The following is a 48,596-nucleotide window of genomic DNA, read 5'->3' as shown; positions in this document are numbered from 1 at the left end:
AGGGGCGGGTTCCGGTGTCAACTCAACTCCCCACGACCGGATAAATAAACCCGCCGTATCCCCGGTAATTAATTGACAATTGACAATTGTAGGGGCGGGTTCCGGTGTCAACTCAACTTCCCACGACCGGATAAATAAACCCGCCCTATCCCCGGTAATTCATTATTAATTATTAATTATTAATTATTCATTGCCTATCAACTATTAAATACTGCGGAGGGCGACGATTGGATCAAGGGCGGCGGCGCGTCTGGCGGGAACTACACCGAAAAATAAGCCAATACCCCCAGAAACGCTGACCGCGACTGCGATCGCACTTGTGGAAATTCCAGCTTCTAAAGGTGTTAGTATTCCCACCATTAACACACCACTAACACCTAAACCTGTACCAATTAATCCCCCGGCTACAGATAAGATAATCGCTTCAATAATAAACTGAATGAGAATATCATTTTGGGAAGCGCCTATAGCTTTTCTCAGACCAATTTCCTGGGTTCTTTCTGTGACGGAAACTAACATAATATTCATAATTCCAATTCCCCCAACTAACAAGGAAATCGCCGCCGTGGCTGCTAACATCAAGGTTAAAGCGCCAGTAATTTGTCCGAGGATATTCATTAAATCCTGTTGATTACGAACCGTAAAATCATCTTCATCAGTAATTTTATGTCGTAAACGTAGCAAATTCTCAATTTGAAATTGTGCCGCCCTCATCTGATGTGCTTCTTTAATAGAAACGGAAATAAAGGTAACTTGTAAACCATAGGGAGAACTGCGCCCAGTAATGCGATTAGCCACGGTGGTAATGGGGATAAAAGCATTCATATCCTCATTACTTCCTAAACTTGAACCCTTGGGTTGCATGACTCCAATTACCTGCAATGTAATATCTTTGAGTCGGACTTGTTTACCGATGGGGTCTTCATTACCAAATAATTGTTCTGCTATTTCTGAACCGAGGGCGACTACCTGTTCATTTCGCTGAATATCCAAATCAGAAATAAACCGTCCTTTGGCAATATCAAAGCTGCGGACACTCATATATTCTGGGGTAGTGCCAATTATAGAAGCGGAGGCATTCCTACTCTGATAAGAGATTAATTCACTAGCTGTTAAGGAAGGGGCAACGGCTTCGACTGAGGGGACTTGTTCAGCGATCGCCAGTGCATCTTCTAGGATTAAATTTTGAGGGGGATAAACAGGTCTTCTCTGGGCTTCCGGGCTTCCGGGTACAATAAATAATACATTAGGACCCAAGGAATTAACTTGATTTTCGACAAAGGTTTGCGCGCCTTCTCCAATACCTATCATAGCAATAACTGAGGCATTACCTATAATAATGCCTAACATAGTTAGGCTGCTTCTCATTTTATTAGCCAATAATGTCGCTGAGGACATTTTGATACTTTCTACAATATGCATAATTAGGGATAAGTAGTTAAGGATTGAGATGCTATTTTATTGTATAATATCTTCAAGTTTTTGTCCGGGTGGCAATTCAATAAAAACGCGATCGCCTGTAGTAACTCCTTGCAAAATCTGGATTTCATTACCAATTTGTGAACCGATAGTAACCGGTTGAAATTCTGGTTGACCTTCCTGGTTAGGAATGAGTACACCGGTATTTCCCCGATTAGTAATAATCGCCACAGTCGGAACCACAACAGCTTGATTAAGTTGGCGACCGACAAACCGTAAATTAACATTCATTCCCGACTGTAATACATCCTGTCCGGTGCGAATATCAATCCTGGCTTGAAACAGGGTAACATCCCGTTCTTTAATAGCTTCCGGGGCGATTAAATGCACTGCACCTTCAAAGACCTGATCTGGGTAAGCATCGGCGACAATTTCCACCTTTTGTAATGGTTCAATTTGGACAATATCAGTTTCGGGGATTTTGGCTAAAACTTCCAAATCCTTAGCCAAAGCGACAATTGAAGTAGAGGTAGCAGAACTAGCATCAGATGCGGAAGTAGCCGGAGTGACAAAAGCGCCCTCAACGGCATATCTTTGAGTAATAATTCCGGCAAAAGGCGCACGAATATTAGTATCTTCTAACAGCACTTGATAATAGCGCAGTTGACTTTCAGCCTCGCGGACATCAGCTTCAGCGGCGGCAATATCTTCAGGACGAGTGCCATTTTCCAACTCATTCAACTGACTGCGCGCCTCGGTAACATCAGACTCAGCCTGTCTGATAACTTCAGGACGAGTGCCATTTTGTAACTGTCGCAAATTCTGACGTTCCTGTTCAACGGTAGCTTCCAATCGTTCAATTTGCGATCGCCTATTTTCCTGAAGTTGTGCTAGTCGCTGTTTAGCCTCATCCTGTAAAGCCTCCAAGCGGCGTTGATCTCGCCTATAGCCATCCAAAGTATCCTCAGAAACAGCCCCCTGACTTTTCAATTCTTCATAGCGCTGTACCCGTCCTTGGGCCAATTCCAACTCAGCTAAATTAGCTTGTATTCTTGATTGCGCTTGGTCAATTTCATTTTGCAGGCTCCCGGACCGGGCATCAAATAAGCGAATTTCCGCCTCTCTAAGCCTCGCAGATGCCACGGCAATTTCTTCTTGGCGTGTTCCAGCCTGCAACTCTGCTAGGCGTGCGATCGCGCGTTCTAGGCGGGCTCTGGCGCTCGCAATGGCTTCGGGACGAGAGCCTTGGCGCAGTTTTGCCAAATTGGCTTGGGTGCGTTCTAACCTGGCTTGCGCTTGTAGCCGTTGCGCTTCGAGTTCGTTACTCTCCATGCGCGCAATAATTTGACCGGCTTCGACACGATCGCCCTGTTCAACGTACAATTGAGCTAAACGCCCTTGAGTTTTGGGACTCAAATTGACCCGGCGCACGGGTTGTACAACTCCACTCGCCCTAACGGTTACAGTCAGATCCTTGGCTTCCACTGGTACAGTCAACGCTTCCACCATTTGTAGTGAGTTAGGCTTGCGATGATAGACTCGGTGCGCGACCATGGGAACGGCGAGAATTCCTAAAGCCAGCAGTGCGATCGCCCACCATTTGGGTCTACGTCGGGGCGGTTTTGCTACTACTGGGGGTTGGAAGTCATGCTTAACGAGACCGTTAGGGGACTCGGTTTCGGGTTTGGGATCTGTTAACATTATGTTTCCTCTCGATCCACGAACTGACCAACTCGATCAGTATTTACGATTGAATCTGATCAGTTAGCCACATATCAATTTTATCAAAATTTTAGGTAATTGGAAAGATGGACTCTATGTTTCCGGTGAGTATTCCGGTCGCGCCAGCAGGCTACAAATCAGGTTTTGTCGGCATTATCGGCCGCCCCAATGTGGGGAAATCAACTCTGATGAATAAGTTGGTAGGACAGAAAATTGCGATTACTTCTCCTATCGCTCAAACTACTCGTAACCGCTTACGGGGAATTCTTACTACTGAGTCCGCTCAAATTATTTTCGTCGATACGCCGGGAATTCATAAGCCACATCATCAGTTAGGTAAGGTGTTGGTAAAGAATGCCAAATTGGCGATCGCCTCCGTGGATGTGTTAGTCTTTGTGGTGGATAGTTCGGTGATGTCGGGGGGTGGCGATCGCTATATCGTCGATTTACTGACTCATACTAAAGTCCCCGTGATTTTGGGTTTAAATAAGTGGGACTTACAGCCAGATCAATATGAGGCGATCGACCAGAGTTATCAGCAGTTTGCTGAGGCTAATCAATGGCAAATGGTCAAGTTTTCTGCCTCTACTGGTGCGGGGCTAGAAACATTACAAAATCTGTTAATTAACAGTTTAGATCCCGGTCCCTATTATTACCCTCCCGATTTAGTGACTGACCAACCGGAAAGGTTTATTATGGGTGAGTTAATTCGTGAACAGATTTTGCTACACACCCGCGAGGAAGTACCGCACTCTGTGGCGATCGCTATTGATAAAGTAGAGGAAGATGTTAAGATTACCCGCATTTTAGCCACCATTCATGTCGAACGTCTTTCCCAAAAAGGCATTTTAATTGGGAAGGGCGGACAAATGCTCAAAACTATTGGTAGCGCCGCCCGCCAACAAATTCAAAAGTTAGTAGATGGAAAGGTTTATCTCGAGTTGTTTGTGCGCGTTCAACCTAAGTGGCGACAGTCGCGAAATCAGTTGGCTGAGTTGGGTTATCGGGTCGAAGAATAAGGGGGCAATATGAGCGATATCGGCACTATATTTGGTTTTTTGGGCGGCACTGTTGTGGCTATTCAAGGAGGATATAAAGTCCTGCAATATCCGAAGCCAGATCGCGTATTTAAAAGACTGTCAGACGCGAAATGGTTTTTAACTCTCCGCTGGTGTGAACAGTTTACTACTCCGGCTGGGGTTCTGAATTTAGAGGGTCAGCTTTCTTTTTGTAATGCCGCAGTTATGGCTATGGGAGAGGATAAATTTTTACCCCCAGAACACCGACAGCCTATATTTAATTGCTGTTTATCTTTACCTCTCGGAGAAACCACTATTTATGCTAATCCGGCAATTCCCGAAATTGAGATCATGGCTATAGAAATTGATCAGCGTTTTGGACGAGTCGCCTTAGTCCGTTATTACTAATTTTACCAGACCTTCAATATAGCGATCGCGTTCCATGGGCATAATTTCTTCACCGTGCATAATTTCCTGGATGAGTAAGTAGTGTAATAATGCTCCCATAATTACCCTAGCAGTTACTTCCGCATCAGCTAACCTGAGTTGTGGGTAAGATTCTAAACTCTTAGTCAGCCTATTAATTCCGACTTTGACAACGTTACGAATAAAGGCTTGGGCTAGTTCTGGAAACCTTCCTGATTCCCCAATAATTAAGCGCAAAAAACACAGCAACTCGGGGTCATTTAAGATTTGATTAAAAATTGCAGTTGCCCATGTTTTTAAAAATATAGCCGGGTCTTCTGGTTCCTCAATTACAAAGTCCAAAATTCGTTTTTCCCCTAAATATTCAGTTAAGGCACTAAACAAACTTTCCTTATCCCCAAAGTGATTATATAGGGTGGCTTTTGATACTCCAGCCGTTTTAGCTACCCGATCCATGCTGGTAGCTGCAAAGCCGTGGGCCAGAAATTCCTCGATCGCCCCCTGAAGAATTTGTTCTGCTTTGGGGGCCATCCCTGTCTCTGGGTGAGATTGTCTCTTGGCCATCTAATTCTCTCCTCGTGCCGTGGCAGTCCTTGTGAATTTTTGTGATCTACTTGTCATTATACCAAACCGTTTAGTATACTTGAAAAGTAAACTAAACAGTCTAGTTTAATTATGGGGAGAGATATGTTATGCTACAGTCCCACAGCACCAGAGATTTCACCTCAACTGGTTTCCTAGGCCATAGGATCACCACCTGGGCGATGGTTGCCACTGTAGGGTTAGGAAGTGTTGCTGGCTATATGTTTTGGCAGTCTACCCAGGAAAGCCAGGAAATGCCCTTAGCGGTAGCTAGTCTACCCGTATCAATCAAGGTAACTGCTTTGGGGCGATTGGAACCTGAAGGAGAGGTGGTCTCAATTTCTGCTTCCGGTGGGATGGAAAATAACCTAATTCAGCAGTTGCTGGTCCAGGAGGGGGACTGGGTGCAGGAGGGAGATGTGATAGCAATTTTAGATAGTCGCGATCGCCTTCTAGCGGCCCTAGAAAAGGCCCAGGAACAGGTAGGTTTAGCAACAGCCAAACTCGAGCAAATTAAGGCGGGGGCGAAAATTGGGGAACTCGAAGCGGCTAGGGCTACTATCGCCCGCCTAGAGACCGAAAGGCTAACGAATATGCAGGCGGGACAGGCGATGATTGCCCGTTTAGAGACCGAACGCAGCACCGATATTGTAGCGACAGAAGCCAAAATCGCCCGTTTACAGGCTCAAAAGCAGGGGGAATGGCAGGCTGCCCAGGCAACAATTAACCGCATTGAGGCTGAATATAACAATGCTGTAAATGATGAACGTCGCTATCAGGAATTGCATCAACAGGGGGCAATTTCTGAGGAGTTATGGAATTTAAAACGGTTGCACAGGATAACGACAGAAGAACAGTTACAGGAGGCACGGTTTAATTTAATTCGCATTGAAAATACTTATAACCAGCAAATTCAAGAAACCCAGGCTCAATTAACCCAAATTCGGTTAGCTAAACAACAGCAGATTGAGGAAGCTAAGGCTAATTTAGATGGTATGGACCGGGGGGGAACACAACAAATTCGGGAAGCCATGGCTACCCTTAATCGTATTGCAGAAGTGCGACCTGTGGATATAGCGGTAGCAGAAGCGGAGGTAAGATCAGCCCAAGCTGCCCTAAGACAAGCCCAGGCAGATTTGGCTTTAGCTGAAATTATTGCCCCCAGAAATGGGCAAGTTTTAAAAATTCATGCTCACCCTGGAGAAAAAATTGATAATTTGGGAATTTTGGAACTGGGAGAAACTCGGCAAATGGTGGCGATCGCTGAAGTTTATGAAAGTGACATTCACCAGGTTAAAATTGGACAATCTGCCCGGATTACTAGCGCGGCTTTAGAGGGGGAATTATCGGGAATTGTGGATCGGGTAGGTTTACAAATTCAACGGCAAGATGTGATTAATGCTGACCCTTCTGCCAATATTGATAGCCGGGTTGTGGAAGTGCGGGTGCGTTTAGATGAAACTTCCAGTCAGAGAGTGGCTGGGTTAACTAATTTACAAGTAGTAGTGGTCATTGAACAATGATTAAATTGATAAAGCCTTTACAACAATTAGCTAGACGGACTCCTTTAGGATGGTTACAGTTAACCCATGATAAAGGTAGGATGTTAGTGGCGATCGCCGGTATTGCTTTTGCTGATATTTTGATGTTTATGCAGTTAGGATTTCAGACAGCATTATATAATAGTAATACTCGTCTCCATCGAGCCTTAGAAGCTGATTTAGTGTTAGTTAGTCCCCAGGCTTTGAACTTAACCCGTATGTCTACTTTTACCCGTCGCCGACTTTATCAGGCAATGAATGTGCCGGGGGTGGAGTCGGTGGAACCTGTTTATGTCGCTCTCAAAACTTGGAAAAATCCCCAAACCCAGAAAGAAACCGCGATTTTGCTGCTGGGATTTAATCCAGATAAACCTGCTTTTGATTTTATCAAAAATCATCCCAATTTACCAGATATTAAGTTACCAGATCGGGTTTTATTTGACCGGGAAGCTAGGGGAGATTATCAACAAGCGATCACATCTATAGACCGGGGAGAAAGGGTGACAACGGAAATCGAACGGCGCACTATTACTATTTCTGGTTTATTTGAACTGGGGGCATCTTTTGCCGCTGATGGTAGTTTAATGACCAGTGATCAAAACTTTTTGCGCCTGATGCCCAAACAAGAATCAAAGAGTATTAATATCGGCTTGATTAAAATAGAAGCAGGGGCGGATATTTTGCAAACTCAAGCCCTGTTAAAAGCCTATCTACCCTCTGATGATGTTCGGGTTTTAACTAAGGCTGAATTTATCCAATTTGAAAAGAATTATTGGACGGCTAATACTCCTGTGGGTTTTGTGTTTAATTTGGGAGTAGCAATGGGTTTTGTCGTGGGAACTATTATTGTTTATCAGGTATTGTCAACTGATGTCGCTTCTCATTTGGCTGAATACGCCACTTTTAAAGCTATGGGTTATCGGACTATTTATTTATTGTCAATTGTGTGGGAGGAGGCTTTGATTTTATCCCTATTAGGTTTTGTGCCAGGTTTGGGGATTTCTATTGGCTTATATGCCATAACTAGAAATGCTACCAATTTACCTGTTTATATTACTTTATTTAGGGCGGTTCAAGTATTGATTTTAACAATTATTATGTGTGCAATATCGGGGGGTATAGCTACCCGGAAACTTCAGGGGGCTGACCCGGCTGATATTTTTTAGATTGAGATCAGGGGTTGTCAATTAGGGGGTTAACACCAGGGAAGATGATTATGAATTCGGCGAATATTATCAATGCAGGTATTTCAGAACCGGGCAAAAATTCGGTGATTGTAATTACCAGTCTGAATCATGACTTTGGTCATGGAAATTTAAAAAAGCAGGTTTTGTTTGATATTAATTTGGATATTAAATCGGGAGAAATTGTGATTATGACTGGGCCTTCAGGGTCAGGAAAAACTACCCTTTTGACCTTGGTAGGGGCTTTGCGATCGCCTCAATTCGGCAGTTTAAAAATATTAAATCAAGAACTTTGTGGGGCTAAGGATAATCAGTTAGTAATGATTCGCCGAAAAATCGGCTATATTTTCCAAGCCCATAACCTTCACCGTAGTTTAACAGCTTTACAAAATGTGAGGATGGGTTTAGAAATGCACGGCACTTTTTCCCCAGAGGAAATGCACCACCATGCTGCTGAAATATTAACAGAAGTTGGACTAGGCGATCGCCTTAATTATTACCCAGAAGACCTATCTGGGGGACAAAAACAACGGGTAGCTATTGCTAGGGCTTTAGTTAGCCATCCCCCTCTTGTTTTAGCCGATGAACCCACCGCCGCCCTCGATAGTAAATCGGGACGGGAGGTAGTTAATCTCATGCAAAAACTAGCTAAAGAACAGGGTTGTACTATCTTATTAGTTACCCATGATAACCGAATTTTAGATATCGCCGATCGCATTGTTACCATGGAAGACGGAAAGCTAACCTCTAGTCTCCGTTAACTGTTATTCCCCGTCATAATTAGTTTCTAAAGCTAATAATTCTGACCGCCGCTGACTCAGTTGAAATTCCAAAGATTCAATTTCCGCTAATAACTGTTGACGGCGTTTTTCTACCGACTGGGTTTGACTATTAAAATAGGCTTCTATTGGCGGCCATAATTCAATCGCCCAGTCGCGGCTGGCGGTTTTCATTTCATGAATTACTTTCACCGTCCCGTCAGGTTCCAACACAAAGAGGGTATATAAGCGATCGCAATTTCCCCGTTTTCGCCTTCCTTTTTGACAATAAAGATATAATCCCGGAACCTGTAAAGCTGATTGGTCAATTTGACTGACAAAAGGTCCCTCAATCGAATAACCATCAGTCTGACTGCGGTCTATTCCTTCTACTAATTTACACCAATTACCTAATTTAGGATTAAGGCAACTTTCCCAAAATCCTGGGGCGGTTAAAAATGCCTCTCTTAAATTAACTAAAATTGACGAACCCATATAATTATATCACTCGCAAATATTGACATCTAACTATAATCAACCCTACCGGAATTGAGCCTATTTAACTGGGACACAAGTTTGATAAAATTCTTCTAATCCCTCAATACATTTTAAATCATTATACAGACGAAATCGACGGTTTTTGATTTTCTGTTTAATGGCGGTTCTGGTTTCATGGTCTAACCCTAATTTTACCGCAATTTCTATATATTCGCTTTCGGAATAGGCGATGGTTTCGGTAACTCCTAAGCGCCGTAAAATCCCCGCTGACTGGCGACTTCTCATGATTGTACCCTCATGAGTGACTAGGGGTAAATTAGCAGCGATCGCATCTAAGGTAGTCGCAAATCCGGTAAACTGAAACGTATCTAAACCCACATCAGCCAAACTCTGTAATTGCAGATATTCGGCATAATTTAAACGGGGCAAAAATAGACAGTAATCTTCCCCCGACAAACCCAATTTGTCAAAAGCAGCATACAGACGCTTTTGGAATTTGGCGGTAACTTCCTGATACCAATGGGAGATAAATACAAATTTAGATTGATGTACCCGTTGGGCAATTTTACCATAAATATCATCATATTGGGGTAAATATTTAAACAGAGACTGACAGGATAAATAGATGATATCATGGGCGGATATCTGCCAATCTGACCGAGATTTTTCTAAGGGGGGAAATGATGGCTGGTCTAGGTAAATCCCTAAATTAGGTAAACAAATTAAATGTTCGTTGTAGTAAGTTTCGGCGTGAGCAGGTTCCAGCAATTCAGCGGAGATAAAATAATCGATAGTTGGTAATCCTGTAGTGGCTGGATGTCCCCAGGTAGCACAATAAATAGGGGCGAGTTTTAGTCCGGCTATTTGTAGGGTTTGCGGACACATTCCCAACTCTAAAAATACCAGAATATCCAGGCGATCGCTATAAATTTGTTGGCTGACTTGTTCAATGTTATTATAGATATGATAAAATCCCTCCGAATATTGTTGATATAAATCCGTAATCTGATCCGCTTCCTGTCCGGTATAATAACAGTAGACCTGAAACTTTTGGCGATCGCTATTTTTCACCCATCCTAAAAATAGATTACCCACCGTGTGCCATTGTAAAAACGAACAGATATAACCAACTCGAATTTTATCAGATTTTGCCCTGCGTCTAGGGGGCGGTGCTTCTCGCCATTGGGGATAGTGGGCGACCATTACCCGATGTAAAAAATTCCCATATTGGCGCTGTAAGTTTTTTTCAGACAAACCACCTTTAAATAACTGTTCATCTCCCTGATATTGCAGATAAAAATTTGTCCCTTCTCCCACAGCCTGGAGGGTAGCATTATCAAAAATAGAGGTTTCCTCAATAATGGCGTTGAGGTCTTTAGCAAACCCTTGTCGAGAGGCGAAAATTTCCGCAGTAGTATTGTAAATAATCGGCAATAATCGCAATTTGGCAAACTTGAGATAAATCTGATCAGGAAAATTATTAACAGCCACAGTCGCCATAGTTATAGCTTCCGCAATTTCGCCGATTTCTGACAATGATAAAATCAAGTTAACATAAAGTTCCACAACTTGAGGGAATTCATCAATTAAACCGCGATAGATAGCCGCTGCATAATTATATTGATTTAGCCGTTGATAACAGTTAGCCAGGTTTACCTTAACTTCCAGATTAATAGATGATTCGTACTCTTGACAATTTGCCAAATACTGATTATAGTAATTAATAGCTGTTTGATAGTCACAACTATAAGAGGCTGACAATCCTAGATAATAATAGCCTTGGGGTTCATTTCCTAGGGCTAACCAAGCCAACCCTAGGGCTGAAAGAATTTCCGGGGTGCTGGTGTATTCAAGGGCTTTTTCATAGGTGTTTATAGCCTGTTGTGGTTGATTTTGCAACAACAATAAAGCACCATAGCCCAAGTAAGCATTAGTCAGACCTGGACAAATAGCGATCGCTTTTTGATATTCAGACTCCGCCGCCGCCAACCGTCCCGACTCCAGGAATTGCGACCCTAACTGACAATGAAAAGTCGCCAACTCAACATCAGGAGAAATTATTTGATCCGTCATGATTGGTCTCAGTGATGAAGCCCCCCTGGAGGGGGGGGACAGATAACCCACAGTAGAATTGCTAGATCTGCTGGTTAGGGGGATAGGCGGAGCCCCCCCCAGGAGACCGACGGAGACTGGAATTAGGACGGATAGGCTGAGAACCTCTAGGGGAAGGACTCGGACTGGTGTTAGGGCGGATAGGCTGAGAACCGACCGGAAAGGGACGATTAGCCTCAACCCTTCGATTGGTGGTCTTTTCCGGGGATTTAGCCACATTCTGATGCAGTTGGCGATCGCTATTTTCCAGGGCGGCGGTCATAGCTGGAATCAGGGCTGATTCAATCTTACCGAGGGCGAAAGCCGCTTTGGTGCGAACTTGCATATCTGCGTCCGTAAGTGCCTTAGTGAGGGCAGGAACTGCCGGAGAACCGATGCGCCGCAGGGCGATAGCCGCGCTAATCCTCACCTCCTCATCACTATCCTTGAGGGCAGCAATTAACTGAGGGACCGCCGGGGCTGCTTCTTTTCCCAGAGTTCCCAAGGCAAAAGTTGCCCCTTCCCTGACCGCCTTATCTTCATGGTTGAGGGCTTCGATAAAATCAGCGATCGCCGTTTTTTGGATCTGATCAGAAGCAGGCCCCAATTGCTGAAGCGCAACAGCCACATCCATTCTCACCGCCGGGTCTGGGTCTTTTAGGTGAGATAGCAAAGCGGCGATCGCGTGGGAGTCCTGTAAACCCATTACCCCCAAACCATAGGCCGCGCTGCGACGGATAGCCGGGTCTGGGTCTTCTAAGGCTTCCACCAAAACCGGAACCACAGTAGACCCCATTTGTTTTAACACTTTCACCGCCGCTAGTCGATGTTGTCGGTTATCGCTACCGAGTTCCTGAATTTTAGTAATTACCTCTGCTGTAGCTGTCGCCTGGGTGGCGGTTGTTCCCATTAATAACAGCATCGCCGAAAAACAAAACCGGACTATTTTGGGGGATGTAAAAACGCTGGGCTTGGCATGGTTATCCATATAAAACACCTGATTTGAGGACTTTGGGGGTTGACTCTCATCAATTCACGAGACTTCCCAAGTTAGATGCCATTTTAACCCATTTTAGATGAAAATAAAATCGATATCCAACAGCAACCGTCGCGGCAGGTTGCCATCGTTAATCAGAACCCCCAGAAAATCTCCGTTTTCCAGCTCAAGAATAATGTCATTTAAGCCGTTACCATTGACATCATTTTGGCTGGGGCGCAAATCGGGGCGATCGCGTTCTAAACTCAATTCATCAATGCGAGTTCCCACCGGGACAGCAATTTTATCACCAAAAAACGGATTATTGACCACATTAAAACCGCGAATTTCATCAACATCTCGCAGTTGTGAACTCCTATGTATGGGGTCTAAGAAATAGGTATCATCACCCTCACCACCGATCAGGGTATTGCGACCCGCGCCTCCGTAGAGAAAATCATTACCCAAATCTCCAAATAAGAGATTATCGCCATCATTTCCCCGGATCGTGTCATTTCCCTGACCGCCATAAATGGTATCATTTCCCGGACCACCCTCTAATAAATCATCCCCTAAATTTCCAAATAAGAGATCATTACCGGGTCCACCATACAAGAAATCATCTCCTTGCCCCCCGAACAGTGTATCATTATTGCTTCCCCCACTAATGGTATCATTGCCTTGGTTGCCATTGACCAGTAAGGGTTCGGTAATGTGACCTGCTTGGAGGCTATCATTTCCTGCTAGTAATAAAATCCCATCAGGAAACGGTAAAGACTGACCTGGAGTTGCAAAAATTATATCATCTCCAGGGGAACCCAATAAAGCATTAACTCCGAATATACCTAAGTTAGCGCTAGGGGTGAGAAAGCTGGTCATAATTGGGGACTCCTTTTCAAAACCATATCTGCTTAAACTTTACCAAGTTTATTGACAAAATCTTGATAGATTTGTTTCCCGTGAGGTGAGAGGGACTGATGATTGATGTAACTGGTCAGGTTTAATGTAGTTTTTGCCTGATGTTTAAGGGCAAAAAATCATAGTCTGGGTGAGAGGAAACCTTGGCAAAAAAGTGAAGATCTGTATCTGTCCCTTCCCGGATATTTTGATAGGTTTTTTGATGCTGATGTAGCCGAAAATAAGATAAAGTTTCATCAATAAAACCCACCTGATATTCTGCCATAATTCGCCACCATAAATCCAAATCAACTAATTGGTTTAAATGGGGGTCAAATCCTCCTAAGCGATCGCATACTTCCCGACGGAGTAAAACCGTAGTGGGTTCGCCAATTTTATTAATGGGATGTTCAAATAATCGCGGGTCTGACAATAAATCTCTACCCCATTGCACAGGTTTTAATTGAGACCAACCCGCCGCCAAATCCTGGAAATCCTGATAAACCATGATTAGATATGGGTCACTTTCTGCCCCTTGGTTAAAAAACATTTCTCGCCGGGAAAATACTAAGGATATTTCCGGGTAAGTTTCAGCCAAGCCAACCATTTTTTCTAGGCATTCTGGAGCCAACAAATCATCTTGAAATAGGAACTTAATATATTTACCCTGAGCCTGAGTAATACAATGATTACAATTCCCCGCAATTCCCCGCTGATTCTGATTAGTAATTACTCGAATTTCCAGAGATGAATTTTCCCTAAAAAAATTAGCGATCGCCACAGTTTCATCTGTCGAACCATCATCAGAAATAATCAACTCAATTCCGGGATAAGTTTGATATAAAACAGTAGAAATAGCCTCAGCCACAAACCTCTCCCCATTGTAGGTGGGAATACACACACTAACTAAGGGAGTGTCTATGGTGACTTCCCGGCTATCATACATGACCAAATCCTAACAATTAATTACCATATATTTCCCAACCAGGAGAACCATCAACCCCCTCTCATAGAGGCGAAGGAATAGCAGCAGCTATCATCCAACAGAGAGGCAGTTAAAGTTACAGCGTTTAATTATGGTTAAATATCCCCATAATAAGCCGTCACAAAATCGCGTCATCTCTGCTGAAAATAGCCAGTTTTTTTAAGTCAATATCATCTATAAACGAGCCCGAGTAGCATAAGGTCCTCGGCGGAGTGCTTTAGCCAACTCATCATTATTTTCCCGGAGTCCTTCATAAAAGAATAAAACCTCCCCTTTCACGCCGCGATGTCGGTTGTAGTCAATAGACTTTAAAAGTTCATCGGCACTAATTCGGTAGGACCCCACTTTAATCAAAACTCCTGGGGACAATTTAGGCAATTGCCAATCTCGGAATTGAACATCAACCAACTGATCAACCAACCCCTTATAGCTCCAAAAATTGCGGCGGTAAAGTTGCGGGTGAATCATATCTACCAAATCGCGGTCAATCCAAGCAATATAATCCTGGAGGTATTCATTTAATCCCCAACTATAAACACTAGGAGACATAGAAACAATCAAATTGGGTTTAATAGCCTTAACCTCTCGTTTAATCCGCGCCAGAAAATCGGTGAGAATATTAGCGCGCCACTGTAGCCATTGAGAGTCCTTATGATGTAGGGGAGGTTGACGGCCAAACTCTTTGACATAACGCTGCACCGTTTGCTGATCATATCCCCCTTCCGAAGGTAAGGCGGGGAGTCTATCATCGCCTTGAATGCCATCAATATTATATTTACGGACGACCTCCAAAATCAGACTCATAATAAAGTCCTGAACTTCGCTATCAAAGGCATTCATCCACTCAAAGCCATTTTTCACCACCATACCCCCCTGGGAATTAATCGCCGACCAGTTAGGTTTTTGGTTAAGGATGCGGCCCCCATTCTGTTGATAGGAACTAGCAAACCCATACTCAAACCAGGGTATCACCTTGAGTCCGACGCGATGGGCTTCCTCAATCACTTCGGCGAGAGGGTCACGTCCGCGAACATAAAAATCAATCTCAACGCCAAATTTTTGGCTCATCACCTGAGATTTATAGAGAGTGACCCCTTTATTCCAAACCACTGGAAACACGACATTAAAGCCTGTGTCGGCTAAAAAGTCCATTGCTTCAGCAATAGTTGCCCTAGAGTAGAGAACCCTGCTATCAGTAGTAGTTAGCCAAATCCCACGAACTTCCATAGTCCCTCCGGTTGCCAGTAACTTGGTTTTCATATTGAGGATTTTCGGGGAATGAACCCCCTAATCCGTAGACTGTTCCCCATTTCTCAAATTGATTTGAGTGCCAGTCTTGCTCAGTATATCCCTCAGCTATTATCTTTAGTTAAGGGGCAATTTTAACAATGTATAGCAGCAAACAGGGAATAGGGAACAGGGAATAGGGGCCCAAAAGAGTCCACCTCCCAGGTTTCAGGACAGTGGATGTCCTAAATGTTCTGGCTGCTGCTGCATCAAAGTTAATAGCATAAATCGACTAATTCCCCAGATGGGTGCTCCTGTCTTAGGTTCAATCAGAGTTTGACCTGGGTATTGGGGTAAGGAATACACACTTTATGGGAGTTGCAAGGGATCCGTCCGCTGTAGGTTGGCGATGGGTTAAGGGTTTTCCCAATCATCAGCCAAATGTGTTGTTAGCTAAAATCATCAAATCCTGGATTATTGAGGCGATCGCCTATCCCCATAACCACCACGATGGGGATCAGTTTTGGCGAGTATATCTTCTCCTGTCATCTAAGACTTCCGAACCCTGGCACCTTGATTTAGTCCTAGTATCTTTAGCTTCCCAGGAACATTATGGGATGGTGGCTGGTGATACAAGCTGAATGGGGGCAATTAGCTAAAGCCTTCTGAGGCGGTCAGCAGGTAGCCTGTGGGTATCGACTCCGGGGCGAGTAGATCTTTTTGTTGTTAACCATCAGTTCACCCGCATATTCTATGAGCTTTTTCGGTTGGAGTTCATGGAAAATATCCCTTTTCAATTTCTATTCCAATAGAGTTAGTCAATTATTCCTTTTGTATGAGCAAGCCTAAAACGGTTACTGTTAATAAACTTTTAACTCGATATGCCCAAGGGGAGCGAAACTTTAGCGATATCTCCCTAATGGCAGCAATTTTCAATGAAGTTACCCTAAATCGGATCAACTTGAGCGGGGCGAATTTGGCAGAAGCCCTGATGGTTCATACCCGCTTGATTGGTGCGAACCTGAGTAGATCTCAGTTGAGTTATGCGGATCTATCAATGGCGGTTTTGATTGATGCGAATTTGACCGGGGCTACTATGACGGAAACAGTTTTGCATCAAGCTGACCTGAGTGGGGCGAGTTTGAGCGGGGCGATTTTGTCTCAGGTTAATTTAACAGGGGTTAACCTCACCGGAGCAAGTTTGATTGGAACTTGTCTGCTGAATGGTTCTCAACTGACTGATGCTATTTTGGTTGGGGCGACCCTGACTCGATCTGTTCTCAGTGGGGCGCACATGACGGGAGCTAATTTAAACCGCTCTATTCTTAGTGAGATAGATTTGAGTGGGGCGAATTTAACGGGGGCTACTCTGATCCGGGTTCACTTAAATCAAGGAAATTTGAGTGGGGCGAATTTGACGGGGGCTGATTTGAGTGAGTCAGTTATACAAAATAGTAATTTCTGTATTGCCAATTTGACGGGGGCGAATTTGACGGGGGCGAATTTGACGGGGGCTAACCTCAATGGCGCGAATTTGACGGGGGCGAATTTGACGCGGGCGAATTTGACGGGGGCTAACCTCAATGGCTTAACGTTACAATCCGCTGATCTACGGTTGGCTAATCTCAGTAAAGCTGATTTACGGGGGGCGAATTTAACGGGGGCGAATTTGGCGGGGGCTAACTTGTTAGAAGCTGATCTGCGCTTGGCTAACCTGACTGATGCTAATCTTTGTGGTGCTGGACTGCTACTGACTTCACTACGGGGGGCGAATTTGGCGGGGGCTAACCTGAATCAGGCGAATCTGATTGGGGCGAGTTTGAGTGTGGCTAATTTGGATGATACTACTATGGAAGGAACTATTCTTCCTAATGGGGCTACCCACCAATAGCTCGATCGCCTTCTCCTAGAGGAGAGGTCCGGGGGCGGCTTCGGGGAACTGCCCAGGCGCGCCCCTAGGCGATCGCCGTATCTCAGAGTTAAGAGGGATTAAGAGGGAACGACAGGATTTTGTAATGGTGCGATCGCAATTTAACTGATGTGATAGACTGAAAAAGTTTGAGACCATTTAAGGGTGGAGGTAAAACCGCGCAGCATGAAACAATTGGGAACCCATCTGGTCATTGACGCTTGGCATTGTCCTGCAGATATTTTAAATGACCCTGAACGTATCCGCACTGCTATACTCGATGCAGTCACCGCAGGGGAAGCGACCCTGATTGACTTTTGTGTGCATCAATTTAGCCCCCACGGGGTGACGGCAACAGCTACCTTGGCTGAATCACACATTGCTATTCACACCTGGCCTGAGTATGGCTATTTTGCGGCTGATCTGTTTTTCTGTGGCCGTGGTAATCCTCACAAAGCTGCTGAACATTTGGAAACTGCACTACAAGCGGGTGAGGTCAATAGACGTGAGTTTGAGCGCGGTTTTGAACCTTCAGTCAGTCTTGATACTTCCTCGGTTAGTGTTTCTGAAACCTCACCAGCCACTAATTTGACGGCTTTCCCAGAAACCAGTTTTGCTGGTCGTTAGACGATCGCCACCTAGAAAATTCCACGATCTTTAGTCATCTGCGATCGTGGAATTTGGGTCTGATTTGGGTCTGATTGTCCGGTTCATCAACGATTAGCGCCCTTGTTGCTGCAACAGGGGACGAACTACCCAATAGCCCATACCAAAGGCGGCTACTACAATTAGGGCGATGGAAACAATTAGCCAGACCCCACTTAATTCGCCTCTATCGGGTCTTGATGCGGGTCGCAGTCGTCCTTCTGGTTCCTCGGTAAATTGGGGCGGCGGGATGTCTGGCCCGTCGCTGGTTGGGGGAAAGACTAGATCTGGTTGGGGAGTCTCGGTTGTCGGCTGTTCATAAAAGTTCGGTGGCGGCGAGACGGGATTAACACTAAAGCTAGGATTGACAGGGGGAACTCCCATCGATGGGATCTGGTTTTTCCCTTGGACTGATTCAACGGCTAGATAGAATTGATTGGCCGCCTGAACTACATGATTAAGTTCTTGGCGCAAATTTTGATTTTCTTCGAGAAGTTGTTGATTTTGGGTTCTCAGGGAATTGATTAGGTTTTGAGACCCCTGTAATTCCGCTGTCACCTCTCGATATAGGGATATGGGGACTGAGGGTGAATAACTACTATTTCCGCCTTCGGGTGGGGTGGGGTTGGAGGCTGTAGAATTTTGTATAGGATTTGACATGGCTGTTATGGATAAACTTTGGGGTATGATCAACGGGATTAGTTAAATGGCGATCGCCTTGATGATATTGCTATTAGACCAACCACGGGTCATTTAGTCAAGGAAATGGGCGATCGCAATTGGTTGTTCATTGTTGAGCCAAATATGAGTAACTCCCAGGTAAAATCCTCTGAGACTGAATCGGTTACTAATACAGAACTTAAATATGGTGAGAGACAGATTACTGAGGGACAGTTAATCACCTTCCCCAATCCCCGACCCGGACGCAGCTATCAAATTAACATAGTGTTACCGGAGTTTACCTGTAAGTGTCCGTTTTCTGGATATCCAGATTTTGCCACCATTGATTTAACCTATGTGCCTGATCAGTCGGTGGTAGAGTTAAAGTCCATCAAGCTCTATATTAACAGTTATCGCGATCGCTACATATCCCATGAGGAATCAGTTAACCAGATCCTTGATGACTTTGTAGCCGCCTGTGACCCCCTGTCAGTTCACATCAAAGGCGACTTTAACCCCAGAGGTAATGTTCACACCGTCGTTGAGGTGCATCATCATAAACAACATCCCGAAAGTTAATCAATTTTCCTTCTCATGAATCCCAGCAAATGCTATAATTATAGCTTGTGTCGAATTCCAGCCATTTCATGCCCAAACTCAAAACTCGTAAATCAGCCGCTAGGCGCTTTAAGGTAACGGGAAGCGGCAAACTCGCACGCCGCAAGGCTTTTAAGAGTCACCTGCTACAACACAAAAGTGCAACTCGCAAGCGCCGTTTGTCAAAAACGGCTATTGTCGATGAGCGCGATGCAGAAAACGTGCGTCTAATGATGCCGTATTTGTAACGTTATAGTTCGATCAACTCAATTTTAAGGAAAAACAACAATGACACGAGTTAAACGTGGTAATGTTGCCCGTAAACGTCGCAAAAAAATTCTGAAACTTGCCAAAGGATTTCGCGGCTCTCAATCCAAAAATTTCCGAATTGCTAATCAGCGGGTTATGCAGGCGCTGCGTAACGCCTATCGGGATAGAAAGAAACGCAAGCGCGACTTCCGCCGCCTGTGGATTACCCGGATTAATGCCGCTGCTAGAGTTCACGGCATCAGTTATAGTCAACTGATGGGAAATTTGAAAAAAGCTGACATTGAAATCAATCGCAAGATGCTGGCGGAAATGGCAGTTCTTGACCCAGATACCTTTGAAAAAGTGGTCGCTAAAGCTGCTCAAGCTCAATCCTAGGGGATTTTAACTTGGTAAACTTTGAACGAAGGATGGAGATAATTCTATCCTTCTTCAAGGTAGGATAAAATTGGTAATTTAAGATTAAAAATGGATAGTAATCTCGCAGTTGTTTATCTGGTATTACTGCTGGTTTTTTTGTCGGGTTCTGGCTTTTTTATTGTGCGTCAGATTTTCCGAACTCGCGAAGTTGAGAGTAAGATGTCGCAATTGCAACAGGAGCTTTCTCAGGGTAAAGGAACAGCTCAGGAATATTACCAATTAGGCTGTATTTATAATGATAAAAATTTGTATTCTCAGGCGATCGCTGTTTTGCAAAAAGCTCTGAAAGCAGTAGAGGAAGAGGAGTCGCCGGAGAACATAGCCATGATTTATAATGCCTTGGGTTATGCTCACTTTGCTAAGGAAGAATACGATATCGCGATTCGTAATTATAAGGAAGCATTAAAGCTAACTCCTGAATATGCGACGGCTTGCAATAATCTAGGTTATGCTTACGAACGCAAAAAGCTGACTTCTCAGGCTTTAGAAGCCTACGAAAAGTCTCTGAGTTTAGAACCTAATAATCAAATTGCTAAACGTCGCGCTGAGTCTTTACGGAAACGATTAGGTATTCCCACTTCGGAAACTGCTCAATAACATTCCCCGACCCTCCCCTGGGTGAAGAGGAGGGTTGATGAAAGCTAAGTGATTAGCTAACGGGTACACTTTTCTAAGGCGGCTTGTGTGGTGGCTACATAGGCGGAGTCGCGACCATAGAGACTTTGGAGAATTTCCAGGGTTTCTTCAACTAAAATCAATGAGTTGATGGTATTTAACCAGGCGATGTCTCCTTCGGGTACGATCATGCCGTAGAACTCACAGGTTAGCGGTTGTTGGGGGATTATGGCATAGTCTTGAGGGTTAATATCTGCTTGGCGCAACACTTCCCCAATTAGCAATAAACCATCACTGGCGAAGGCGTTGATTTCCCGATTAAGAACATCGCGCACGGCATCGGCGCGGCCTGATGTGCCATGATATTGCACGATTTGAGCTAGGGAATAACGACTGCTGATAAATCGCTGGGTAAGGGTGTTAGGAAGTACACCAATAATGATGTTTTCCATGGCACCATCTGGGTTGATTAAGGTTTGATTATCTGCGGCAACTAATAGGTGATTTCCTGTGGCGATAAAGCGATCGGAATAGACTATCCCAGGTGGAGGGGTGCGGGTGACAGTGTTGGGGCCACATTCTAGGTGGACGGTTCCATCAGCGACGATAGACTCCCGATTTTCGAGGGTGGACTGTAGCAGTTGGACTTGGACGGGTTGATTAAGTTGTAGTTGTTGGGTGAGGCGACTAGCTAGAAGTTCCATGAGTTGGATACAGTACCCTTCCCATTCTCCAGTTTCTGGAGACAGATAACCCAAGGGAGCGGCATCTTGTCTAACTCCGGCTTTGAGAATACCTGTTCTTCTGATGTCTTCGAGGACGGTTCCGGCGATCGCATTTAGGGGAAATAGGCTACACAGAGTTAGGGTCAGCAAAACCCGGATGATATTTCTCATAAAATCAATGTAGTGGACATTTGTTAACAGAAGTTCACTCAGAAATATAGCTTACCCTGTGTTCAAGCAGGAATTATTAGAGGGGAGAGTGGGGATTTTGAACTGTCATCAGGGGATGTTAGGGTCGATCATAGTTATGGCACAAACTGAATTAATCTCACCCTATAGATTTTATCAGCTCTGCCAGGAGTTTTGTCTAAAAACGGGTACCAATAAGTTATACTTTGGGGAACCGATCGCCTCTTATTTAGACCCTGATAGAGGCTTGGGGGTATCCGAAATTAGGGCGTTTCTGGATGGCTTGGCAATTTATGTCCGGCTGATTAACACCACTAATTTTACTGTTAATTTTTGGATAAATTGTCTTGATAAAGACTCGGAAAAATCGATAAATATCACTGCTAAAATTATCGGTTGTGGGATGGTGGGTAGAGTGGCAAAAATCACCATAAATGGGGCAGAACCGATAGCATTTAAAGCATTTTTTGACCCCGATTTTATATGGGTTCATGGTCCCTGGGGTGAAATTCCGGTGGGGATTCGTTTAAAATATTGTGGGGTAACAAAAGATATGGCTGAGTTTTTATTTGCGAGTAAAAATTGGGTGGTGAGTGAGTGGATTGATGATGAGAAATCGAGGTTATGTAATCGCGAAGGTTTAACATATCAAGAATTTGCGGAGAAAGAAGGGTTGACTAAACTCAACCCCTTAAACTTAAATAACTATAGCCTTGAGGGTATCCGACTTGATCCGGGTGGCATTCAAAAAGAGTATCGCGGTCGGCGTTTGGTCGATTTGTATCGAGGGATTTGGTTTTATTTACGCAAAATCCGCCGAGATGAATGGAGGGGAATTTATGTGATCGCCAATCAGTTGTTGATGGGGATAATACAACACAGTCGCAGAATCCCCAATTCCTAACTATCGTCCATCAGGAGATTGCATAATTCGGAGAATTTCCGCTTGAATGCGCTCTCGGAATCGGCTATCAGATTGTTGATGGCGGGTGATTTCATTAAAGCGACTAACAGTTAATCCTTTGCTTTCAATAATGCGTTTGGCTTGGTCACAGTAGCTAACCGCAATTTGGGGAGCATTTCCAGGTAGCATATTAATGCTAGTCGGCTCGTCACAGAGAATGCGCGGCACTTGTCCGACAATTCTTTTAATTTCCTCAACCGCCTGATGCCGTCTGGATTCTAGTGCGATCGCTGCTTGAGCGTAGCTGGTAATCTCCTGATTAGTAAAGGTAGGATTTCCGGCTCTAGCGGTCGTGCTAAAACTCGCGGTTAGGGATGGAGCCGTTAAATTAGGAACCCACCCCGTCACCAGTCCGACACTAGATAAAATAGTGATGGCAGTGGACTGAATGAGTAGCCGATGTAAATGCCCATGATGTAGTAGTTTCATAGTAGTTGGTTACTCCGTAAAGTAATAAATAAATAACACAAATTCCCCTAAAATGCTTAGGGGAGTAATATAGAATTAGTTGCCGTTACTACGCTGTTGACGAAGTAACTCTGCCTGAATTTGCCGTTGCAGTTGTGGGTTATCTTGTTGTAATCGAGTAATCTCGTTAAATCGATTAATGGTTAGATTGTGCTGTTCAATAAAATCTTTAGCCAGATTGCAATAATTAACGGCGATCGCCCTTAAATCTCGATTCAAGCTATTAATACGGCGGCGATCGCTACAGATCACCTCTGGAACCGTACCCCCTGCAATTCCCCTAATCTCATCATAGGCCTGTTTGCGCCTAGGTTCAATCAATAAAACGGCACGGGCATAATTGCGAATTTCATCATCAGTAATATTAGGGCTTTGCTGTGCGTGAGCGAAAGTCCCTGACCGACCTGTAGGGGATAACAAGTCCGGGACCACTCCGCTAAGGACTCCAAACACCGCGAAAATACCGACCAAAAGTGTTTGTAACCCTTTTCGGCTCATGGGATTATAGACAGAAGCCAGCCAAGAATTCATATATCCGCGTCTCCAAGTAGCAACAAGCATTAATCACCCCTCACTCAGGGGAAATTGTATTTAGACATAGCCAACACCTGCCCCATAATTCTAAGAATCCGAACAGGATCAGGCTATAACACAGCATAATTATTTTGAATTATTTTGTAGATCAGAAGTTCCTCAAATATGCAGAAACTAAATGGTGTCGTCGCAGCCGGCCATCAAGAAACCGCACTGGCTGGGTTAGCAATGTTCCCCCTGGGGGGTAATGCTTTTGATGCAGCCGTCGCGTCCATGCTGGCTGCTTGTGTGGCTGAACCGGGGTTAACTTCCCTAGGTGGGGGAGGTTTCCTGTTGGCTCACACCCACACCAATCAGAATATTTTATTTGATTTCTTTACACAAACACCAAGCATTAAACAATCAAAAAGTCAAGTAGATTTTTACCCGGTTGATGTCAATTTTGGTGGCAGTGTTCAGGAATTTCATATTGGTTTGGGTTCTATGGCCGTTCCGGGTGTGGCGGCTGGGGTGTTTAAGGTTCACCAGACCCTAGGAAAACTGCCTTTAAAGGTAGTGGCTGAACCCGCGATTAATTTGGCTAAAAATGGTTTAGAAATTAATACTTTCCAAGCCTATACTTTTAACCCGATTCTCTCGTCCATTTTATTGAGTTCCCCCGAAGGTCGGGAAATTTATGCTCCCCAAGGCTCGATTCTCCAAGCTGGTGAACGAATAGTTATGAAAAATCTAGCGAATACTCTGGAATATCTGGTGCAACAGGGATTTGAGGAGTTTTATCAGGGGGAAATTGCTCGGCAATTGGTGGCTGATTGTCAGCAGGGGGGTGGCTATTTGACTGAGGAAGATTTGAGACGGTATCGGGTGATTGAACGCCAACCGTTAAGAATTGGTTATCGGGGAAAACAGATTTTGACTAATCCGCCTCCCAGTTCCGGGGGAACGCTGATTGGCTTGGGGTTGGAACTGCTGTCGGGAATTGAAGTTGCTAATCTGGAGTTTGGTAGTTGTCGGCATCTCCGTATGTTAGCGGATGTAATGAGATTAACTAATACTGTTAGAAAACAGGGGTTTGACGATCGCCTTCATGAACAGAATATGGCTGCTGAGTTCCTGTCCCCAGAACATCTACAACCCTATCTACAAGAATTACAGGAGACGGTGAATAAGTGGGGGAGTACGACTCATATTAGTGTTGTGGATAGTGAGGGGAATGCGGCTAGTGTTACTACTTCTAACGGGGAGGGGTCGGGTTATATGATTCCGGGGACCGGGATTATGATTAATAATATGTTGGGTGAGGAAGATTTGAACCCCCACGGCTTCCACGAGTGGCGGGAAAATGTGCGACTATCCTCGATGATGGCTCCTACTTTGATTTTAGATGGCGATCGTTTAGAGATGGTGATCGGGTCTGGCGGGTCTAATCGTATTCGCACCGCCATTTTGCAAGTAATCTCCAATTATCTCGATTTTGGGATGTCCTTAGCCGCCGCCGTTAATCGTCCCCGTGTCCATTGGGAGAATTATCGTTTTGATATCGAACCCGGTTTTAATCAAACCGAGATTAATCATCTGCAACTTGCGGACCATAGCGAAATTGTCCAATGGGGGGAACGGAATATGTTTTTTGGTGGAGTTAATGGAGTCGCCACTAATGCTGATGGGACTATTTTAGGAACTGGGGATATCCGACGCAGTGGCGTGAGTTTAGCGATTTAGGGCAATTTATAAGCAAAACTTATGGGTATCATCAGTTTTATCAGATTAAATATATAACTAAATAGTCATAAAACCCTTGACATATATGAGTTAAGTGTGAGATATTACAGACACGGTAGAAAAACAACTACCGGATATGTACCTCGAAAACTCAATAACGCAATCATATTTGATATGACCACTACCTTACAGCAACGGGAAAATCTCAATGTTTGGGAACAGTTTTGCACTTGGGTAACATCTACCAATAACCGCCTTTATGTAGGTTGGTTTGGTATTGTGATGATCCCTACCTTGCTAACTGCCACCATCTGTTTTGTGTTAGCTTTTGTAGCTGCACCTCCTGTGGATATTGACGGCATCCGCGAACCCGTTTCCGGTTCTCTGTTGTACGGCAATAACATCATCACCGCCGCTGTTGTACCCAGTTCTAATGCGATTGGGTTGCACTTTTATCCCATCTGGGAAGCGGCAAATATTGATGAATGGCTTTATAACGGCGGCCCCTACCAGTTGATTGTTTTCCACTTCCTAATCGGCATTTTTTGCTATATGGGTCGTGAGTGGGAACTGTCTTATCGGTTAGGAATGCGTCCTTGGATTGCTGTTGCTTATAGCGCTCCTGTAGCTGCTGCGACGGCGGTACTGTTAGTTTATTCTATCGGTCAAGGTTCTTTTTCTGATGGTTTACCGCTGGGGATTTCTGGCACATTTAACTTTATGTTAGTGCTGCAAGCAGAGCATAATGTTTTAATGCACCCCTTCCATATGCTGGGAGTAGCTGGTGTCTTTGGTGGCGCTCTTTTCTCAGCTATGCACGGTTCTCTGGTGACATCTTCTTTAGTACGTGAAACCACTGAAATTGAAAGCCAAAACCGGGGTTATCGCTTTGGACAAGAAGAAGAAACTTATAACATTGTAGCTGCTCACGGTTACTTTGGTCGTTTGATTTTCCAGTATGCTTCTTTTAACAACAGTCGCGCTTTACACTTTTTCTTAGGTGCATGGCCTGTTGTTGGCATCTGGTTTGCATCTTTAGCAGTAGCTTGTTTTGCTTTCAACCTGAATGGGTTTAATTTTAACCACTCGGTTTTAGATTCCCAGGGTAAAGTCCTAAATACTTGGGCTGATGTGATTAATCGCGCTAATTTAGGCATTGAAGCTATGCACGAACGTAACGTTCACAACTTCCCGTTAGATTTGGCTTCTACTGAGTCTACACCTGTCAATTTAGTTGCTCCTAACATCGGCTAATTTGTAGCTAATTTGTAGGTAAAAAAACAAAGCGTCTCCCCAATTGGGGTGGCGCTTTTTTTGTGTAAAAATTAACTGAAATTAAAATAACTAGAGTGCAATGCTTTCTAGTAATACCCACTGGCGATGGTTGATAATCATTTCGCTGACAAATTCAAACATTTGGCGACAGTGATTATCAGGCTGTAGGGGTAATTCTTCATTTTTAAAAACCACAGTCATTTTGGTTTCTGTGTCTGTGGAGGTGGCTGTATCAAATACTACCTCTACAGTGACTAATTGAGGTATGGAAACTTGACCGATCGCCTCCCTAGCAATAAGTGAACTGGGGGTTTGATAAATCAGATCAAGGTTGCAAGATTCCATAATATCTATTAATATTTCTCTGGCATCTTCAATATTGATAGCAATCACAAAAAAAGCCGTATAACGAGCCATCGAAAAACTCCCGATAATTTCCAAGTTTAATTAATACCAATAAGCAGGTTACAGCCTGTTCAGAAATCATCTGATCACCTCTCAAAGTCCCTCTCCCTCTCTGGGATCCAGATTTAGGGTGAGGGCAATCGACTGGTGAACAAGCTGTAGTGCTATATTGACTAACTGTTTTTATGGTTCCCTGATAGAGATACTGGCATTTCTGGTACACAACCCTAGAGATGGGTGATTAAGCCGGGATTATTATAGCGCTTCGGGTGTGGCTTAGTAAAAACTCCCCACCAGATTTGCTCAAATTTTCGGATTTTGATTAACGAAACTGCCATAATATGCGATGACTGAATCAGATCTAGGGAGGTTCTAAATACAAAAATGGCGGGAAAACTAATTGTATTTGAAGGTATAGAAGGATGCGGTAAAACTACGCAAATACAGCAAATTCAGCCGTGGTTAGCCGATCGCTTGTCGTTAAACCATTCTTCCGGGGGGAAACTCCACCAACGGGGGGTTCAAGTGACGCGGGAACCGGGGGGAACCCAGTTAGGTCAGCATTTGCGGGATTTACTACTTCACCATGATATCAGGGAACCTCTGAGCGATCGCAGTGAGTTATTATTATATGCGGCGGACCGCGCACAACATATCGAAACTCTGATTAAACCGCTGTTAGACCAGGGGACGATTATTTTATGCGATCGCTTTACCGACTCTACCCTAGCTTATCAGGGATATGGTCGGGGACTAGATTTGCAGCAAATTCATCAAATTAACCAGATCGCGACTGGGGGTGTTGTGCCGGACTTGACTCTGTGGTTAAATGTTCCTGTAGAAGCAGGACTGACCCGGATTAAGGCTAGAAAAAAAGTCGATCGCATTGAACAGGCTGATCTAGAATTTCACTATCGGGTTGCTGAGGGATTTGCGACTCTAGCCAAAATGTATCCCCAGCGGATTGTCCCTATTGATGGAAATGGCGATCGCGATCGTGTTACCCAACAAATCCAAAATATACTCAACCAAAAACTCCTAGAATGGGGGTTAATCTCAAATAATTATGGATGCGTTTAGCGATTTAATTGGACAACCTCAAGCGATCGAACTTCTGAGCCGAGTTATTGCCCAAAATCGGATCGCTCCCGCTTATTTATTCGTCGGGATACCCGGAGTAGGTCGTAGTTTAGCCGCTCAATATTTTATTGAATTATTATTGCAGAAAGGTCGCAAAAATCTGCTAAATTCATCCGAGGAAGACGCACACAAACAATCTATTAAACATCGAGTTAAGATGAGAAATCATCCCGATTTACTTTGGGTAGAACCCACCTATTTACACCAAGGAAAATTGCTGTCAGCAGCCGAAGCCGCCGCCTCTGGTCTCAAACGTCGCGCACCGCCACAAATTCGCCTTGATCAAGTCCGAGAAATTAGTCAGTTTGTCAGCCGTCCAGCTTTGGAGTCTCTGCGGTCTGTGGTGGTTTTAGAGGCGGCGGAAACTATGGCTGAGGGAGCGGCTAATGGTTTATTAAAAACCCTAGAGGAACCGGGTAAATCCGTGTTAATTTTAATTGCTCCCAGTGTGGATTCATTGTTATCTACCTTGGTTTCTCGCTGTGCCAAAATCCCTTTTTTTAGACTGTCAAATACTGATATAATTCAGATATTAACTCAAAAGGGTTATGGTGAAATTTGCCGTCATGCTGAGATCATGGCAATGGCGCAGGGTAGTCCCGGACAAGCGATCGCCTGTTGGGAACAATTACAAACTATTCCACCGGAACTATTAGCCAAAGTGAAAAAACTCCCCCAAAGTTTACGAGAATCTCTCGAATTAGCCGCAGAAATTAGCCGCTCTCTTGACACTCAGGCTCAGTTATGGTTAGTGGATTATCTGCAACATTCCTATTGGGAACAATACCATAATCCGGGGGTTAACGGTAACAATAGCCTAGCCATTCCCGGATTACTTCACCAGTTAGAACAGGCGAGAAAACATCTGCTGGCTTACGTTCAACCTCGCTTAGTCTGGGAGTGTACCCTAATGGCGATCGCCAATATTTAACCATGATTTCACCCAGTCATCAGCAGCAGTTATCAATAATTACAAAATCCCTCCTAAAATACTTTTGAGGTCATCAAAAATACCGATCGCCGCATTTAAACCGGTGCTAGTAGTATCTGCTGCATCAACCATAGTATCTTTAGTCGTCACCACCGTATCACTGGTTTGGTCGATGATATTACTAATTTGTTCCATCATATCCTTTAAACGGTTAGCAGCATCCAACAACTCCTCAATTCTACCCTGTTGAGATTCCGTAATTTCCTCAATTGTATCTTCAGCCGTTTTTTCCGCCACTTCCTGTAAGTTTTGTACCTTGTCTGTTACCCCCTCAACAATTTCATTAACCTGTTGCGTAAATTCGCTCAACACATCTTTCAGTTCAGGAATAGTTGTCCCGATAAAAGTTTCAAAATCGCCACTCCGTTCCTCAATTTCTGACTGGTGAGTTTCGATATCACTTTTCACCTCTTCAGCTATAAACTCTTGAGTTTCCGATAAGTTTTGTTCCTGTTCTGTACTCAGTTCCCCCGCCTTTTGCGTCAGAGCATTAAACGATTCTCCTACCTGGTTAATCACCTCAACCAACTCTGGCGTAACCGCTTCAACTCGGTTATAAAAATCAGATAAAGCAGCTTGAGTCTCTTCTAATTCTTGATTAACTTCTTCCTGTGCTGCTTCAATTTTTGACCGTAATTCCCCAAGTTCATTACTAACCGCTTCCCGTTCCGCCGCCAACTCTTCCCTCCCGGTCGCTATTTTTTCTAACAGTTCCTCAGCGCGTTCTTGTAGGCTTGACCAGTCAGTTTCCACTTCTTCCGTTATCGTTTCTAACTGTTGGCGAGAATTATCAATGCGGTCCTCTTCCAAGTCAATTTTTTCTAAAAATTGAGTCATCTTTAAAACCACTTCATTGGCTGCTTGTTCTAAAGTCATTTCTAACTCCTAATTTCCGTAATATCAAATTCTGCTGATTCCCATATATTTAGGGTGATTTAACCAAAAGAAACCCCAACTTTACTCGCCAAATTTCGCACCGAGTCTACTAAAAGTTCCATAGGTTGAATAAAGTCCTCTAACTGTTCGATTAGCGGACTAATTACTTGTCTATGACTAGCCGCATCATCTTTCGCACCCCTGAGTTTATCCATTATGTTGTCAAGGGTTTCTCTCACCTCAGACACCGCAGAATCAGTCAATTCTTTTAACTCCGTTTCGATTTTCTCCTGTAACTCATCCAGTAATTCATCAATTTTTGACTCAATAATGTCACTGGTAATTTCACCGATTTTAGTTTCAAATTCTCCCTGAATTTCCGTAAAACTATTACCCATTTCTTCCAGGCGATCGCTCACTTCCTCCTCAGCCTCATTCACCTGATCATTTAACTCTTCTACCTGTTCCTGAGCGCTATTTTTTGCCTCCTCAATTTTATCTCGCAAAACTTGAATAGCATCACTCAGGTTTTCTTGAGCCTCCAGAAGTCGCTGTTGACCCTCCTGCAACTTTGCCTGTAATTCAGTCAGGCTATTTTGTGCTTCTTCTCCCGCATTATTAATCTCATCATTACCCGACTCCAACTCCTCTTTCAGAGCGATTAATTTTTCCTGAGCCGTCTGCATTTCCGAGCTTAATTGTTGTTGAGCATCACTGATAATTTCTTGCCAACTTTCCGCAATATTATTAGTTTCCTCAACCTCACTTTCTATTTCCGTTTGTTGTTCCCCAACCTCCTGCTGAAATTCATTCAAAGCATCAGCTATTTGCTCCATCAAAGCCTCAATTAAACCCTGTTTTTCTTCAACATTAGACTCGAGGACACGCACCGCATCTTTAATTTCTGTAGCTCCCCCAATTAAACTATTTAATTTATCCGGTGCTACCGAAGACATTTGAGCCAAAGAATTATAAACTTCTTCCATTGTCACTTTTCCTTAATATTTGAATAAGCACAAGCAGCATTCAACCGTCAAACTCAAGATAAAATGCCTCCCAAACTCAAAACTTGTTTGATAGTTCCGGTGGCGACCTTAGCTGCTACAATTTGCGGTAAAATCGGAGTTAGTGATGAAGTAACGGTCGCTCCCACTTTCATCATAACCATATTTTCTCCTACCTCTTGAATCATATCCGAGACCACATCATCAATAGCATCTTTAAAGGAATCCTCTAAATTGTCCTTGAGCGAGTCCTCAGCATAATCTTTGACATTCTCAAAAATTGCGCTTCCCCTTTCTTGAAGATTATCGGCTACTGCCGCCGCTTGACTACCAAGGGTGTTATATACATCCGTCAAAACCCCCTTAAAATTACTAAAATCATCAGTAATTTCTGATAATTTATCTTGAGCCAAAAATTGGCTAAAGTTTCCCAACAATGATTCTAACGAGTCCCTATGATTATCGGAAATTTCCGTAACTAAACCCTCAAAATTACCTTCTGTTTCTTCCTGATTGGTTGTCACTCGTTCCTCAAGATCCGATATCGCATCACCCAAGGTTTCAAACACCCCGATAGTGGTTTCCATGGCTTGATTTATCGCTTCTGTTAGTTGCTCGAAGCTGTCTTTGAGTTCCTCAAATGTGGATTTGGTTTCATCCATATCCCCATCCATTTCCGCGATATCATTATCTAACTCAGATTCAAATGTGCTGTAATTTTCTTCGATATTGGCTGAGGTTTCATCTAGGCTACCTTCAGCATCAGAAATACTTTGTAGTAGTTCTTCTAAGGCCGAAATCAACTCCTCTTGAGCCGAGGTAACATTAGACTCTTCAGTTTCTAGGGTTTCCACCAAATTAGAAAATGAGGTTTCGACAATTTCTGGGGTTTCTTCCAGGTCGTCACTCTCCCCTTCCAATTGTTCACAGAGTTGATCAAGTTGATCATAGGCTTGATCTAAGACATTTAACAAGTTGGTTAAATTCTCAGCCGATTCTTCTAATGATTGACCAAAATCTTCAGCGATCGCCATGGTCTTAACTCCCTAAAATTAACCTAATAAATCTCTAACTCTTGACAACACATCTAAAACCGGTCGCACCGCGTCCACCACATTATTAATATTATCGATAATATCCCCCAATTGTCCGTCTAACATTTCCTCGGATTTCTCTCCAGCTTCTCCTAAAGCACTGAGAGCCTCACTCAGAGATTCTGCACTTCCTAAAAGCTGACTTTTCGCCTCATCCACAAATTTATTAGTTATCGTATTGATAGCGTCTTCCGAAGCCGTGTCTAAGGCATTTTCCATCTCGGATTTTTGGTTATTGCTTTCCGATCGCAATGTCTCAAAATCCGAGGCAATTTGTTCAATTTTAGCCTCAATTTCACCTTGTAAAGCCTCGAATTGCTCAAAAAGGCTGTTTTTTTGACTATTAAAACCCTCCTGCAATTGTTCTATTTTATTGCGAAATTCCTCCACATTAGCTTTAGCCGTTTCACTTTGGGTCTGGGTTTCCGCCTCTGATGTTTCCACCTGTTGGGAAAGTTCCAATAACCCCGAATTTGTTGACTCAGCCTCCGACTCTAAATCTGATAATATCTCGGCTGCGTGGCTTTTTAACTCATCTAACTTAGCTTTAATCTCCGCTAAAGTAGATTCTACTTTTTCATCAACTTCGCTAATTTTTTCCTGGAGACTGCTGAGGTTTTCTTTCGCCGTTTCTAGTTCACTCTCTATGGCTTCGTCCGTGCTGTTGAGAGCAGCGAGCATCGTTTCAAATTGAGCCTTAGCGGTGTCGCCAGCGACGGTTAAGTTATTATCGATCGCTGTCAGAAACTGCTCAACCAGAGTGACACTGATCATAGCTCGATCTACTTCTTCAGATAAGGCTTGGGTTCTCGCCTCATTCTGTTCGATTAAATCTTCAATGGTTGCAATATCTGCCATACTAACGTCCTCCCAATTTAATGATGGGGATGGGTTGAGAAAATTGCCGTGCTTTTATTATATGCTAACTCACACTGAGATGCCCACAATTACGTTACAATTTTTTATATAAATCAGGGCGGGTTTGTTTCATTACCATATTTATCGAGTTTTGGTCGGAAAATTTAGGTTTTTTTTAGAATTGACGAGGGAGGCAAAATCGATCATAATATATTCAGATAACTTAACTTAATCAGGGAGCGGACACCCTATATTGTGCATAACCCCCCCAAACATAACCCCCCAAAAATTATTATAATAGTTGATTGGATTAGTCGATATGTCTGAATCTAACCTAAACAAATGTGCTGTCATTAAATTGTGTATTCCCGGTAATAAAAAACCAGATCATCCTGTGTTTCAGTATGATTTATCTGCGGCTAAAGAAGTTATTTTGGGTCGTGGTAAAGATGCTCATATTGTAGTTGATTCTCTTCAATATACAATGGTATCGCGGTATCACGCCAAAATTAAGCCAGTATTAGAAGGTTCTGTAGAACTGTGGGAAATTGAGGATCTTAATAGTGTCAATGGCACTTTTATTAATGGTGTGCGTATGGCGGTAAATCATCCCCTCCAAGCAGGCGATCGCATTAAACTTAGTGAGGATGGACCCGAATTTGTATTTGAATATCAAACCAAGCCTCAGCCGCCAACTTCTGATAATTCTCTCCCACCCATTGCGGAACCGATAATTGAGTCGGAACCCGAACCGATAATTGAGTCAGAACCCGAACCGATAATTGAGTCAGAACCCGAACCCATAATTGAGTCAGAACCCGAACCCATAATTGAGTCAGAACCCGAACCGATAATTGAGTCAGAACCCGAACCGATAATTGAGTCAGAACCCGAACCTGTAGCGGAGTCGGAACCCGAACCTGTAGCGGAGTCAGAACCCGAACCTGTAGCGGAGTCAGAACCCGAACCTGTAGCGGAGTCAGAAGGGGAAGACGAAAAGAGTCAGAGTAAGATTTTCGGGATACAAGCAGGGGAAATATCAGCACCGGGTCGAAGTTTGTGGACTCTGAACCCAGAAGCGGATATCCGAACTTTAGGGGGACATTCTAACTCTGTGCGATCGGTTGCTTTCAGTGGAGATGGTAAAATGTTAGCCAGTGCGAGTGCTGACAAAACCGTTAAACTTTGGAACCTGAGTAATGGAGAAGAGATCCGCACATTTGAGGGACACAGATCAGGAGTTAATGCGGTTGCTTTCAGTCCCGACGGTCAAATTATAGCTAGTGGTAGCCAAGATAAAACCATCAAACTTTGGGATATTAATACAGGAGAAGAAATCCAATCCTTAGCGGGTCATAAAATGGCAGTTAATGCTATTGCTTTTGCGCCGAATGGTGAAATTATCGCCAGTGGCGGTGGTGATAAAACCGTGAAATTATGGAGCCGCGAAACTGGTTTAGAAACGCTCAATATATCAGGACACAGATTAGCTATAACTGCCTTATCCATCAGTCCTAATAGTGAAATTATCGCCAGTGGTAGTGGAGATAAAACCATTAAACTATGGCAGGTAAAAACAGGGGAGGAAATTTTGACTATTGAGGGTGGTAAAACGGCGATTAATGCTCTGATGTTTAGTCCAGATGGCAAAATTTTAATTGCTGGAATTGATGATAAAACGGTGAAAGTTTGGCAATGGGAAACGCAGACAGAAATCCGCACTATTTCCGGTTATAGTTGGCAAGTAGGAGCGATCGCCATTAGTCCCGATGGACAAAATCTAGCTAGTGGTAGTGAAGACAATCAGATCAAAATTTGGTGTATCTAAGATTTACAAAATGTTAAAAGATTAACCCAATCCAGGGAATATCTACTAAAATGGAGTAGAGAGTTTCCAGTATAATAGCAGGCGGCAGATTCATGGCTGAACTAACCTTAGAGTGGGCAGAAGAGGGAAGGTTGAATAGCGCCAGTATTCGAGCCAACCAACCCAGCAAACATCCGGGAGTTTTCCGTATAGGTAGAGATGGGAGTCGCTGTGATTTAGTGTGCGTGGATCAGACGGTATCCGGTCTACATATCGAAATTTTTTTTAGTCCAGAGAATCACCAATTTTATCTACGATCGCTACGGGAAAGTAACCCGCCAATTGTAGATGGTAAATTGCTACCTGTGGGTGAGGAACCCCTAAATAATGGCAGCCATATTCAGTTAGGAAATATAGATTTTAAAGTCACAGCGATCGCCGCTGGAACCCAGCCAGTGTCGGGAGGGTTAGAACTACCGCCACCACCACCGGAACCGCCACCACCGCCGCCAGTTTCTCCGGTTAAGAAAGCATTACCCTGGTTGGGTGGAGTGGTATTAATGATCGGCTTGGGATGGGGAGGATTTTGGGTGTATAAATGGCAGGCTGCTGCACCGATCAGAAATGCGATCGCGGAGGCGGAACAAGCACTAGACCAGGGAGCTAGTTATCATCAACAGGGTAATATGGTAGCATCCCAGGAGTCTTATGAGACTTGTAAAACGGCATTAACCATAGAACCGACAACTACCGGGATGACACCTGTATTAAAATCCGAGTTAACAAGACTGTTAAAAAGTTGTGAGGATGGTCATGCGGCGGTGTTAATGAAACAGGCGAATAGTTTAGCGGAAGCGGGTTCTTGGCGGGGTGCGATCGATATGGCTTTACAGGTTCCCGAAAATACTTCTTCCTACTCAGAAGCGCAAAATTTCTTTAAGCAAGCATCTCAACGGATGGAGGAATTAGCGCAGGAACAATATCGCCAAGGTAATTATCAGCAGGCGGTAAAAATTGCTGAAGCTATCCCCGAAACGAGTCCCAACGCCGCCAGAGTTAAGCAAGAACTTTCCCAATGGGAGCAGGAGTGGAATCGGAATGAGAATTACCTAGAAAATGCGAGACAGGCGTTGAACCGAGAGGCTTGGAGGGAGGCGATCGCAGAAACGGAAAGGGTAGCATTATTGGGGGAATCACCGCGACAAGATAGCGAATATTGGAAACAAAAAGTGCAACCAATTATCGATCGCGCTAATGATCAGAAACGGGAGGAAGAAAGACGCATTGCGGAACAACAGCGCCAAGAAAGGCTGAATGCGGAAGCAGCAGAAGCGAGGAGACTAGCGGAAGCCGCCAAGCGAGAAGCAGAAGCCGCCAAGCGAGAAGCAGAAGCCGCCAAGCAAGAAGCGCAACGACAAACCAATCAGCCACAGCCACAGCCAGAGCCACAGCCACAGCCACAGCCGCAGCCACAGCCACAGCCGCAGCCACAGCCACAGCCAGAACAAACCAATCAGCCACAGCCAGAACAAACCAATCAGCCACCCGCAACCACGGGAGATGTTCCACCACCTCCAGCAACACCATCAGCAATTCCTGAGCAGGTAGAAGGTCCTCTGCTGTGGTAATAGGCTAAATTAAAGTTAAGTTTTGGGGATTCGATTATGTCTTTAAAAACTGATAAAATCGCGACTAGAATACAGGAAATTCACAGATTTTTGGGGTTGAGAAGTGACCGAGACCCGGCTTATCTGGAAATTGCCCAAACCCTGGAACAGCTAGAGTCTGAGTTAAACAGCGGAAAACTGAGAGGTAAAATTGTTAGTAGTTCCCCGGAGATAGGCGAGAGTTTTGACAATCTATTAAGCGATCGCCCTAATTTGTTAGAATCCTATGAATGGGAAACTCAGGTAATCAGCCAAACCCAACCCCAGTTATCTCCAGAATTAATTATTGTTGATGGATTAAGCGGGTCAGAAATCCAGCGTTATCCTCTTTCGGAACATGAGATTATCCAAGTGGGTCGCCATCGTAGTTGTCGGGTAAAAATTCCCAATGAGTATCATTTAATTAGTAACAAACACGCGGAAATTAAACCCATTGTTAACGGTAATATTCGCGGCTGGGAAATTAACGATCTGAACAGTACCAATGGCAGTTTTATTAATAATACGCCGCTAGACAATCATCATTTATTAACTGCTGATGAGTCGATTTTTTTGGGTTCTGCAATACCAATTACAGGCTGTATTGCTTTACATCTACAAGCATCACAGCCAGTTAATTCATCAATCAGCAATGGAGCCAGCGCCAAGGCGTTAACTGATGCGGATATACTATATATAATCATTGATGAGGAACAGCATATAGAGAGTCATAAGTCGGCAATTCAGCAAGCAATTAAAAACCAAATAGAGCATATATTTGTAATTTTAGACTGTCAAAAATTTGAGGATATATATAACAGTTTAAATACCGAATATCCTGGCGTTGAGGTAATCGATTTACCCAGCAATTTAGCAGCATATAATCCCGGAGATATTGAAGCAGAAGTGAAGCAGAAACTAGATAAACATTATGATTTTTTAGAAAAACTGGCAGCCAATCAGGGAGAAAAATTATTATTAAAACGCTTCAGCCAAAATATTCTTGAAAAACTAGAGGCGATCGAACAGGTTTTAGAACGAGAAATTGAGGCAGTTAAACAGAGTTGTCAACAAATGGAAGCACAGCTTAGTCTTTTACAGGCTAATGATTTAAAAGATGATATGAAAAAGGCTTTAAAAAAAGCTGGAGATGAGAAAGATAAGTTTTTCCGAATGCTTAAAAATGACCTCAATCAATCAAAAAATAATTTATTAGATGAGTTTCGGAAAAGTAGTTTATTCTATAAAATTCAGCAGTTTACTGATGATTTAAAATCCAGCGGAGTCCAGCGGGGCGCATATTTATATGTCCGACTACAAGCAGGAGATAATCCTAATGCTACGGGTCACTATCTGCACTTAAAAGCCATTCATGTTTGTCAAACAGAGTTGATCAAATGGTCTTCTGAAGAATGGCAAAGAATTGGTAATTTTTATGGCGGTGATGGTTTAAATGGGCTGCTAAAACGTATCTATGATATCCTGAACTTTGTGCCTAATTTATCATGGTCGGAATCCCTATTTCACCCCCCAGAAGATATAGATTTTAGAAGCATATTACAGGCTTCTGTGATTGAACCAACTTTTGAGAGTCGATATAAACAACCGAGTTTGTTCGGTTATTTATTTAAAAATCTGAAAGGTCAGGTGATATCTGGTGTGGGAACTATTATGCTGATGGGTAGTTTATTTATTCCAGCGGGTGGGGATGTCAAAGGTAGGATAGTGGCGATCTTGTTACCTATTTTTATGGTGACTACGCTGATATCTTATCATCAAGATAAAACCGCGAAAATTCAAGATAATACTGAAAAACTCAAGAAAGATATGAATAGCTATTATCAATCTTTCATTAAAAATATCAGCAATAATATTGTCCAAAATATGGGCTATGCTTTAGAACAGGAGGAAAGAAGAATTAGAGATGATTTAGAGGCGGTTAATGAGTGCTATAATGCTTATTTACTAAATAGCGAAAAACATCAGTTAGAGTTGCGGATGCAAAAAGACCAATATCAATCTAGCCAACGGAATTTGGAAAAAGATTTCGCGGAAGTGCAAAAATTCAAGAGACTTTAGTTATTAATCAGGGGATATTTTGACACCTAAGCGAGTTAAGTCTAACGCATAACCCCCAGTAACTAAATAAACGGAATCAGCATGAGTCCCCAGCAGTCGGACTAAACCCCCTAGCCGATCGCGAAAAAGGCGGCCCAAGGGATAAGGGGGAACCAACCCCCAACCGACTTCCTCAGCCACTAAAATCACGGGTCCAGTGACGGTTAATAAAACCTGTAATAACTCCGTAACCGCCTGTTCCCATTGTGATTCTTCCCAGTCCAATAAATTAGCCAACCAAGTCCCCAGAGAATCTACTAAAATACAATTATCCGCCGTTGCCACAGATGCTAAAGTAGTTGATAATGTGATGGGAACCTCTAAAGTTGTCCAATCGGAAGGGCGACGATCGCGATGTTTTTGAATGCGATCGCACCATTCGCGATCGTCATCATCAAAACCAGATGTGGCTATATAAATCACCGACTTGCGGTAATTTCTAGCGTAATTTTCCGCCCAATTTTCCGCCCACTCACTTTTACCCGATCGCACCGGACCAGTTACTAAAATTAATCTTCCCGTATCAGTCATCCCAATTTTTTGCTAATTGTCAACAGTTACCAAAACCACAGGTCAGCCACCCATGTCTAAATGGAAACTAACAACCGAATTTACATTCGATAGCGCCCACTATATCAAAGATTACAACGGCCCCTGTGGTCGCCTCCACGGACACACCTATAAAGTCCGAGTAGAAGCCACATCAAACCAACTGCACGGATCCGAATTTTGTCCCCACCCGGTGATGGTTGCCGATTTCCGCAGCCTGCGATGGGCCAAGAAAGATGTCAGCAAAGGCGGACTTGATCACGGTCTTCTCAATGAAATATTACCCCCCAACTACGAAACCACCGCCGAAATGATTGCCAAATTTATCTATGATGAAACCAAAAAGCGAGTCCCAGAGGGAGTACAGCTAAAAGTCATGGTTTCCGAAACAGCCAATTCCTGGGTTGAGTATGAAGACGAAACCTGATTTATAATAGGGACAGACCTTGGTTTGAGCAAATGAAAGTTCAATTTAATATTATCCGGCAAACTGCTTCAAGCGCGCCGCAAGTGCAAAGTTATCAGCTAGATGTTGATCCAGCTACTACTATTTTAGATAGTCTAAATCGGATCAAATGGGAACTTGACGGCACTTTAGCCTTTCGCAAAAACTGCCGAAATACCATCTGCGGTAGTTGTTCAATGAGGATTAATGGTCGCGCCGCCCTAGCTTGTAAAGAAAATGTGGCCAGTGAAGTCAAACGCCTACAAGACATTGCTGCTGCTAATTCAAGTTATACAGGCGGCGATGAGATTCCTGTATTAACCATTGCGCCCATGGGTAATATGCCTGTAATCAAAGACCTAGTGGTGGATATGACCCAATTCTGGGATAACCTGGAAGCGGTGGAACCTTATGTTAGTACACAGGCGCGTAAAATTCCTGAGCGGGAGTTTCTCCAGACTCCCGAAGAAAGGGAAAGTTTGAATCAAAATGGCAATTGTATCCTCTGTGGCGCTTGTTATTCTGAATGCAATGCCAAAGAGGTTAACCCGGCTTTTGTCGGTCCTCACGCCCTGGCTAAGGCTCAGAGAATGGTTGCTGATTCTCGTGACGCACGCACTGAGGAACGTTTAGAACAGTATAACCAGGATATTCAGGGAGTTTGGGGCTGTACCCGTTGCTACAACTGCAATACAGTTTGTCCGATGGAGGTGGCTCCTATGGACCAAATTGGTAAGATTAAGCATGAAATATTAGAACGTAAGCAGCCATCTGATAGTCGTCCTGTGCGCCACCGTAAGGTTATGGTTGAACTGGTGAAGCAAGGGGGATGGGTTGATGAGCGTAAATTTGGCTTAATGGTTGTGGGTAACTACTTACGAGATGTCCGAGGTATTCTCAGTATTGGTCCTTTGGGTGTTCGGATGCTTTTACGGGGTAAGTTTCCGTTTGGTTTTGAACCTTCTGAGGGAACTAAAACAGTGCGATCGCTCATTGAGTCTGTCCAAAGTTTGGAGAAGGAAAAGCCATAATTTCCCTGAACAATTAGCAGATTAAGTTAGCAGATTAAGCTACTAGGGTGGGTTGAGCAGTCTCGCATAACCCGCCCTTACTGTTTCTAGAAAATATTGAGTAATTAACTATGAGTGCATTAGTTTATCAAGGTGATTGCCTTAATATCATCAGCACTTGGGAGAAAGATAGCATTGATTTAATCTATCTTGACCCGCCATTTTTTTCGCAAAAAACCCATAAATTAACAACTAGAGATAGCCGCAAAGAGTTTTCTTTTCAAGATTTGTGGTCTTCTCATCAAGAATATGGGAATTTTATCTATCAACGTTTGCAAGAAATGTGGCGAATTTTGTCGCCATCTGGGTCTATTTTTGTTCATTGCGATCGCCATGCTTCACACCTGATTAGATTGTTGTTGGATGATGTTTTTAGTCCGCAAATGTTTCGCTCTGAAATTATTTGGCACTATAAACGCTGGTCTAATTCCCAGAAAGCCTTGCTACCAGCACATCAAACTATTTTTTACTATACCAAATCTGATGATTATACATTTAATTTTATTTATGGCGAATATTCGGAAACTACCAACGTAGATCAAATTCTCCAGCGCCGAAAACGAGATGAATATGGCAAGTCTATTTATGACAAAGACCTAGATGGTAATATTATCCCTAGTGGCGGTAAGAAAGGGGTTCCTCTTAGTGATGTTTGGGAAATACCCTATTTGAATCCTAAAGCTAAAGAAAGGGTCGGTTATCCTACCCAAAAACCGCTGCTTTTACTGGAACAAATTATTAAGATAGCTACCAATGAAGGTGATTTGATTTTAGATCCTTTCTGTGGTAGCGGTACCACTTTGGTGGCGGCTAGTTTACTCGGACGAAATTCTGTGGGAATTGATATATCTACTGATGCTGTCGAATTAACTAAAAAACGTTTGAGTGACCCGATTAAAACTAATTCTAATCTACTCACTAAAGGTCGCGATTCTTACAAAAATGTTGATGAAAGTGTGTTAGGACTACTATGGGGATTAGATTTTGCTGTGGTTCACAGAAATAAAGGAATTGATGCAATTCTTAGGTCTGATGTTAATGGTTGTCCTATTCCGGTTAGGGTTCAACGTAATCATGAGACTATAGTTGAGGCGGCTAACTATCTCTATAACGCCTCAAAAAATAAGAATGCTTTAGTTATGTTTTTGATTGCGATAAATGAAGGGGGCTATTTTTCGGATTTGGTCAGTTTACCCCCAGGTGTTAGGGTTATTAATGCGCCTGGATTATCCATCCTCAATTCATTAAGCCAATTAGATGATTGACCATCCATCTAGTTACCCAACCACCTCCCCGGTTAATTAACCCAAGAAATGGGTTAAATCTCTAGAGTTATTTTACTCAAAAATTAACTATTTTCTGTGGCTTTAGCTAGACGGTTAGCTAAATCGATGATATCCTCTCGACGCGCGATCGCCTTTACCCACTCGGAAGGTATTTGTTCAAAACCATAATAAATCCCTGCTAGACCTCCTGTAACCGCGCCAGTCGTATCGGTATCAGAACCTAAATTAACTGCTGTTAGGACAGCTTCAGCATAGGAAGAAGTCTTTAATAGACACCACAGAGATGCTTCTAAGGTATGAACTACATAACCATCAGAGGCGATCGCATTTTCCGGTAAACTTTCAATTTCACCAGTCCACACTCGTTTAAACTCTGGTAATTCCGACTTAAAGGGTGGTTTAGTATAAATAGCTTCAACCGCTTTAAGTCCTTCAATATAGGCGGTTTTGATATCCATACCCTGTAATAAACACACAGCAATACTAATGTAAATACCACAAGCCATTTGCGATCGCGGATGACCATGGGTAAGGCGAGAACAGTCGTGAACCCGTTTAATTAATTCGGGAAATTCCAGGGACTTATAACCATAAGCTAAAGGTAAAATTCGCATTAACGAGCCATTCCCATTATCACGAATATCTGTTCCTCCTGCTGCTATAGGTTCCACCCCTTCACGCAATCTACTAATCGCCCTGTAAGTAGTCCCACCAATATCAAACGCATTACCATAAGGTGTCCAGTAACCCTCATAAATCCACTTACAAAAAGCCTTAGCTATCTCATGCAAATTATAGCCATTACAGAGACTTTCAGCCAAACAAAAAGTCAGAGAACTATCATCAGACCAAGTTCCTGCGGGTTGATGGTAAGTACCATAGCCGACCATAGTTGTTATCGGTTTTTCTTGACAATCACTGCGGCTATTAAATTCTACCGGAACTCCCAGAGCATCGCCTACACAGACTCCCATTAAACCAGACAAAAATGGAGAATATTGCATTATTTGACCTCAATTGACTTGCTAACTTTTTGCCTCAAATTTGCCAATTCTTCGGAAATTTCAAGGGTCGGGAAAATCGGATGATCAAACCTACGATATTCTGGGGGAAGACTGGCAACCGAGGCGGCGGTGCGTTCAGCAATGGCGGCTAAAGGCTCTGGCTGATTGACCAGTTTTCCGTCTTTCATGACCAATTGCAATAAGCCGATAGATGATGGATTAATACTCTCGCTTTCGTCCATTAAACAGAGGCGATCGCCTTTCATTTTACCCCCTTCCATGAGCCGATAAATTTGCTTACGTCCCGGATAAGTCACCTTACTACTAGACTCTTTCATCACCGGAATACCATCAATTTCTACCAGCTTATAAACTCCATTAACCGGAGTTCCACTCACCAGTTTAGTCCCTATTCCGTAGCCATTAATAGGAGCCTCAGCCCCTTTTAAACGAGCAATTTCTACCTCGTCAATATCCCCACTAGCAAAAATTTCCACCTCTGGTAATAGCGATCGCACTTGTTTAGATAATTCTACCATATCTCCAGAGTCTAATCTTACCCCCTGCACCTGAATTTTTCCAGCTTTGACCTGTTCAGCTAACCGTTGTGCTGCTTTCACCGTGTCATAGGTATCAATTAACAAAGGTGCGCCGGGGAAATAATGGTGAAAAGCCTCAAAAGCCGCATCTTCATTTTCATCAATAGCAGCGATCGCCATTACCAAAGCATGAGCCATTGTTCCCCTTGGTTTTCTACCTAATTTCAAAGCCGCCAACACATTAGAAGTACCATCAAAACCCGCCCCCAAAGCCGCCCGCGCCGCCCACAAAGATGCTTGGGGACTAAAAGCCCGCCGAGTTCCAAACTCCAATAATTTCGCATCAGGTCCCGCTGCATCGCGCATTCTGGCTGCTTTGGTAGCAATTAAAGTTTGATAATTTATGGTATTTAAAAGGTAAGTTTCTACAATTTGAGCTTGCCATAAAGGAGCCTCAATTCGCAAGATTGGTTCATTCGCAAATACCGCCGTACCTTCCGGGACAGCCCACACATTCCCGCTAAATTTGGCTTCGGCTAACACCGACCAAAAGCGATTATTAACATGGCTGAAAATTCCCAATGATTGCAGTTGTTCAATTTGAGATGAGTTAAACTTGAGGTTTGCCAAATAGTCTAATGCCTGGGTTAAACCCATAGCTATTAAGTAACCAAAGTGATCCGGTAACTTTCTGGTGAACAGTTCAAAACTGGCGGGTTTATTCTCAATTCCTTCCCCCACATAACAGGCTGTCATTGTTAATTGATACAGATCTGTTAGTAAGCTATACTCATCAGGACTTAAAGACATAGCACGGTCTTCTGATGCAAAGTCCATGGGTTAGATACCTTGATATATATACTGTCTTTTCTAATTATATAGCCATTGGCGATGTACATCTAAACTTCCCTCGCCCTATCTGACTATTTGAGACAGAGGTTGGGGTGAAGGCGACGGATATCATGTAGGCGCGGGTTCTGCCCCCCTCTCCGACGGGGTTGTTAATTACATATACAACCCATAAGATTAGTCAATTCCTTATCTGGGATCAAGGAAATTTACGGTACATATAATCAATGCCATAACTAGCCCATATAAGGTTAAACATTAATTAAGATATGGTTAATTTTGGCTAAATTCCTGGTCAGAGCATTAAACCATGATAGACTGATAAATGGAGACTAGCATCTACAGAAGGTTAACCGCAAAACATCGTACAATGAGTTAGGTTGAAAAAATTAGTCATGAACGTTTGTATTGAAGATTGCACCCCTCGGTCTGCATCGGTGTTTTCACGTAGCAATTTGCGCTTAGAGTCTACCCTACAAGAATTGTCTCTGTATGACTTTCAAGTAGATCTAGATCAAGTGGGAATGGTGTTGGCGAAAATGTTTGAAACTAACCCCACTATCCCCGGAGTTATTTTAAACCATGATAGCCAGTTTATTGGCATGATTTCCCGGCGGCGTTTTTTGGAGCATCTCAGTCGTCCTTATGGTCGGGAACTGTTTTTACCTAGGTCTATTCGAGCCCTCTATAAATTGTCTCAGGTGGAGTTATTAATACTTCCCGGAGATACTCTGATAGTTGATGCAGCACGGCTGGCTATTATGCGATCGCCTGAACAAATTTATGAGCCAATTATTGTGCAAATTTCCGAGACTGATTATCGGCTATTAGATACCCAACAACTATTGATTTTTCAGTCTTTTATTCATCAACTAGCCACCGAATTATTACAAGAACAAACCCAGTCCCAATTAATGCAAACTGAAAAGTTAGCAAGTCTAGGTCAAATGGTCGCGGGAGTGGCTCACGAAATCCGTAATCCTGTAGGCTGCATTGTCGGAAATACTCACTGTTTAACTCAGTATTATGAAGATATTATGCAGTTAATTAACGCCTACGAACAGGAATTAATTACTCCCCGACCAAGTATTGAAGAGTTAAAAGAAGATATTGATTGGGAATTCCTCAAAAATGATGGCTTGCAAATGCTCAAAAGTATTCAAGTTTCTTCTGAACAGTTGAAGCACCTAGTCAACAGTTTACGCACCTTTTCCCACATGGAGAATAAACAAAGGCGGGAGACAGATATTCATGAATGTTTAGACAGTACCCTAATTATTCTAAAAAACCGCCTAAAAGTTGGGATTGATGTCATTAAAAGCTATGGGAATTTACCCAAGTTTTTGGGTTATTCTGGGCTGCTTAGTCAAGTATTTATGAATCTGTTGGCTAATGCGATCGATGCTTTAGAAGAAACCGCCAATCATAGCCCTAATACTGCCAAAATCTGGATTTCCACCCATGTAGCGGATAGTTGTCCTTCCCAATTGCGATCGCTCATAATTCCCCCCAAAAATCACCCAGAATATCCCCAAAATACCGAATCATCAGAAGACCCATCAACACCGAATAGCCAATATATTGTGATTCGGATTACCGACAATGGCCCTGGCATCCCCAAAGAAATCCAAAACCGGATTTTCGATAACTTTTTCACTACCAAGTCCGCCGAAAAAGGTACAGGTTTAGGACTAGCAATTAGTCATCAAATTATTTACGAGAAACATGGTGGTTGTTTGCATCTCCTTTCCACCCCCGGTATCGGCACCGAATTTGAGATAGTCTTACCTTTGATTTAGGAGTATGATATAATCCGGTAAGTACCCCACCCACATACATCTAAGTAAGTATTAGGTACAAACAGCAATGGCGGTAAAGACTAAGCCAATTTCCCTATCAGCCTCATTAACCAGACTAGACTTGCGGTTGATTTTCCCACAACCGGGAAAACTTAACTTAAAATAGCAGTATGGGAAATTAATCAGCAAAGACTAAGCCAATTTCCCTATCAGCCTCATTAACCAGACTAGACTTGCGGTTGATTTTCCCACAACCGGGAAAACTTAACTTAAAATAGCAGTGTGGGAAATTAATCAGCCGATAGATAGGAAGCCGTCAATATGCGAAGACGACAATTTTTAACTTTTGGCGCTCAATTGTGCGCCGCCACGATCGCCACATTAGGAAGCTACGGTTGGATCGCCAGAAGTGCCGCCACCACCCCTAACCCCAAAAGGTTAATCGTCCTATTTTTGCGGGGAGGAATTGACGGATTAAATGTAGTTGTCCCCTATGGCGACAGTGACTATTATCAGGCTAGACCAGCGATCGCCATTCCCCGACCCCAACAGGAGGGAGGCGCAATTAAGCTAGACCAACACTTTGGCTTACACCCCAGCCTAAACTCCCTGCTTCCGCTATGGAACCAAGGAAGTTTAGCTTTTGTTCACGCCTGCGGTTCTCCTGACCCCACCCGGTCTCACTTTGAGGCTCAACACTATATGGAAGTGGGTACACCAGGAAATAAAAGAACCCCCGACGGTTGGATGAACCGCCTACTGGGCTTGTTACCAGGACAAAACCCCGTAGATGCGGTGAGTGTCGGTCAGTCGATATCTGCCATTCTATCAGGTTCTCAGCCAGTTAGCAATATCTCCCTAGGTCGCAATGCCTCCCGCCAAATGCCCATAGATCGCGATCAGGTGCGAGCCACCTTTGACCGACTCTATGCCAATAATGACCCCCTCAGCGTGGCTTATCAGGAAGGTAGAAGCGCCCGCGATCAACTCATTAGGGAATTAGAGGCGGAAATGGTCGCCGCGAATAATGGTGCGCCTCTACCTGCTGGTTTAGCTGGGAATGCTCAACAATTAGCGACTTTGGTAGTGCGTGACCCACAGATTAGATTAGCATTTCTCGATGTTGGGGGATGGGATACCCATGTTAACCAGGGTTCAAGTCGGGGGTTAATGGCGAACCGTCTGGAAAGGTTAGGGGAGGGCTTGGTGGCGCTAGTGGATAGGCTGGGTTCCGTTTATAGCAATACCACTATTGTGGTGATGTCAGAATTTGGTCGCACAGTGCGAGAAAATGGCAATGGCGGCACTGATCACGGACGTGGTAATGTTTTATGGGTTTTGGGTGGTTCCGTGCGTGGTGGTCGCGTTTATGGGAGTTGGCCAGGTTTGTCTGACTCCGAGTTATACGAGGGACGGGATCTGGCTGTGACGACGGATTTTCGAGATGTGATTAGCCCGATTTTAACTTCTCAGTTTGGGTTAACTGCTTCTCAGTTAGGGCAGGTATTTCCAGGATACCGCCCCACTGGCAACTTTTCGGAGATTGTTTAATTGATGGAGGTTGTCCGGTTTGGGGTGTTCCCGGTCAGCCAACTTATTAACTATCCATCATCAATTGATTAATTGGGCATAATATCTCATGGGATTAACAGCAGAAAATCATGGTAAAATCAAACGAGTTGCCATTGTGGGTGGCACTCATGGCAATGAATGGACGGGAGTTTATTTGATTAAGAAATTTGAGCGATCGCCTGAATTATTGCGGCGTTCTAATTTTGAGACTTTCACACTATTAGCTAATCCCCGCGCCTGGGAAATTAATCGTCGCTATGTTGATCGTGATTTAAACCGCTGTTTTCGGCGGGAAGATTTAGAACATCCCAATTCTGATATTTATGAAATTCAGCGATCGCAATGGATAGCCAGCCAGTGGGGACCCCAAAGCCCATCTCCTGTTGATACCATCATTGATTTACACAGCAGCACCGCCCACATGGGATTAACCTTAATTTGGGTAAAAAATAATGCTTTTAATCGCCAAGTTACCGCCTATTTAAAAAGCATTTTTCCCGAAATAAATATCTACAGTTGGATCGAATCTGAATCGGAACCGGCAAACCCCTCCCTCAAATCTTTGTCTAATTACGGATTTTCCATCGAAGTCGGACCCATTGCGCCAGGGATGTTAGATGCGGCATTATTTCTGAAAGCGGAAAAGGTGATTTATGCGATTTTAGACTACATAGAAAAGTATAATCGGGGGGAGATTATCCACAGCGATCGCACTCTCACCATATACCAGTTTATCAAACAGATAGACTATCCCCGCACGGCGACGGGGGAACTCGCCGCCATGATTCACCCACAACTACAGGGGAGGGATTATCAACAGCTAAACCCGGGCGATCCGATGTTTTTACAGTTTGACGGAACCACCATTTATTACCAGGGAGAAACCCCCGTCTGGCCGATTTTTATCAATGAGGCAGCCTACTACGAAAAAGCGATCGCCATGATTTTCACCGAACCCCAAACCTTAATAATTAATAATTAATAATTAATAATTAATAATTGTCGGGGTGGGTTCCGCTGTCAATTTTCTGCCCATGAGAAACCCGGTTTATTTGAGAAACCGGGTTTCTTGACCACGGCGATAATTAATAATTGTCGGGGTGGGTTCCGCTGTCAATTTTCTGCCCATGAGAAACCCGGTTTATTTGAGAAACCGGGTTTCTTGACCACGGCGATAATTAATAATTGTCGGGGTGGGTTCCGCTGTCAATTTTCTGCCCATGAGAAAC

The 48,596-nt window shown here is 43.6% G+C and carries 48 protein-coding genes; 26 read left to right on the top strand and 22 right to left on the bottom strand.

Features of this window, described 5'->3' with window-relative positions:
• Nucleotides 1-204: 204 nt before the first annotated feature.
• A complete protein-coding gene (locus P5683_RS03505; protein WP_006625025.1) occupies nucleotides 205-1,422 on the bottom strand; it encodes an ABC transporter permease in 1,218 nt (405 codons plus the stop codon).
• Between the two features lie 36 nt (nucleotides 1,423-1,458).
• Nucleotides 1,459-3,120 carry an efflux RND transporter periplasmic adaptor subunit gene (locus P5683_RS03500; RefSeq protein WP_315639062.1) on the bottom strand — a complete coding sequence of 554 codons (1,662 nt, stop codon included), beginning with the start codon at nucleotides 3,118-3,120 and terminating at the stop codon, nucleotides 1,459-1,461.
• A gap of 107 nt (nucleotides 3,121-3,227) precedes the next feature.
• On the opposite strand from P5683_RS03500, the gene era reads away from it, so the two are divergent.
• Nucleotides 3,228-4,160 (top strand): GTPase Era, encoded by a 933-nt coding sequence (gene era / locus P5683_RS03495; protein WP_006625023.1) that lies wholly within the window; start codon nucleotides 3,228-3,230, stop codon nucleotides 4,158-4,160.
• 9 nt (nucleotides 4,161-4,169) lie between these two features.
• Nucleotides 4,170-4,568 (top strand): hypothetical protein, encoded by a 399-nt coding sequence (locus P5683_RS03490; RefSeq protein WP_046319319.1) that lies wholly within the window; start codon nucleotides 4,170-4,172, stop codon nucleotides 4,566-4,568.
• On the opposite strand, the gene P5683_RS03485 is transcribed toward P5683_RS03490, so the two are convergent.
• Entirely contained in the window at nucleotides 4,551-5,150 is a 600-nt protein-coding gene (locus tag P5683_RS03485) for a TetR/AcrR family transcriptional regulator (RefSeq protein ID WP_008048661.1), read from the bottom strand. The two genes, P5683_RS03490 and P5683_RS03485, sit on opposite strands and share 18 nt — an antisense overlap.
• A 128-nt stretch (nucleotides 5,151-5,278) precedes the next feature.
• Here P5683_RS03485 and P5683_RS03480 point away from each other — a divergent pair, with 128 nt between their 5' ends.
• The 3 genes from P5683_RS03480 to P5683_RS03470 are packed head-to-tail and all read left to right on the top strand — an operon-like array spanning nucleotide 5,279 to nucleotide 8,654.
• Entirely contained in the window at nucleotides 5,279-6,691 is a 1,413-nt protein-coding gene (locus P5683_RS03480) for an HlyD family efflux transporter periplasmic adaptor subunit (protein ID WP_008048663.1), read from the top strand.
• Nucleotides 6,688-7,875, top strand: a complete 1,188-nt coding sequence (gene devC / locus P5683_RS03475) for an ABC transporter permease DevC (RefSeq protein WP_008048665.1) — start codon at nucleotides 6,688-6,690, stop codon at nucleotides 7,873-7,875. Before P5683_RS03480 ends, devC begins: the two co-directional genes overlap by 4 nt.
• A 44-nt stretch (nucleotides 7,876-7,919) precedes the next feature.
• Nucleotides 7,920-8,654, top strand: a complete 735-nt coding sequence (locus tag P5683_RS03470) for a DevA family ABC transporter ATP-binding protein (protein ID WP_008048666.1) — start codon at nucleotides 7,920-7,922, stop codon at nucleotides 8,652-8,654.
• Between the two features lie 3 nt (nucleotides 8,655-8,657).
• Here P5683_RS03470 and P5683_RS03465 read toward each other — a convergent pair whose 3' ends face one another.
• The 6 genes from P5683_RS03465 to P5683_RS03440 form a co-directional block, all read right to left on the bottom strand.
• Nucleotides 8,658-9,146: a hypothetical protein gene (locus P5683_RS03465; RefSeq protein ID WP_006625021.1), complete on the bottom strand. Its 489-nt coding sequence runs from the start codon at nucleotides 9,144-9,146 to the stop codon at nucleotides 8,658-8,660.
• A gap of 60 nt (nucleotides 9,147-9,206) precedes the next feature.
• Nucleotides 9,207-11,222, bottom strand: coding sequence for a glycosyltransferase family 41 protein (locus P5683_RS03460; RefSeq protein ID WP_006670804.1), 2,016 nt, complete (start codon nucleotides 11,220-11,222; stop codon nucleotides 9,207-9,209).
• Between the two features lie 61 nt (nucleotides 11,223-11,283).
• Entirely contained in the window at nucleotides 11,284-12,228 is a 945-nt protein-coding gene (locus tag P5683_RS03455) for a HEAT repeat domain-containing protein (RefSeq protein WP_006625019.1), read from the bottom strand.
• Nucleotides 12,229-12,312: 84 nt separating this feature from the next.
• The gene (locus P5683_RS03450; RefSeq protein ID WP_315639058.1) at nucleotides 12,313-13,095 is read right to left on the bottom strand and encodes a calcium-binding protein; all 783 of its coding nucleotides are present in this window, start codon (nucleotides 13,093-13,095) and stop codon (nucleotides 12,313-12,315) included.
• A gap of 121 nt (nucleotides 13,096-13,216) precedes the next feature.
• Nucleotides 13,217-14,059, bottom strand: a complete 843-nt coding sequence (locus P5683_RS03445; RefSeq protein ID WP_006625017.1) for a glycosyltransferase — start codon at nucleotides 14,057-14,059, stop codon at nucleotides 13,217-13,219.
• Between the two features lie 213 nt (nucleotides 14,060-14,272).
• Nucleotides 14,273-15,358 (bottom strand): glycoside hydrolase family 10 protein, encoded by a 1,086-nt coding sequence (locus P5683_RS03440; RefSeq protein WP_008048673.1) that lies wholly within the window; start codon nucleotides 15,356-15,358, stop codon nucleotides 14,273-14,275.
• Between the two features lie 338 nt (nucleotides 15,359-15,696).
• Here P5683_RS03440 and P5683_RS03435 point away from each other — a divergent pair, with 338 nt between their 5' ends.
• The 3 genes from P5683_RS03435 (at nucleotide 15,697) to speD (ending at nucleotide 17,861) form a co-directional block, all read left to right on the top strand.
• Nucleotides 15,697-15,966 (top strand): hypothetical protein, encoded by a 270-nt coding sequence (locus P5683_RS03435; RefSeq protein WP_006625014.1) that lies wholly within the window; start codon nucleotides 15,697-15,699, stop codon nucleotides 15,964-15,966.
• A gap of 194 nt (nucleotides 15,967-16,160) precedes the next feature.
• Entirely contained in the window at nucleotides 16,161-17,216 is a 1,056-nt protein-coding gene (locus tag P5683_RS03430; protein ID WP_006625013.1) for a pentapeptide repeat-containing protein, read from the top strand.
• A 204-nt stretch (nucleotides 17,217-17,420) separates the two neighbouring features.
• Nucleotides 17,421-17,861: an adenosylmethionine decarboxylase gene (speD, locus tag P5683_RS03425; protein ID WP_006625012.1), complete on the top strand. Its 441-nt coding sequence runs from the start codon at nucleotides 17,421-17,423 to the stop codon at nucleotides 17,859-17,861.
• 93 nt (nucleotides 17,862-17,954) lie between these two features.
• Here the strand turns inward: speD and P5683_RS03420 are convergent, their stop codons facing one another.
• The gene (locus P5683_RS03420) at nucleotides 17,955-18,539 is read right to left on the bottom strand and encodes a hypothetical protein (protein ID WP_315639050.1); all 585 of its coding nucleotides are present in this window, start codon (nucleotides 18,537-18,539) and stop codon (nucleotides 17,955-17,957) included.
• Between the two features lie 144 nt (nucleotides 18,540-18,683).
• Here P5683_RS03420 and queF point away from each other — a divergent pair, with 144 nt between their 5' ends.
• The 4 genes from queF (at nucleotide 18,684) to P5683_RS03400 (ending at nucleotide 20,420) form a co-directional block, all read left to right on the top strand.
• Nucleotides 18,684-19,118, top strand: coding sequence for a preQ(1) synthase (gene queF / locus P5683_RS03415; RefSeq protein WP_035760159.1), 435 nt, complete (start codon nucleotides 18,684-18,686; stop codon nucleotides 19,116-19,118).
• A gap of 68 nt (nucleotides 19,119-19,186) precedes the next feature.
• Nucleotides 19,187-19,384, top strand: coding sequence for a 50S ribosomal protein L35 (rpmI, locus tag P5683_RS03410; protein WP_006617369.1), 198 nt, complete (start codon nucleotides 19,187-19,189; stop codon nucleotides 19,382-19,384).
• 40 nt (nucleotides 19,385-19,424) lie between these two features.
• A complete protein-coding gene (gene rplT, locus P5683_RS03405; RefSeq protein WP_006617370.1) occupies nucleotides 19,425-19,781 on the top strand; it encodes a 50S ribosomal protein L20 in 357 nt (118 codons plus the stop codon).
• A gap of 90 nt (nucleotides 19,782-19,871) precedes the next feature.
• On the top strand, nucleotides 19,872-20,420 hold the full coding sequence (locus tag P5683_RS03400) for a tetratricopeptide repeat protein (RefSeq protein ID WP_315639041.1): 549 nt from the start codon (nucleotides 19,872-19,874) through the stop codon (nucleotides 20,418-20,420).
• 56 nt (nucleotides 20,421-20,476) lie between these two features.
• Here the strand turns inward: P5683_RS03400 and P5683_RS03395 are convergent, their stop codons facing one another.
• Nucleotides 20,477-21,334, bottom strand: coding sequence for a transporter substrate-binding domain-containing protein (locus P5683_RS03395; RefSeq protein WP_190490199.1), 858 nt, complete (start codon nucleotides 21,332-21,334; stop codon nucleotides 20,477-20,479).
• Nucleotides 21,335-21,470: 136 nt separating this feature from the next.
• Here P5683_RS03395 and P5683_RS03390 point away from each other — a divergent pair, with 136 nt between their 5' ends.
• The gene (locus P5683_RS03390; RefSeq protein ID WP_315639037.1) at nucleotides 21,471-22,256 is read left to right on the top strand and encodes a hypothetical protein; all 786 of its coding nucleotides are present in this window, start codon (nucleotides 21,471-21,473) and stop codon (nucleotides 22,254-22,256) included.
• Here the strand turns inward: P5683_RS03390 and P5683_RS03385 are convergent, their stop codons facing one another.
• Both P5683_RS03385 and P5683_RS03380 read right to left on the bottom strand, forming a co-directional pair.
• Nucleotides 22,257-22,745, bottom strand: a complete 489-nt coding sequence (locus P5683_RS03385) for a DUF4168 domain-containing protein (RefSeq protein ID WP_062945992.1) — start codon at nucleotides 22,743-22,745, stop codon at nucleotides 22,257-22,259.
• A gap of 75 nt (nucleotides 22,746-22,820) precedes the next feature.
• Nucleotides 22,821-23,315, bottom strand: coding sequence for a DUF4168 domain-containing protein (locus P5683_RS03380; protein WP_046319295.1), 495 nt, complete (start codon nucleotides 23,313-23,315; stop codon nucleotides 22,821-22,823).
• Between the two features lie 168 nt (nucleotides 23,316-23,483).
• On the opposite strand from P5683_RS03380, the gene ggt reads away from it, so the two are divergent.
• Entirely contained in the window at nucleotides 23,484-25,040 is a 1,557-nt protein-coding gene (gene ggt, locus P5683_RS03375) for a gamma-glutamyltransferase (protein ID WP_315639032.1), read from the top strand.
• A gap of 174 nt (nucleotides 25,041-25,214) precedes the next feature.
• Entirely contained in the window at nucleotides 25,215-26,294 is a 1,080-nt protein-coding gene (gene psbA, locus P5683_RS03370) for a photosystem II q(b) protein (RefSeq protein ID WP_315639030.1), read from the top strand.
• 90 nt (nucleotides 26,295-26,384) lie between these two features.
• Here the strand turns inward: psbA and P5683_RS03365 are convergent, their stop codons facing one another.
• Nucleotides 26,385-26,732, bottom strand: coding sequence for a hypothetical protein (locus tag P5683_RS03365; protein WP_315639028.1), 348 nt, complete (start codon nucleotides 26,730-26,732; stop codon nucleotides 26,385-26,387).
• A 372-nt stretch (nucleotides 26,733-27,104) separates the two neighbouring features.
• Here P5683_RS03365 and tmk point away from each other — a divergent pair, with 372 nt between their 5' ends.
• Both tmk and P5683_RS03355 read left to right on the top strand, forming a co-directional pair.
• Complete coding sequence (gene tmk, locus P5683_RS03360) at nucleotides 27,105-27,800, top strand: dTMP kinase (protein WP_006624998.1); 696 nt, start codon at nucleotides 27,105-27,107, stop codon at nucleotides 27,798-27,800.
• A complete protein-coding gene (locus P5683_RS03355) occupies nucleotides 27,787-28,791 on the top strand; it encodes a DNA polymerase III subunit delta' (RefSeq protein WP_006670647.1) in 1,005 nt (334 codons plus the stop codon). Before tmk ends, P5683_RS03355 begins: the two co-directional genes overlap by 14 nt.
• Before the next feature lie 39 nt (nucleotides 28,792-28,830).
• On the opposite strand, the gene P5683_RS03350 is transcribed toward P5683_RS03355, so the two are convergent.
• Genes P5683_RS03350 through P5683_RS03335 form a run of 4 tightly spaced genes read right to left on the bottom strand, consistent with a single transcriptional unit; the run spans nucleotide 28,831 to nucleotide 32,683 of the window.
• Entirely contained in the window at nucleotides 28,831-29,727 is an 897-nt protein-coding gene (locus P5683_RS03350; RefSeq protein WP_006624996.1) for a hypothetical protein, read from the bottom strand.
• A gap of 59 nt (nucleotides 29,728-29,786) precedes the next feature.
• On the bottom strand, nucleotides 29,787-30,713 hold the full coding sequence (locus P5683_RS03345) for a hypothetical protein (RefSeq protein ID WP_006624995.1): 927 nt from the start codon (nucleotides 30,711-30,713) through the stop codon (nucleotides 29,787-29,789).
• Between the two features lie 53 nt (nucleotides 30,714-30,766).
• On the bottom strand, nucleotides 30,767-31,765 hold the full coding sequence (locus P5683_RS03340; protein WP_006624994.1) for a hypothetical protein: 999 nt from the start codon (nucleotides 31,763-31,765) through the stop codon (nucleotides 30,767-30,769).
• Between the two features lie 18 nt (nucleotides 31,766-31,783).
• A complete protein-coding gene (locus tag P5683_RS03335; RefSeq protein WP_193521057.1) occupies nucleotides 31,784-32,683 on the bottom strand; it encodes a hypothetical protein in 900 nt (299 codons plus the stop codon).
• 319 nt (nucleotides 32,684-33,002) lie between these two features.
• Here P5683_RS03335 and P5683_RS03330 point away from each other — a divergent pair, with 319 nt between their 5' ends.
• The 3 genes from P5683_RS03330 to P5683_RS03320 all read left to right on the top strand — a co-directional run bounded on the left by P5683_RS03330 (nucleotide 33,003) and on the right by P5683_RS03320 (nucleotide 38,215).
• Nucleotides 33,003-34,511, top strand: coding sequence for an FHA domain-containing protein (locus tag P5683_RS03330; RefSeq protein WP_315669415.1), 1,509 nt, complete (start codon nucleotides 33,003-33,005; stop codon nucleotides 34,509-34,511).
• A gap of 92 nt (nucleotides 34,512-34,603) precedes the next feature.
• Complete coding sequence (locus P5683_RS03325; protein ID WP_006624991.1) at nucleotides 34,604-36,118, top strand: FHA domain-containing protein; 1,515 nt, start codon at nucleotides 34,604-34,606, stop codon at nucleotides 36,116-36,118.
• 36 nt (nucleotides 36,119-36,154) lie between these two features.
• On the top strand, nucleotides 36,155-38,215 hold the full coding sequence (locus P5683_RS03320) for an FHA domain-containing protein (protein WP_315641762.1): 2,061 nt from the start codon (nucleotides 36,155-36,157) through the stop codon (nucleotides 38,213-38,215).
• A 3-nt stretch (nucleotides 38,216-38,218) separates the two neighbouring features.
• Here P5683_RS03320 and cobU read toward each other — a convergent pair whose 3' ends face one another.
• Nucleotides 38,219-38,785: a bifunctional adenosylcobinamide kinase/adenosylcobinamide-phosphate guanylyltransferase gene (cobU, locus tag P5683_RS03315; RefSeq protein ID WP_006624989.1), complete on the bottom strand. Its 567-nt coding sequence runs from the start codon at nucleotides 38,783-38,785 to the stop codon at nucleotides 38,219-38,221.
• Between the two features lie 52 nt (nucleotides 38,786-38,837).
• Here cobU and P5683_RS03310 point away from each other — a divergent pair, with 52 nt between their 5' ends.
• The 3 genes from P5683_RS03310 (at nucleotide 38,838) to P5683_RS03300 (ending at nucleotide 41,583) form a co-directional block, all read left to right on the top strand.
• A complete protein-coding gene (locus tag P5683_RS03310) occupies nucleotides 38,838-39,230 on the top strand; it encodes a 6-pyruvoyl tetrahydropterin synthase family protein (RefSeq protein ID WP_006670643.1) in 393 nt (130 codons plus the stop codon).
• 32 nt (nucleotides 39,231-39,262) lie between these two features.
• Entirely contained in the window at nucleotides 39,263-40,279 is a 1,017-nt protein-coding gene (locus P5683_RS03305) for a succinate dehydrogenase/fumarate reductase iron-sulfur subunit (protein ID WP_006624987.1), read from the top strand.
• Between the two features lie 110 nt (nucleotides 40,280-40,389).
• Nucleotides 40,390-41,583 carry a site-specific DNA-methyltransferase gene (locus P5683_RS03300; protein WP_006624986.1) on the top strand — a complete coding sequence of 398 codons (1,194 nt, stop codon included), beginning with the start codon at nucleotides 40,390-40,392 and terminating at the stop codon, nucleotides 41,581-41,583.
• Between the two features lie 83 nt (nucleotides 41,584-41,666).
• Here P5683_RS03300 and P5683_RS03295 read toward each other — a convergent pair whose 3' ends face one another.
• Nucleotides 41,667-42,608 (bottom strand): ADP-ribosylglycohydrolase family protein, encoded by a 942-nt coding sequence (locus P5683_RS03295; protein WP_315639019.1) that lies wholly within the window; start codon nucleotides 42,606-42,608, stop codon nucleotides 41,667-41,669.
• Nucleotides 42,608-43,984 (bottom strand): nicotinate phosphoribosyltransferase, encoded by a 1,377-nt coding sequence (locus tag P5683_RS03290; protein WP_006624984.1) that lies wholly within the window; start codon nucleotides 43,982-43,984, stop codon nucleotides 42,608-42,610. Before P5683_RS03290 ends, P5683_RS03295 begins: the two co-directional genes overlap by 1 nt.
• A 407-nt stretch (nucleotides 43,985-44,391) precedes the next feature.
• Between P5683_RS03290 and P5683_RS03285 the strand changes: the two genes are divergently transcribed.
• Nucleotides 44,392-45,795 (top strand): HAMP domain-containing sensor histidine kinase, encoded by a 1,404-nt coding sequence (locus P5683_RS03285; protein ID WP_315639016.1) that lies wholly within the window; start codon nucleotides 44,392-44,394, stop codon nucleotides 45,793-45,795.
• A gap of 51 nt (nucleotides 45,796-45,846) precedes the next feature.
• Here the strand turns inward: P5683_RS03285 and P5683_RS03280 are convergent, their stop codons facing one another.
• Entirely contained in the window at nucleotides 45,847-45,984 is a 138-nt protein-coding gene (locus tag P5683_RS03280) for a hypothetical protein (RefSeq protein ID WP_187757688.1), read from the bottom strand.
• 132 nt (nucleotides 45,985-46,116) lie between these two features.
• On the opposite strand from P5683_RS03280, the gene P5683_RS03275 reads away from it, so the two are divergent.
• A complete protein-coding gene (locus P5683_RS03275) occupies nucleotides 46,117-47,346 on the top strand; it encodes a DUF1501 domain-containing protein (RefSeq protein WP_006670640.1) in 1,230 nt (409 codons plus the stop codon).
• Nucleotides 47,347-47,434: 88 nt separating this feature from the next.
• A complete protein-coding gene (locus P5683_RS03270; RefSeq protein WP_006624981.1) occupies nucleotides 47,435-48,349 on the top strand; it encodes an aspartoacylase in 915 nt (304 codons plus the stop codon).
• Nucleotides 48,350-48,596 lie beyond the last annotated feature (247 nt).

This window comes from Limnospira sp. PMC 1279.21 (genome assembly GCF_032349615.1).
GTDB lineage: Bacteria > Cyanobacteriota > Cyanobacteriia > Cyanobacteriales > Microcoleaceae > Limnospira > Limnospira fusiformis.
The sequence above is the reverse complement of the archived record's forward strand: the minus strand, read 5'-3'. Positions and strand labels throughout refer to the sequence as shown.

Coding starts and splice junctions, on each gene's coding strand:
- P5683_RS03505 (WP_006625025.1), bottom strand. CDS start 1,422: ATGCATATTGTAGAAAGTATCAAAATGTCCTCAGCGACATTATTGGCT.
- P5683_RS03500 (WP_315639062.1), bottom strand. CDS start 3,120: ATGTTAACAGATCCCAAACCCGAAACCGAGTCCCCTAACGGTCTCGTT.
- era (WP_006625023.1), top strand. CDS start 3,228: ATGGACTCTATGTTTCCGGTGAGTATTCCGGTCGCGCCAGCAGGCTAC.
- P5683_RS03490 (WP_046319319.1), top strand. CDS start 4,170: ATGAGCGATATCGGCACTATATTTGGTTTTTTGGGCGGCACTGTTGTG.
- P5683_RS03485 (WP_008048661.1), bottom strand. CDS start 5,150: ATGGCCAAGAGACAATCTCACCCAGAGACAGGGATGGCCCCCAAAGCA.
- P5683_RS03480 (WP_008048663.1), top strand. CDS start 5,279: ATGCTACAGTCCCACAGCACCAGAGATTTCACCTCAACTGGTTTCCTA.
- devC (WP_008048665.1), top strand. CDS start 6,688: ATGATTAAATTGATAAAGCCTTTACAACAATTAGCTAGACGGACTCCT.
- P5683_RS03470 (WP_008048666.1), top strand. CDS start 7,920: ATGATTATGAATTCGGCGAATATTATCAATGCAGGTATTTCAGAACCG.
- P5683_RS03465 (WP_006625021.1), bottom strand. CDS start 9,146: ATGGGTTCGTCAATTTTAGTTAATTTAAGAGAGGCATTTTTAACCGCC.
- P5683_RS03460 (WP_006670804.1), bottom strand. CDS start 11,222: ATGACGGATCAAATAATTTCTCCTGATGTTGAGTTGGCGACTTTTCAT.
- P5683_RS03455 (WP_006625019.1), bottom strand. CDS start 12,228: ATGGATAACCATGCCAAGCCCAGCGTTTTTACATCCCCCAAAATAGTC.
- P5683_RS03450 (WP_315639058.1), bottom strand. CDS start 13,095: ATGACCAGCTTTCTCACCCCTAGCGCTAACTTAGGTATATTCGGAGTT.
- P5683_RS03445 (WP_006625017.1), bottom strand. CDS start 14,059: ATGTATGATAGCCGGGAAGTCACCATAGACACTCCCTTAGTTAGTGTG.
- P5683_RS03440 (WP_008048673.1), bottom strand. CDS start 15,358: ATGAAAACCAAGTTACTGGCAACCGGAGGGACTATGGAAGTTCGTGGG.
- P5683_RS03435 (WP_006625014.1), top strand. CDS start 15,697: ATGGGAGTTGCAAGGGATCCGTCCGCTGTAGGTTGGCGATGGGTTAAG.
- P5683_RS03430 (WP_006625013.1), top strand. CDS start 16,161: ATGAGCAAGCCTAAAACGGTTACTGTTAATAAACTTTTAACTCGATAT.
- speD (WP_006625012.1), top strand. CDS start 17,421: ATGAAACAATTGGGAACCCATCTGGTCATTGACGCTTGGCATTGTCCT.
- P5683_RS03420 (WP_315639050.1), bottom strand. CDS start 18,539: ATGTCAAATCCTATACAAAATTCTACAGCCTCCAACCCCACCCCACCC.
- queF (WP_035760159.1), top strand. CDS start 18,684: ATGAGTAACTCCCAGGTAAAATCCTCTGAGACTGAATCGGTTACTAAT.
- rpmI (WP_006617369.1), top strand. CDS start 19,187: ATGCCCAAACTCAAAACTCGTAAATCAGCCGCTAGGCGCTTTAAGGTA.
- rplT (WP_006617370.1), top strand. CDS start 19,425: ATGACACGAGTTAAACGTGGTAATGTTGCCCGTAAACGTCGCAAAAAA.
- P5683_RS03400 (WP_315639041.1), top strand. CDS start 19,872: ATGGATAGTAATCTCGCAGTTGTTTATCTGGTATTACTGCTGGTTTTT.
- P5683_RS03395 (WP_190490199.1), bottom strand. CDS start 21,334: ATGAGAAATATCATCCGGGTTTTGCTGACCCTAACTCTGTGTAGCCTA.
- P5683_RS03390 (WP_315639037.1), top strand. CDS start 21,471: ATGGCACAAACTGAATTAATCTCACCCTATAGATTTTATCAGCTCTGC.
- P5683_RS03385 (WP_062945992.1), bottom strand. CDS start 22,745: ATGAAACTACTACATCATGGGCATTTACATCGGCTACTCATTCAGTCC.
- P5683_RS03380 (WP_046319295.1), bottom strand. CDS start 23,315: ATGAATTCTTGGCTGGCTTCTGTCTATAATCCCATGAGCCGAAAAGGG.
- ggt (WP_315639032.1), top strand. CDS start 23,484: ATGCAGAAACTAAATGGTGTCGTCGCAGCCGGCCATCAAGAAACCGCA.
- psbA (WP_315639030.1), top strand. CDS start 25,215: ATGACCACTACCTTACAGCAACGGGAAAATCTCAATGTTTGGGAACAG.
- P5683_RS03365 (WP_315639028.1), bottom strand. CDS start 26,732: ATGGCTCGTTATACGGCTTTTTTTGTGATTGCTATCAATATTGAAGAT.
- tmk (WP_006624998.1), top strand. CDS start 27,105: ATGGCGGGAAAACTAATTGTATTTGAAGGTATAGAAGGATGCGGTAAA.
- P5683_RS03355 (WP_006670647.1), top strand. CDS start 27,787: ATGGATGCGTTTAGCGATTTAATTGGACAACCTCAAGCGATCGAACTT.
- P5683_RS03350 (WP_006624996.1), bottom strand. CDS start 29,727: ATGACTTTAGAACAAGCAGCCAATGAAGTGGTTTTAAAGATGACTCAA.
- P5683_RS03345 (WP_006624995.1), bottom strand. CDS start 30,713: ATGGAAGAAGTTTATAATTCTTTGGCTCAAATGTCTTCGGTAGCACCG.
- P5683_RS03340 (WP_006624994.1), bottom strand. CDS start 31,765: ATGGCGATCGCTGAAGATTTTGGTCAATCATTAGAAGAATCGGCTGAG.
- P5683_RS03335 (WP_193521057.1), bottom strand. CDS start 32,683: ATGGCAGATATTGCAACCATTGAAGATTTAATCGAACAGAATGAGGCG.
- P5683_RS03330 (WP_315669415.1), top strand. CDS start 33,003: ATGTCTGAATCTAACCTAAACAAATGTGCTGTCATTAAATTGTGTATT.
- P5683_RS03325 (WP_006624991.1), top strand. CDS start 34,604: ATGGCTGAACTAACCTTAGAGTGGGCAGAAGAGGGAAGGTTGAATAGC.
- P5683_RS03320 (WP_315641762.1), top strand. CDS start 36,155: ATGTCTTTAAAAACTGATAAAATCGCGACTAGAATACAGGAAATTCAC.
- cobU (WP_006624989.1), bottom strand. CDS start 38,785: ATGACTGATACGGGAAGATTAATTTTAGTAACTGGTCCGGTGCGATCG.
- P5683_RS03310 (WP_006670643.1), top strand. CDS start 38,838: ATGTCTAAATGGAAACTAACAACCGAATTTACATTCGATAGCGCCCAC.
- P5683_RS03305 (WP_006624987.1), top strand. CDS start 39,263: ATGAAAGTTCAATTTAATATTATCCGGCAAACTGCTTCAAGCGCGCCG.
- P5683_RS03300 (WP_006624986.1), top strand. CDS start 40,390: ATGAGTGCATTAGTTTATCAAGGTGATTGCCTTAATATCATCAGCACT.
- P5683_RS03295 (WP_315639019.1), bottom strand. CDS start 42,608: ATGCAATATTCTCCATTTTTGTCTGGTTTAATGGGAGTCTGTGTAGGC.
- P5683_RS03290 (WP_006624984.1), bottom strand. CDS start 43,984: ATGGACTTTGCATCAGAAGACCGTGCTATGTCTTTAAGTCCTGATGAG.
- P5683_RS03285 (WP_315639016.1), top strand. CDS start 44,392: ATGAACGTTTGTATTGAAGATTGCACCCCTCGGTCTGCATCGGTGTTT.
- P5683_RS03275 (WP_006670640.1), top strand. CDS start 46,117: ATGCGAAGACGACAATTTTTAACTTTTGGCGCTCAATTGTGCGCCGCC.
- P5683_RS03270 (WP_006624981.1), top strand. CDS start 47,435: ATGGGATTAACAGCAGAAAATCATGGTAAAATCAAACGAGTTGCCATT.